The sequence below is a fragment of the Methyloglobulus sp. genome (assembly GCF_040079455.1).
GTDB lineage: Bacteria > Pseudomonadota > Gammaproteobacteria > Methylococcales > Methylomonadaceae > Methyloglobulus.
In genome coordinates this window covers 57,672-100,760 of the sequence record NZ_JBEBKJ010000003.1, presented here as the reverse complement: position 1 = coordinate 100,760, position 43,089 = coordinate 57,672, and the positions used below count along the sequence as shown (strand labels likewise).

Here is a 43,089-nt window from a genome sequence, read left to right as displayed (position 1 = left end):
ATTGATGTCTCGACATTAAAGGAATTGGCGGCGCGGTGGGCACCGAACCTGAAAGACGGGTTCAAAAAAGAAACCAAGCATGAAGCCTTGGCGGATATTATTGAATCGATTGAAGAATTGCGTTATTACCGTGAGCATTTTATTAAATGTCCAAGTTTGTAGGGTACGCATTGCGTACCCTGGATAGCTAAAATTAACTATTTGGTTTTAATTGCCATTTTATTTGTTGGGTTTGATGCTTACGCAACAAGAAAAGCATTTATTCCCATTGAAGAGCAAATCAAAAACTTAGTGGCGAGGGCGGATACTATCTTTGTTGGCAAAGTGCTGGGCAAGAAAATTATTAAAGACGGCTTGATAACTGAAGAAATTGTTGAATTTACAACAATTGAAAATGGTGTTGAAAAAGGAAAGAATAAGGAGTTGGAAAGGGAGGTTTATGATGTCGGAGTTTGGTCTATGGAAGTTAAAAAAGTCTATAGAGGCAATCTTAAGATTGGCGATACTCAAACAGTTTGCTCAATGATTGTTTATCCAGACAACAGATACAGCTTAACCGAAATGATCTATATAAAAGATGGTCAAGAAGTAACGATATTCGGGAATAAAGAAGGAAAGCATGTTTATTTTCCAGCGGTTTTAGAACCGGTAGAATATGACCAAATCATCTTATATGAAATCAAGAAGAAACCACCTCATGTTCCTACCAATCATGACTACTCAAGAAATATAAATATTTTTGGGAGTGATGAAGAAAAAGTTCTCAGGAACGTTTGTTTGGAAGAAAATTCATAAAAAATAAAAATTATATTGATTTTATTATCCGTACTTTAAAGCCGTAAGGGACGTAGGTACGATTAGCGATAGCGTAATCGTACGCATGAGATTGTTGATTACTTTCCTCCGATTACGCTATCGCTAATCGGAACTACACGCTAATTATTTTCTTGCAAGGGATGATCCTTGGATTTATTGGATTAATTAATGAATCAAATAATCGCCGTCGCCCTAGGCGGCTCATTCGGAGCTGTATTCCGCTTCCTGGTGTCAACCGGCATTTACCAGTGGCTAGGCCGTGGCTTTCCTTACGGTACACTGGTGGTCAATATCATCGGCTCTTTCCTGTTGGGCTTGCTGACCGAAGCCTTGATAGTTCAGAAAGTCACCTTTGCCTATGATTACCGCGCCGCCATCCTAGTCGGCTTTATCGGCGCATTCACCACGTTTTCCACGTTTTCCCTGGAAACCTTGTACCTTATCGAGCAAGGCAGCCTGACGAAAGCGGCAGGCAATATCTTTGTCAGTGTCACCGCCTGCATCCTGGCGGTCTGGCTGGGCTTGCTCTGTAGCCGGGGCTTGTTTTTTTGGTCAGGCGGTGCAATAAGCTGGCAGGGGCATACCATTCCTTATGCGTTGCTGGTCATCAACACGATAGGCGCGTTCATGATTGGTTTTGTGATTGCCCTGTTGCTGGCCAAGATTGCTTTGCCCGAACCCTTGGGCGCAACGCTTATGGTTGTCGTCATCGGCATGTATTTGGTGTTGTCCGGCTTGTATGTCCTGTTGTACTTAATCGAGCAGGGCTATTCGCTATCCAGCCAGATGCGTTATTTGATAGGCATATTTTCAGCCAACACCTTGGTTTGCTCATTGCTAACGTGGCTGGGGTTTATTGCCGCAAAAGACTTATAATTAGTTTTTGTGTTCGTTTTTATTGATTAGGAAATACCGTGTTAGACCCCCGATTATTCAGGACAGACCTTGATAAGGTTAAGCAACAACTGGACAGGCGTTCGTTCGCATTCGACCCCGCACCTTATATCGCGTTGGAAGCCCGCCGCAAAGAAGTGCAGGTGAAGACCCAGGAATTGCAGAATGAACGCAACAGCCGTTCCAAATTGGTAGGGCAAGCCAAAGCCAAAGGCGAAGATGTCCAGCCCATTTTGGAGCAAATGCAACATCTCGGCGATGACTTGAAAGCGGCAGAAGCGGAACTGGCTGAAATCCAACAGGAAATGGCTGCGCTGATGGAAGTCATACCCAACATTCTGGATGAATCCGTACCCGAAGGCAAAAATGAAGAAGCCAATGTTGAGATAAGCCGCTGGGGTAAGGTGCCTGAATTCACCTTTACGCCCAAAGACCACGTTGATTTGGGCGCAAAAAACAGGCTGATAGATTTTGAATTGGGCGCAAAAATCGCAGGCGCACGGTTTGTGGTCTTGAATGGCCCGTTAGCCCGCTTGCAACGCGCCATCATCCAGTTAATGTTGGATACGCACACCGCCGAGCATGGTTATAGCGAAACCTATGTGCCGTATCTGGTGAATGCAGACAGTTTGCGTGGCACCGGGCAATTGCCAAAGTTTGAAGCCGATTTGTTTAAAGCTAGTGATGATCCGGCTTTGTACTTGATTCCGACGGCGGAAGTCCCTGTCACCAACATCGTTCGTGATGTCATCGTCGATGCCAAAGACTTGCCCCTGAAATTCGTTTGTCATAGCCCATGTTTTCGCAGTGAAGCAGGTGCGTATGGGCGCGACGTGCGCGGCATGATCCGCCAGCACCAGTTCGAAAAAGTAGAAATTGTCCAAATCGTCAGGCCGGAAGATTCCGCCCGCGTACACGAAGAATTGACGCGCCATGCCGAAGTTATCCTGGAAAAACTGAACCTGCCTTATCGAAAGATGTTGCTGTGCGCGGGCGACACTGGTTTTTCATCGGCAAAAACCTACGACCTTGAAGTCTGGCTACCAGGGCAGGGCGCGTATCGGGAAATTTCTTCTTGCAGTAATTTTAAGGACTTCCAGGCGCGACGCTTACAGGCACGTTGGCGAAACTCGGAAACAGGCAAGCCCGAATTGGTGCATACCTTAAACGGCTCAGGTTTGGCGGCTGGCAGGACGTTGATTGCGGTCATGGAGAATTATCAGGATGAGGAGGGGAAGATACATATTCCTGAGGTGTTGTTGCCGTATATGGGTGGGTTGAAGGTTATTGAATAATTTATGATGTGCGCTTCATCAGCGGAAGATTGTCAACTCTTGTTTGTACGCACAATTGTGCATATAATTGACGCATGAAGATTGAATTCGATCCTGACAAAGCTGCCGCAAATCCATTGAAACACGAGGGCGTGACGTTCGATGAAGCCAAAGCTGTATTGCTAGATCCTTACGCATTGACGAAAGAGAATGGTAATGCCGACAATGAACAACGGTTTATCACTCTGGGCATGGGTGCAAAGGGTCGAATTTTAATCGTGGTTTGGACGTTACGCGAAGAGACAGTGCGTCTAATTTCTGCCTGGAAAGCCAACCAATCCCAAAGGAGACGTTATGAGCAACAATTCTGATCCCCTATTTGACCGTTATGTCGACATGGATTTTAGCGATGCCAAGCCTGTCTCGGAAATCCCGGCATTGGCAAAATTGCAAGCCGAACAAGGCGGCAAGTCGCGCATAACCATGCGCGTCGATAATGACACGCTGGCTATTTTTAAAGTCCGCGCCGAAATCACCGGCGGCAATTATCAAACCCTGATGAATGAAGCATTACGGCAGTTTGCCCAAGGCTTAACATTAGCCGATGTTGTGCGGGAGACCATTCGGAAGGAATTGCATCAGGGTTGAGCCTATCATAGTTTGATAGTGATGAATGGAATCAACATACCCTCTCCTTGTGGGAGAGGGCTAGGGTGAGGGGGTATTTCAGGTGTCGCTACCGCGACGGCTATTTTAATGTGGGTTCTCGTACCCACAGACGAGATACTTTTCTTTGCTTCGCCAAACCACATGGATGTGGTGAATGTGGAAAATGCAGGAGCATTTTTCCACAAAAGAAAGTATCCAAAGAAAAGGCGACCCGGATGCCGCTTGCTTCCTGCGCTTCTCGCATTTGCCGGGGGTTGCCGGAAGGGACTTCCTGTCCCTCCGGCAACGTGCGGCATCCCTGCCGCACCCCTAACGGGCTATTCCCGATAAATGCTCCGATGCTCGGCGCGGCATATGGGAGATGGGGAGTTTTAAATGTAGGATGTGCTGAACAAAGTGAAGCGCATCTGTCGCGAACGATGCGTCTCGTTCCTCGTCACATTCTATGAACTACACACGGCGTATCTTAAGGGTTAATATTTAATTCAATGACGCATCCAAAGATGAATACACACGCTACCCCTGAACAATCCGAAGAACTTGAAAAGCGCATTCGCCTTGTGAGACGAGATGTTAGCGATTTGTTATTCCATTTTACTCGTAGCACAAATGATAGCCCGGCAAATTCTGTGCTTCATGCAATTCTTAACGAAGGAAAATTGCGAGGCACATCGCGCTGGAGCGAGCCGGATAAAATCGTCTGTTTTACAGAGTCACCGATTCAAGAATTTAACTCTATTTTCTCCCTGGTTACGATTGCTTCCTCAGAGTCTGAGCGTCCTCGATACGAGCCATACGGTATTGCAGTCAGCAAGAAGTGGCTTTATAAGAAAGGTGGTCGCCCCGTAATTTATGATCATCCCGATGCACTTTGCGATTATCCTGAGTCTCTGCGTTATCGTTATGTCCAATATAATCCAGCAAGTCCAATGGAAGACTATACTTGGGAACGTGAATGGAGAATAAAAATTGATGAGTTGGAGCTTGATTCACAACACACTCTTGTTGTCGTACCAAGTTCTAAAGAAGCATTTGATATTGTATACGGATACGCCCATGTTGATATTGAACATGATTGGGATAGCGAAGATTGGGATGATCCAACCGCAGGATATATTACAGGTTCTCATCACATTCATAAACCTCATTGGCTCACTGTATCACTTGAATTGTTTGGATTTAAAGCACAGTAGTTAAAGATCAATACAATAACAATTTAAGGATTAGTCTATGAAAATAATATTGTGTATATGGGTTTTGTTTTCTCTTGTTACAGGTTGTAGTGCAGACAGCAGTATTTTAAAAAGCACGGAATCAAAAGATCGAACTACTACAGCTATAGAAAATAGAAATGAAATTGCCTTTTTACCTAATGAGAGCGAACCTTTCACTGGTATATTTGAAGAGTATTATTCGAATGGAAAGATAAAATTTAAAAAAAACTACAAGGATGGAAGAGAAAATGGACTAACGACAAGGTGGCATGAGAATGGGCAGAAAATGTCAGAAACCAACTACAAGGACGGAAAGGAAAATGGATTGCAAACAGTCTGGGATGAAAATGGTCTAAAGTTGGGCGAAAGCAAATGTATAGATGGTGATTGTAAGAAAAAGAGTTTGGAAGATGAGACGGAGCAAAAAACAAGTGAACCCAAACAAAAAATTATAAGCCGTTGTCGAACCCAAATGGGAGAACATGGAGCAGCAATGGTTAAAGCCTGTGTCGATCAGGATTTAGAAGCGTTTCAAGCCCTTGCCATTGGCTCATACTTGGAAAAACATAAAGACATTCTTACAAGATGTCTTGGTCAAATGGGAGAACATGGTTACGCAATGGTCAAAGCCTGTGCAGATCAAGACATTGAAGCAGAAGATGCGTTGGGCAAATACTAAAGGCCGTAAGTCGTATAAATGTGCTGGATTACCTCGTACGGTGGGTTAGTTTTAGGGCGCGGTTAGGCCGCGAAAACCCACTGTGCCTAAAAAATTGCTGGCGTTCATGCGCGGCGTAACCCGCCGAATGTGATGAGCTTCGATATGGTGGATTACGATGCGCGGAAATACTTTACTTATCTTTAAATCTGGCTGCTTTGCGCGTCTAGTCCACCCTACTATACTACAACAATCTCCCAATCCCGTCATGCCGCGCCGAGTACCGGAGGTTTTGGCGGGAATAGCCCGTTAGGGGTGCGGCAGGGATGCCGCACGTTGCCGGAGGGACAGGAAGTCCCTTCCGGCAACCCCCGTCAAAACTGAGGAACGCAGGAAGCAAGCGGCATTCGGGTCGCCTTTTCTTTGGATACTTTCTTTTGGCGAAGCAAAAGAAAGTATCTCGTCCGTGGGTACGAAAACCCACATTAAAATAACCGTCGCGTAAGCGACACCTTACATTTTCACATCCCTGTATTCTGGATTCCGGCAATCCCTGCCGGAATGACGATATAATTTAGGAAACTCTGGATTAAGTCCTTCGACAAGCTCAGGACGAACGGATGATTTTTCTTAAATTAAAAAACTACTTTTTACAATATCAAACAAAAAATGACCATCAGAACAAGATTTGCCCCTAGCCCCACGGGCTATTTACACGTAGGTGGTGCACGTACCGCGCTATTTTCCTGGTTGTATGCCCGTAAACATCAAGGAAAATTTATCTTAAGGATTGAAGATACCGACCTAGAGCGTTCCACCCAGGAATCCGTCGATGCCATTTTACAGGGCATGGACTGGCTGGGCTTGACCTATGACGAGGGGCCTTATTACCAAACCCAGCACTTTGAACGTTATAAGGAAGTCATCCAGCAATTGCTAGGCCAAGGTGACGCTTACCGTTGCTATTGCAGCAAAGTAGAATTGGAGCAGTTACGCGAAGAGCAGATGGCGAACAAGGAGAAGCCGCGTTATAACGGCAAATGTCGTCATTTGACCGAGCCCCAATCTGACAAGGAATCCGTTGTGCGCTTTAAAAATCCTGTGGATGGTGCAGTCACCATTAACGATTTGGTCAAAGGCGATATTACGGTTGCCAACAAGGAACTGGACGACTTGATTATCGCCAGGACGGACGGCTCGCCGACTTATAACCTGACGGTGGTAGTGGACGATATGGATATGCAGATTACCCATGTTATCCGTGGCGACGACCATGTTAACAATACGCCTAGGCAAATCAATATCCTCAATGCGCTGGGTGCAAAATTGCCCAAGTACGCGCATTTGCCGATGATTTTGGGTTCGGATGGGGCGCGACTGTCCAAGCGTCACGGTGCGGTTAGCGTGATGCAGTTCCGTGATGAAGGTTATCTACCTGAGGCCTTATTGAATTATTTGGTGCGCTTAGGCTGGTCGCATGGCGATCAGGAAATATTTTCGATTGATGAGATGATTGCCAATTTCAGCCTGGAAGCCATCAATGTATCGGCATCCGCTTTCAACATGGAAAAATTGTTGTGGCTGAACCATCACTACATAATGAACAGCGCCCCTGCTCACGTAGCCAAGCATTTGGCTTGGCATTTTGAGCAAAGAGGGATTGATTTGGCACAAGGTCCTGATCTTGTCGATGTGGTCTTAGCGCAGAGGGAACGCTGTAAAACCTTGGTCGAAATGGCGGCAGCGAGTGTTTATTTTTATCAGGATTTTGACGGGTACGATGAAAAAGCGGCAAAAAAGAATTTTACGGCAGGTTCCGATCTGGTGCTATCAAACCTTCATGACGAGTTTTCACAGTTGCAAGACTGGGATCGTGAAGCTTTGCACACAACTGTTATCAGCTTCGCCGAAAAAATGGCAGTCGGTTTGGGGAAGGTCGCGCAACCATTGCGGGTGGCGGTGTGTGGATCGGCAATGTCGCCATCTATAGACCTTACCTTGTCATTGCTCGGTAAAAAAACCACCTTGGCAAGGTTGGAAAAGGCAATCAAATACGTGCAAAGCTTAAATTAGTTCTGGACATAAACGGTAATTGTTGTAGAATGCGCGGTCTGAGTTGAGGGGCCATAGCTCAGCTGGGAGAGCGCTTGCATGGCATGCAAGAGGTCAGCGGTTCGATCCCGCTTGGCTCCACCAAATAAGAAAGTTCCATTGAGACTAAACGAGTTTAGTCCCCATCGTCTAGTGGCCTAGGACACTGCCCTTTCACGGCGGTAACAGGGGTTCGAACCCCCTTGGGGACGCCATATATTAAGGCTGTCATTTGACAGCCTTTTTTATGCCCAAAATTCCATTACTGGTCTTTTTGAGTAATTCTTCTTATGCGACTGGCAATTATTAAGGTGAGTTTTTAAACAGAACCTTGAAATTCAAACGCATAGCTACCATTATCAATACGCCTTTATTTCAGTTTTGGCTAATCACCTGACTTAAGAACCACCCATTTTTAAAAATGAAAAAAATAGTTAATAAAAGTTTTATGACCAACTTTCTTTCGTTGGTCATTATTGCGGTTGGCTATGTTGCCCCTGTATATCAGGAGCTGATCAAATCGATCGGTTATTTCGCGTTATCGGGTGCAATTACCAACTGGTTGGCGATTTATATGCTGTTTGAAAAAGTGCCTTTGTTGTACGGTTCTGGGGTAATCCCCAATCGTTTCGAAGAATTCAAAATATCTATCAAGCAATTAATGATGGAGCAATTTTTTACTCCCAGCAATATAGAGCAGTTTATCGAAACTGAAGAACAGCAAGGCAGTAAAATGTTAAATCTTGAGCCATTGCTCAAAGCAGTTGATTACGACAGGATTTATGAAAGCCTAGTGACATCGATCATGGCCTCCACATTTGGCGGCATGTTGCAGATGATGGGTGGCGCGGAAGCCTTATTACCGCTAAAAGAACCGTTCACTGAAAAAATGAAGCTTACTCTGGCCGATATGGTTGAGTCTGATCGCTTTAAGATGGCGTTAAAACAGGGCTTAGATGCACACAAAATAGGCTCCGATATTGTTGATAAGATTGAAACAGTTATTGATAAAAGGCTAAACGAATTAACGCCGCAGATGGTAAAGGAAATGGTGCAAAATATTATTCGTGAGCATTTAGGTTGGTTGGTGGTGTGGGGTGGTATCTTTGGCGGTTTGATGGGCGTATTGTTTATTTTTACTTAATGGAAACCGTCGCTTTAGCTTATGAGGAATTGGGACAAGATAATCCAGTCCCTCTCATCATCCTGCACGGATTTTTTGCTTCATCACGTAATTGGCGAAAAATTGCCGAAAGGCTTGCAGGTTTGTTTCATATTTACGTGTTGGATATGCGTAATCACGGGCTGTCACCGCACCATCCGATAATGGATTATCCCAGTATGACTGCTGATGTGCTGCGGTTTATGGATACCCACGAGCTTGCAACCGCTCACGTTCTGGGGCATAGCATGGGTGGTAAGATTGCGATGTGGCTGGCGTTGAATCATCCTGAACGTACGAGCAAATTAATCATTGTTGATATTTCGCCCAAAAGTTACACGCACAATTTCGATAAGACCATTCATGCATTAATCGATTTGCCGCTGGCTACTATCCAGCATCGTAAGCACGCAGAGCAAATGCTGACTAAGGACATACCAGAGCTCGACTATCGCCAATTTCTGATGCAAAATCTAGTCTTAGAAGACGGCAGTTATCATTGGCGAATTGATTTGGCTATTTTTTTGCTGATGGCACCGAATATCGTTGCTTTTCCAGAAATTCAAGGTATGTCGCCATATTCAGGGCGGACGCTATTCGTTGCTGGAGCAAATTCTTCCTATCTCACTCAAAAAGATACGCTACACTTGTTTCCGAAAGCTTTATTTAAAACAATTGCAGATGCTGGGCATTGGTTACACGCTCAACAACCAGAAATTTTTACGGAAGTGGTTGAAAAATTTTTACAAAGGGGGTAGAAATTACTCCTTGCTATTGTAAAAAATGCAGACATAATTGAACTTTGGCACTAATCCGCAATCAAGGCTGTTGTTTGGATTTGTTCATAAATTGATACAAGTACACATTCAGAGTTGCGATGGAACTTTACCTTTTGATATCTGATCCTGCAAAAGGTGATGTTAATTTTGTAGCTGTACAAGATTGATGGGCAGTGGAACTGCTTGTTTGCTAATAATTAAAAAATAAATATAAGGAGAAATCGGATGTCAAAAGGTCAAAACTTACAGGATAATTTCCTGAATGCACTCAGAAAAGAACATACGCCCGTATCCATATTTTTGGTCAACGGCATCAAATTACAGGGTAAAGTCGATTCTTTCGATCAATACGTCATTATGCTTAAAAATACTGTCAGCCAGATGGTTTACAAACATGCAATCTCAACGATAGTTCCAGCTAAAACCGTAAAGCTGACGCGGGATGATGAATCTCCAACTGAGGAATAATCCTGTCAACACGAGTGTTTGCTGTTAACAATACGAGTTTTAAAAGCGGAGCAGTAATGAGGTATTTAATTGTTTGATCGCCCGGATTCGGGCGAACGGGCAATTCTTGTTCATCTAAGCTTCCGCGCCCATCAAGAAGATCTCCTGGAATTAAAAGAGCTGGCAAAATCGGCAGGTGCTGATCCAGTTCACGTCGTCATAGGCAGTAGAAAAAGCCCAGACGCTAAATATTTTGTCGGCAAAGGTAAGCTGGAAGAGCTTAAAAGTGCGGTTGAGGAATACTCTGCGGATACCGTTTTATTTAACCATGCCCTATCACCCAGTCAGGAAAGGAATCTTGAAGGATTCCTAGGCGTTAGAGTGGTGGACAGAAATGGTCTTATATTAGATATTTTTGCACAGCGTGCGCAGTCATTCGAGGGCAAATTACAGGTAGAACTGGCGCAGTTGAAGCATCTTTCTACCCGCTTAGTACGTGGTTGGACGCATTTAGAGCGGCAAAAAGGCGGTATCGGTATGCGTGGGCCTGGTGAAACCCAGCTAGAAACCGACAGGCGGCTGGTGGCGGTGCGGATCAAGCAAATCCAAAAACGCCTGGACAAAGTTGACAAGCAACGGCATCAAGGCCGCAGCAAACGTAAGAAAGCTGAAATCCCCTCAGTATCATTGGTAGGTTACACTAATGCCGGAAAATCTACCTTATTCAATAGCTTAACAGGCGCTGATATATATGCCGCTAATTTGTTGTTTGCAACTTTAGACCCCACGCTACGCAATTGTCGCCTACCCAATAATACCGATATTGTGCTGGCTGATACAGTGGGCTTTATTCGCCATTTGCCTCATGAACTCGTCGCTTCGTTCAAATCTACCTTACAGGAAGCCAGCGAAGCGGATTTATTGCTGCATGTGGTCGATGTTAATTCTGAGAACCGGGATGGCATCATCAACGAAGTTAAACAGGTGCTAAGTGAAATTGGCGCCGATAAAATTAAGTGTATAGAAGTCTTCAATAAAATTGATTTGCTGGATGACAGGCAACCCAGGGTAGATCGGGATGATGAAGGCAATCCGATAAGGGTTTGGCTTTCCGCAGAAACAGGGCAGGGCATTGACTTGTTGTTGAATGTTTTGGCAGAACAGTTTGAACCAACAAAAAACAGACGAAAATGTTATCTCAGATCAGACCAAGGCCAAATCAGGGCTAAATTATTTACTTGCGCAAAAATTATTGACGAGCATATTAATGACTCGGGAGGTAGCGACTTGATAATTGAGATAGATAACAAATACCTAGGTTTATTGATCGCCATCCAAACCGAAGAAATAAAGTAGAAATCAATTGCGTTTTATTAAAGCCTCACTGCTGTTTGACACTCTAAAGTGGTGTTTTCGGGAAGATTAGCAGTGAGAATTCGATTAATTACGATACAATGTCAGGATTGCCAAAATAGCACTCTAGTCGTTAAAACAACAATATCCTGAGTGATAGAAGATAATAAATAATCCAATACGGAGCAGAAATATGTCGTGGAATGAGCCAGGCGGTGATAAAAAAGATCCTTGGAGTGGTCGAGGCGACCAAAAAAGACCGCCCGATTTAGATGAAGCAATTCGGTCGTTACAAGAAAAACTGAGCAATATTTTTGGCGGTACCAAAAAAGGCGGCGACGGCGGTGGTTCTCCTGGCGCGTTCTCTACTGGCAACATAATGAAAAATATGGGAATTATTGCCGCTTCCGTGCTGGTTCTATGGATGTTGAGCGGTTTTTACATCATAGACGAAGGCGTGCAAGGTGTTGAAACCCAGTTTGGCAAATACACCAGGACAACAGATTCCGGTCTAAACTGGCACTTACCTGCACCTATTGAACACGTCGAAAAAATTAATGTGCAACAACAACGCTACATTGAAGTGGGTTATCGCTCAGGTGGAAGTGGTACAGCACAAGGTGCAGTAGCCGTCCCCAAAGAAGCGTTAATGCTGACCAAAGACGAAAATTACATTGACGTGCAATTGGCAGTTCAGTATCAGGTCAAAGACGCGAAAGCCTTACTTTTCAATCTGGTCAATCCCGAAGCCACACTAAAACATGTCACCGAAAGCGCATTACGCGGAGTCATCGGCGGCAGTAATATGGATTTCGTTTTGACGGAAGGTCGTAGCGAAGTAGTCGCTCAAGCCAAAAAAGAAATTCAAGAAGTGATGGATGCTTATAATTCGGGCGTACAAGTCACCAGTGTCAACTTACAAGATGCCCAGCCGCCTGAGCAAGTGCAAAATGCTTTTGAAGATGCCATCAAAGCACGAGAAGATCAGCAGCGCTTTATCAACGAAGCCCAAGCTTACGCTAATGATGTCGTGCCAAAAGCGCGTGGTGCGGCGGCAAGAAAGTTACAAGAAGCTGAAGGTTATAAAGAGCAAGTCATAGCCCAGGCAGAGGGCGAAACCAACCGCTTCACCAAATTAGTGACGGAATACAAAAAAGCGCCCGAGGTAACCAGAAAACGGCTATATCTTGAAGCAATGGAAACCGTCATGTCTGAAACCAATGCTGTAATGATAGATGTTAAAGGCGGCAATAACATGATGTATTTGCCTTTGGACAAAATGATTCAGCAAAAACAAGCAATGGTTCAATCCGAAGAAGCCACTACACAGCCTGAAATAGACCGCCGATCACCTAAACATGCCGTTGTAGAAGAAGAGCAGCAGCAAGTGATTGATAGACCGTCAACGCGTGGTCGTGAAGGAAGGGGACGATAATGTTAGAGAATAAAATAGCCTTAGGTGTTGGTGCGTTGGTGGTTCTTGCCATGATGTGCGTATTCACAGTGGGGCAAACAGAGAAAGCCATTAAATTCAAGCTAGGTCAAATCCAAAAATCGGATTACGAGCCGGGTTTACATTTCAAATGGCCATTTATCAATAACATCAAGAAATTTGATGCCAGAATCCAAACCATGGATTCTAAACCTGAGCGTTTTTTAACGGCTGAAAAGAAAAACGTCATCGTTGATTCCTTTGTTAAATGGCGTATTGGTGATGTTAACAAGTTTTATACCGTCGTTTCTGGAGACATAGACCAAGCTAATTTACGCTTAGATCAAATCATCAAAGATGCTTTTCGAGGTGAATTTGGTAAGCGTAATATCAAGCAACTCGTGTCAACAGATCGTCATGATATACGTGAAATTTTGATCACAAACTCAAAGCCACTGGCTGCTAAGTTAGGCATGGACATTGTTGATGTCAGGGTAAAACGCATTGATTTACCTGAAGAAGTCAGCAGTTCCGTGTTCCGACGCATGGAAGCAGAACGGGAGCGGGTTGCCCGTGAATTCCGTTCGCAAGGTTCTGAAGCGGCTGAAAAGATACGTGCGGATGCAGACAGGCAACGCGTCGTTACCTTAGCTAACGCATTCCGAGATTCAGAAAAGTTACGGGGCGAAGGCGATGCAAAATCAACTGATATTTATGCGAAAAGCTATGGTGCTGACGCTGAGTTTTTCACTTTTAGCCGCAGTTTAAACGCATACAAAAAGACTTTTGCTAATTCAGGTAGTATGATGGTTATTGATCCTGATTCTGATTTTTTCAAGTATTTTAAAAATCAGGGTTCAGGCAAATAAGCTCAAGTTAAGAAAGTTAGTTAAGATCACTCTGTTGCTGGGCTAATCTACGGCACTTACATAAGTGCGTGGTGATGCCCGTTACAGATAAAAGATAAAAGATAAAATTAAAACGCTCCTTTTTGGAGCGTTTTGTTTGAGTAGACACTGAAAAATATGCAACAAAAAGATTCCTGGTTGTTACCCGAAGGCATAGAAGAAATACTGCCCCAGGAAGCAGCGTATCTTGAAAACCTCCGCCGGAGCATACTCCAACTATTTACTTGCTGGGGCTATGAGCTGGTTATTCCCCCGATGATTGACTTCATTGATTCCCTGCTGACAGGTTCAGGACATGACTTGGATCTACAGACATTCAAGCTAACCGACCAAATTAGCGGCAGAACGCTGGGTTTCAGGGCGGACATGACTCCGCAAGTCGCCAGAATGGATGCTCATCATCTTAAGCATGAATGGCCGACGCGGTTGTGTTACGTAGGTACGGTGCTGCACACACGCTGCGATCCGTTAGAAAAAACCCGTAGCCCCATGCAAATCGGTGCCGAGCTTTATGGTCATGCTGGTATTGAGAGCGATGTCGAAGTCATCCGTTTGATGCTAGAAATGCTAGCTTTAACAGGGCTACTGAATGTGCATCTGGACTTGGGGCATGTTGGAATATTCCGTGCGTTGTCCCGGCAAGCGGGTTTGGATCATAATCAAGAAAGCCTGTTGTTTGATATTCTGCAACGTAAAGCCAGGCCTGAACTTGAAGAATTGATGTTCGATTTTGCCATCAACGAAGATGTAAAAGAGATGTTTTTAAAGCTGCCTGAGCTAAATGGTGGACAAGATGTGCTTAATAAGGCGCGTATTGTGCTGGCAAAAGCAGACGCACAAGTCAAACAAGCCTTAGCCAATTTAGAAGCCGCAGCCGATTTATTGACCAGCCGTTTTCCGACCTTACCCATCAGTTTTGATTTAGCCGAATTGCGTGGCTATCATTACCACACTGGGGTAGTATTTGCGGCGTTTGTGCCTACAATTGGAAGGGAAATTGCCCGTGGAGGTCGTTATGATAATATTGGTGCGGTGTTTGGTCGTGCGCGCCCGGCAACGGGTTTTAGTTCCGACCTCAAATTATTAGCATCGCTTGCTAAGCAAACCGCCCAAGATCAGCCTAGTCAACGAATCTTTGCGCCTTATCAAGATATTACCGAACTAAACGAAAAAATAAGAGATTTACGCGCACAGGGTCACATTGTGATCCAGCAATTACCTGGGCAATTGGGTGCGGCAAAAGAATTAGGTTGTACGGCTGTTTTGGTTCTTGATAACCAAAATTGGGTTATCCAGGCATTAGATTAAGATTTGGAATAAGCATGGGAAAAAATGTCGTAATTATAGGTACCCAATGGGGTGATGAAGGCAAGGGTAAGCTGGTTGATTTGCTGACTGAGCAAGTCCATGCTGTTGTGCGCTTTCAAGGCGGTCATAACGCCGGCCACACCTTGGTTATAAAAGGTAAGAAAACCGTCCTACACCTGATTCCATCGGGCATACTTAGGGACAAGGTTGAATGTATGATCGGGAACGGAGTCGTGCTTTCGTTAAATGCCTTGATGGAAGAAATCGAATTTCTCGAAAATGCCGGAATTCAGGTCAAAAACCGCCTATTAATCAGCGAAGCCTGTACCTTAATCTTGCCAGTCCATGTCGCGGTCGATAAGGCTCGTGAAAAAGCGCGAGGCAGCAAAGCTATTGGTACAACCGGTCGCGGTATTGGTCCAGCATATGAAGACAAGGCTGGGCGCAGGGGCTTAAGGGCTGGGGATTTACTCAACCCAGCGATTTTTGCCGAAAAGCTTAAAGAATTGCTGGATTACCATAATTTCATGTTAACCGGTTACTACCAGGCTGAAGCGGTCGATTATCAACAAACCCTCGATGAAGCACTCAAGCTGGGCGAGCAAGTCAAACCGATGCTGACCGATGTCAGCGAAGCTTTATATAAATTTCAAGCACAAGGTAAAAACCTGTTGTTTGAAGGCGCACAAGGCGCATTACTGGATATAGATCATGGTACATTCCCTTATGTAACCTCATCCAGCACCACAGCGGGAGGCGCTGCTACCGGTAGCGGCATCGGACCTTTAGACCTACATTATGTATTAGGCATTACCAAAGCGTATTCAACCCGTGTTGGTAATGGCCCATTCCCTTCCGAATTACATGATGCCAATGGTGAACATCTAGGCACCATAGGCCATGAATTCGGCGCGACGACAGGTCGTAAACGGCGTACCGGTTGGTTTGATGCGGTGGCTATGCGTAAATCGGCAAAACTCAATAGCCTGAGCGGAATCTGCCTAACCAAGCTGGATGTGCTAGACGGCTTGCCAAAAATCGGCATTTGTATCGGTTACAAACTGAACGGAGCAGTGACTGACACAGCCCCTTTGGGTGCCGAGCAATACCAGCAATGCGAGGCGGTCATAGAAGAAATGCCCGGATGGAGTGGTATTACGGCCGGTGTCACAGACTATATTGCCTTGCCTGAAAACGCCAAAGCTTATATCAAGAGAATTGAAGCGTTAGTCGGAGTCAAAGTAACTATTCTGTCTACCGGTGCGGAAAGAGACGAGACTATTATACTTGAGGATCCCTTCGCTTAATCTTTGTCCTGATATTTAGAATAAAAGATATGTAATGCCAAGTCCAGTCGTTTCAAACCGCATAGTAGTCCTCGATACAGAAACCACTGGGCTGAGTCCGCAAGAAGGTCATCGCATCATAGAGATTGGTTGCGTTGAGCTGGTCAATCGTCGGCTTACCGGCAATCGCTTTCACGTCTATATTAATCCTGACCGGGTTATTGATAGAGGCGCTATTGAAGTGCATGGCATAACCAATCAATTCCTGAAAGATAAGCCCCATTTTGAAGATATTCATGACGATTTCATCGCATTTATCCAGAGTGCTGAACTCGTCATTCACAACGCACCCTTTGACGTTGGCTTCATTAACCATGAATTTGCACGCTTAAAGGACAAGGCCAGAACCTTGGCAGATTTCAGCACCGTGTTCGACACCCTGGCTTTCGCCAGAAAAAAGCATCCAGGGCAGCGCAATAGCCTGGACGCCTTATGTAGACGGTACTCAATAGACAACAGCCACCGCGAATTGCACGGCGCGTTGTTGGATGCTGAAATTCTGGTCGATGTATTTTTATTGATGACGGGCGGCCAATCATCCTTGCTGGATGAAAGAGAATCGACAGATCAAGAATCGAGAAATACCCACAAACCCAAACAGTTAGCTAACAATCGACCTGCGCTAACAGTCGTTTATTGTAACGAAAAAGAATTGACCGAACACCAGCAACGTCTGGATGCTATCGAAAAAGCAAGTGGTCTATGTTTTTGGAAGCAATAACTTAAACGACTATTGAGTGGTTTCGCTTTAAACCGTAATGCCAAGACAATTACTGAGGGATCGCCGGTTAATTGCTAAAGCAAGCAAGCCTGCAAATCAAACCTCGTTCTGTAGGATTTAATACCTCCATTCCGCTGTATTTCACTAAAGCCTCACTCCAAGGATTTTTATCCTTACCCAGCGATACCTTATATTTAGCACATCTTATCGCATTAGGTATTCATACCTATATCAACAACTGTCTTATAAAAATATAATTCTCAAAAAAAAGTGAGTATAAGTAGGGTGGTTGAGTCGCAATCAAATGAACATTAAATTTAGTATTAACCAAATAAAAAAGGAAAAACAATGAAAAATATTATGATAATTATCCTCTCCCTTGCCACCCTGACGGTGCAGGCGACCGAAAGACATGGGGCTAAGAGATGCTCTGCTAAACCAAGTGCAATTGTTACAGCTTGTGATTTGAAAGCCTACTCGGTAACTCGTCCAGGAACGGTGGCGTTTGCTGTATTTCAGGGAGCGGTCATTGGGATGAGGGCGGCGGTAACGCCTCAATTGTGCGCCTACACTATAACCGATGCCGACTTGGTGGCAGCTGTCCAATCCGAATTAATAGCAGCGGTAGATTGTACGGAACAAGCAGCAGCCCTAGTTTCAAGAATACTTCAAAACTCTCCGTCATCTTGCTTGTAAGAATCGAGTCTCACTTTAACAAATAACTAGAGTTAGGATTGGTTGGAGAACGAAGCTTAATCATTATTCGCGAATTATGATGAGCTTCGTATCTTGTGAAATACCCTACCGGTATAAGTAATCGGATAGGTTATAAAGAATTACATGGCTATATGCTTTACACAGGTTAGTAACTATCAAAATCTGTAATTTCAATGGGTTAATTAAACTAATTACCCTTTGAGCTCTGGCTTGTTAACAGCCATGAAGGATTAAATGTTACGCATCAACTTCTTTCGGTTTGGCTCGTCTGGAAGTTGAACTGATTCTTTTCTTGCTTTTGTCCACTTTTTTGGCGGTATCGTCAGGTTTATGTTTCGCAAAACCTGTGTCATTATCAGCAGCACCGCCAAGCTTTGAAATATTAAGCGCTTGCCCGACGACTCTGACTTTCTTTAATTCATTAAACAATTCTTTGGGCATACCGGCGGGTAATTCCACTGTGCTGTAATCCTGCTCGATCTTGATACGGGCGATATGGTCGCCGTCTATGCCGGTTTCATTGGCGATTGCGCCAACAATATTGCCGGGTTTTACGCCGTGGGCGTGGCCGACTTCAATGCGGAAGGTTTCCATTTCAATGTTTGCACCACCAGCGCGACGTGGTTTACGTTCTGCTTGTGAGCGTTCAAAGCGTTCTGGTCTGTCTGACCTATCTGATCTGGGCGGTCTGCTGTCTCTACTCTCCCTATCGTCCCGACTGTCTTTAGGTCGTTTAGGTAAATTTTGCATTAACAAAGGTGTGTCGCCTTGCACTAGCTTTGCTAAGGCAGAAGCTATTTCGAGTGCAGTAACATTATGTTCTTGCTCATATTGTTCAATAAGCTGGCTGAAAAAACTTAACTCTTCTGCAGCTAGGGTATCGGTGATGTTTTGTTTAAAACGGGAGATGCGCTTATTGTTAATGACTTCTGTCGATGGCAAACCCATCTCTTCCACCTTTTGTTTGGTGGCTTTTTCAATGTTGAATAACAGTTTTCGTTCTCTGGGTGCGATAAACAAAATAGCATCACCTGTGCGTCCTGCGCGGCCTGTCCTGCCGATACGATGAATATAAGATTCGGTATCGTAAGGGATGTCATAATTGACGACGTGAGTAATACGGTCTACATCCAATCCACGGGCGGCGACATCGGTGGCAATCAAAATATCCAGTTTGCCGTTTTTAAGGTGGTTGATCGCCCGTTCTCTGAGCGTTTGCGACATATCGCCATTAATAGCAGAAGCTGAATAACCTCGTGCTTCCAGTTTTTCGGCGAGTTCTACCGTGGCAGTTTTCGTCCTGACGAAGATAATCATACCATCGAAGGTCTCGGCTTCAAGTATGCGGGTGAGGGCATCCAGTTTATGTACACCACTAACCAGCCAAAAGCGCTGACGGATATTTTCTGCGGAAGCTGTTGTTACTTTGATGGTGACTTCTTCGGGTTCGTGCAGGTATTTCTGGGCAATTTTGCGGATAACCGAAGGCATGGTCGCTGAGAACAGGGCGATTTGCTTCTTTTCTGGCAATTGATCCAAAATCCATTCGACATCATCGATAAAACCCATGCGTAGCATTTCATCGGCTTCATCAAGAACCAACACACTCAAATTGTTTAAAAGCAATGTGCCACGGCGCATATGATCCATGACCCGACCCGGAGTGCCGACGACGACATGAGCGCCACGCTTGAGTGAGCGTAGCTGTGTGCTGTAATCCTGTCCGCCGTAAATAGGTAAGACATGAAAACCTTTTAAATGCGCTGCGTAACGTTGAAACGCTTCTGCCACCTGGATGGCAAGTTCCCGTGTGGGTGCTAATACTAGGGCTTGAGGGTCTTTCTTTTTTAGGTCAATGCGTGACAATATGGGTAACGCAAAAGCGGCGGTTTTACCTGTGCCGGTTTGGGCTTGCCCCAGCACATCTTTGCCTAGCATCATGTGTGGGATAACCCGCGCCTGAATGGGCGAAGGAGTTTCATAGCCGACATCATCCAGTACTTTAAGTACGGGTTCAATCAAATCTAAATCATGGAAGGAGGGTATAGGAGAGACATCGTTGGACATTAATTTACCTGTTGGTAGAGGGAGGATGCGCGGTAGCGCGATAAGCTATGATACACAGTCGAATCATTCAAGTGGGCTACGGTCGATTAGCCAAGGCTTGGCGAATTCAAGTCCATTTACCAGATTAACAGGGGGAAGGAGCAGAATTGATTGTCGGCACGAATAACCTAGCTCTAAAGCTATTCTACGATTATACAACAATTTTGATGATTTTTACTAATTAAAACAATAGGGTCAATTAGTGGGGTTAATAAGCAGACTCGATAGTAGGATAAAGCAACCTTGAATGATTGAAGTAAAAACCTCTTATTCTGCGAACTTCATTAAGATATATCTTAAGTGGTTCTGATGTTCGAGTTGATAAAGCTAAAGTTATTTTATTTTTAGCGCCAAATCCTCGCCATTAAAAAGAACACCTTCCCAACCATACTGCATAAAATTTCTGATATTTTGGTGGTTTGTACCATTTGGGTTAGGCAATACATCTGTGCGGTAAAAATCACCAAACAGGCTTAAGGTTTGTTGCTGGCTCAGATGGTGAATTTTGGCGAAGGCAAAAATTTTGCAAGAGCCTTCGTTAGTGCCAGCCGGATTGACCAAGATATCGCCATTCAAACCGTTACTGAATTCAGTGGGTTGGTAATAGTAATTTTCAGTAATGACAATGATGGTTTCATGGAAGCTGACAGGTTCGTCTTTTGTTATTTTTGCTAAAAATTTCTCTATAGTCATAAGCAAATATCCGGTTTTATGTAATTTAGGCGTGTTTCATAATGCGTCCTTTCTCACGTTGCCAGTCGCGGTCTTTGGAGGCGGCACGTTTGTCGTGTAACTGTTTGCCTTTAGCTAGACCAATTTCGATTTTAGCGCGACCGTTTTTCCAATACATAGACAGCGGAATAATGGTGTAGCCTTTGCGTTCAACAGCGCCAATTAGCTTATTAATCTCATGCCGGTTGAGCAACAATTTTTTGTTACGGATAGCATCCGGATTTACATGGGTTGATGCCGATAGCAATGGCGAAATATGGGCGCGGGATAGCCAAGCTTCCCCGCGTTTTAATACCACATAGCTTTCTTTCAGTTGTATTTTACCATCTCTTAGGCTTTTGACTTCCCAACCTTCCAAGACTAGCCCTGCCTCAAAGCGTTCTTCAATATGGTATTCATGCGTCGCCTGACGATTAACGGCAATGTTGGCGTTTTGCGTCGATTTTTTGTTGTTGGTCTTTTTATCGGCCATAGCGGTGGATAGGGGATTTATTCTGGTATAAAGTATATTCTTGCCATTTTACTCGATATGCTAATAATAATGACTTTTTATTGGAAGGTGTTTAAAGACGCAGGAGCTTTTAAAACACGTTCTTAAGGACTTACAGGACTAACTATGATGGACGAAAAAAAATCACAACACGGAGAATGGTCTTCGCGGTTTGCGTTTATTCTGGCGGCGACGGGTTCGGCGGTTGGTTTGGGCAATATTTGGAAGTTTCCTTATATAACCGGTGAGAATGGTGGCGGCGCATTCGTGCTGGTGTATTTGCTGTGTGTGCTGTTGATTGGCATTCCCCTGATGATGGCAGAAACTCTGTTAGGTCGGCGTAGCAAGGAAAATCCGATACACACGATGGAGATTCTGACCAAAGAGGCGGGTGCTGATAAAAACTGGCATTATCTTGGTTGGTTAGGCGTAGCTGCCGGATTTTTAATTCTGTCTTATTACAGCGTGATCGCGGGCTGGGCTTCAGCTTACGTGGTCAAAGCCTTTTTTGGCAGTTTTTCTGGTGCTAATCCCAGTGAAATCAAGGCAATATTCGACAATTTTGTCGCCAGCCCTATGCAATTAATCTTCTGGCACAGCCTGTTCATGTTGGCAACCATGCTGATTGTGGTGAGGGGGATTGAGAAAGGTTTTGAGAAATCAGTCAGATTTCTATTGCCGTGGCTGTTTGCCTTGATGATTTTGATGGTCGGTTATGCGATGACCACTGATGGGTATTTTAAAGGGCTTAACTTTCTGTTCAGACCGGATTTCAGCAAGTTGACCGCCGATTCCATCCTAGTCGCAATGGGTCAGGCGTTCTTCAGCTTGAGCTTAGGCATGGGGTCCATTATGGTTTACGGCGCGTATCTGCCCAAAGATGTGTCCATAACCAAAGCATCAATGATTATTGCCGGAGCGGATACAATTATCGCTTTGTTGGCAGGCATCATCATATTTCCTATTGTGTTCAGCAATGGTTTGCACCCCAATTCCGGCCCCGGCTTGGTATTTGAAACCTTGCCGATTGCGTTTGGCAATATGTTTGGCGGTTGGTTGGTTGGCATTTTATTTTTTGTTGCCTTGGTATTTGCGGCGCTATCTTCTTCCATTGCGTTGATTGAACCGGCTGTGGCTTGGCTGATCGAGAATAAGGGCTTTACGCGTGAAAAAGCCTGTTTGTGGTCGGGTTTAGTCGCATGGGCGTTGGGTTTCGCTACTATTTTCTCATTCAATATTTGGGCAAACGTCAAGCTGTTTGAACGAAATCTATTTGAATTGATTGATTATTTAACTGCCAACCTAATGTTGCCTATCGGTGGCTTCTGCATCGCTATCTTTGCCGGATGGATTATGCATCAGGAACACAGCAAGCAGGAACTGGACTGTCCTGACAACCTAAGCTACAAAATATGGCAATTTTTGGTTAGGTATATCGCCCCTGCCGCAGTGTTTTTGGTGTTTCTGAATGTGGTCGGGGTGCTTTAAGGTATGACGCTCGTCCAAAAAAGTGCATTAGTCAAATATTCAGCTCGGCAAATGTTTGATTTGGTTAATGATATTGAAGCTTACCCACAGTTTTTGCCTTGGTGTTCTGGCAGCCGTATTATCAAACGCGAAGACGATGTCGTCGAAGCGGAGCTGATGATTTCCAAAGGTGGTTTTAAAAAGTCTTTTTCCACACGGAACACTATTGATATGGGTGGCAGAATTACCGTGTCCTTATTGAACGGCCCCTTTTCCCATCTGGACGGCGTGTGGAATTTTATGCCTTTGCGGGAGGATGCCAGCAAAATCTCCCTGGATTTGGAATTTGAAATGTCCGGCGTGTTGGCAAGCCTCGCGTTTGGCGCGGTGTTTAACCAGATCTGCAATACGATGGTGGCTTCTTTTACCAGTCGCGCCAAAGAAGTCTATGGCTGACGGGGGGAGCAAGCTTGATTGAAATTGAAGTCGCTTATGCCAAGCCGGAAGAGCAATTTATCGTCACCCTTAACGTGTCGCAAGGAACGACGCTACAACAAGCGGTGGAGTTATCGGGTTTGCTGTCACGTTTTCCCGAAATAAGCATTCCAGCCTTGAAGCTGGGCATTTTTGGTTCCGCTTGTAAGTCGGAACAGGTTGTAAAACAAGGCGATAGGGTGGAAATCTACCGCTCTTTGATTCACGATCCTAAAGAGGCTAGGCGGCAACGGGCGATTAAGAAGTGAGCACCGCCGATGTTCTAGCCAAAATGGTTGCACAATTTTATGAGATATCGGCACAAGGCAGTGCTTGAGAACGAGTGTAAGTGTAGTCGTAAGTCATTTTTGCTCATGATGTTGAAGTTCCCACCAGCTAATCTATGCCACTTAAAAAAATCTGGCATTGTTAATCAAGTATAGCTTTTAGCTCACCGTCCCATTTGAGCATCAAAAGAATGACGGAATATTTAAGCATGTACTTGCTTTTGCTACAGCACTTCGATTTAATTATGTCCACATTATGAACGTCATAAGTAGGCATAAGCGCAACACTGTGTTCAAAAGGTGACTGTACCGAGATCTTCTGGAGGTCGCGCATAATTCGTCTCTATCCATCTATTTTCCTGACAACCTTGTTGTTAGCAGGCTTTTCTTCAAGTCTTCGGAAAACGGCTCTTTACCAAACCAGACGTTGAAATATGCCACGCCTTGCTCTGCATTAGATATTGAACCCAACAGTTTTTGGTTTAAAAACAATTGTAATCCGGCTTTACTATCAAACACCAAATCGTAATAATCGCCTTCCTCGACATCATGGTAGTTTCTGTTAAAGCCTCTAAATGCTTGTTCCCATTGAGCATATTGTTGACCTAGATTGATCTTCAAGTATTCGTCCGACGCTTCCCTGAATGCCTTTGCGGGGATGGCTTTCTCATAAGCAAAGCGTAATTGCTTGGGTGATTGGGTAAAGATATTGTTGATGTATTGGCAATCTTCCAAATACAAAGCGGCATTGCCGACGTGAATTAACCGGAAGGCTTTTAATTCTGCACGGCTACAATGTATCAGTTTTGCTGATGATGTCTGTATGGTCGGCGGGAATAATTCCTCCGCATGTATTGCGATTGATACCAACCCGATAACGCCGATCAATAATCTTGTAAGACACTTTTTATCCATTGCAATAGCCCTCCAATAATTGGAATGTTTTGATAAAAACCTTGGGTGCTGTCCCAATAATCTTGGTGCATGATGATCTTACCGTCACCATCAAAACGCAAATGGCTGATCCCGATTGAGTGGACATCACGCTGTTGACCCAGGATAGTGAACTGGGTACGCATCGACCATCTGACCAGGATATCATTGTTTTTTTCGTAGATCTCCAGTACTTTAAATTGCATTGAATCCAGCGAATCCTGCGTATGTTGCAGATATTTCTGCACGGCTTGTCGGTCATGCAAGGTGACAACGGTATCATTAAAGTACAGCTTTTCAGCATAAGCCTTGGCAACATTGTCTGCCAGAGCGTTATCTTCTAATTGATTGTAAACATTAATAAATGCGTTAATTTTTGTATTAGATTTTATGTTGGAATCGGCTGGAGAAAGCACCAAGTAATCGGCAAATACATCTTGCTCAACGGTTTTGCAAGCATTCAGTGATAACAACGTGACAATAGTCAACAGGGTAGACTTCATCGACAACTCCGGCTTATTTACAATTCTATTGTCTCCAATACGTCTACACCAAAACGTGAACGAAAACGACGATTACGTTCACATAACTTTCACACGCAGTACTTTCTAATATGGCAACTGTATAATGAGGTGTACGGATGTTTAAAATCCAATTTACCAAACTGCTGAGTTGGTTTGATAGTAGCAATATCAAGGTCAGTGAGAACACCAGCGAAGTCATAGATTGGCTTCGGGTGATTCCGTTTATCTTGATGCACTTTGCTTGCTTGTTGGTTTTTGTCTACGGTTGGAGTCCAGTTGCTTTATGGATTGCATTGTTCTCCTATTTGATCCGAATGTTTGCAATTACCGCGTTTTACCATCGCTATTTTTCCCATAAAGCCTTTAAAACCAGCCGTGTCTGTCAGTTTTTATTTGCGCTGCTGGGTGCAACGGCAACCCAACGTGGTGCAATCTGGTGGGCGGCACATCACAGGCAGCATCATTTGTATTCGGATCAAGATAAAGATATTCACAGCCCACGGCACGGTTTTTGGTGGAGCCACATGGGCTGGTTTTTGTGCTTGAAAAACTTCACCACCCGTGAAAAATTCGTCCGCGATCTTATCAAATTTCCCGAATTGCGTTGGTTAGACCGTTTCGACATTCTGATTCCCATATTGTATGGCATTAGCATGTGGGGCTTGGGCAAATGGTTGTCGATAAGCTACCCGGAACTCCATACCAGCGGCGGGCAGATGATTGTATGGGGTTATCTTATTTCCACTATCGCATTGATCCATTGTACTTTATGCGTGAATTCACTGGCGCATGTCATGGGTTCAAAACGCTATATCACAAACGATGATAGCCGCAATAATGGTTTGATTGCGTTCCTGACTTTGGGTGAAGGCTGGCATAACAATCATCATCATTATCCCGTTTCGGCACGGCAAGGATTTTTCTGGTGGGAAATTGATGTCAGTTATTATCTGTTGACCCTAATGGCTTACCTGGGCTTGGTCTGGGATTTGCAGCCCATACCTGTGGAACGGTTGCGGTCTAATTTAATCTCGCAGAAAGCAGAAAGATGAAAATTGCAATTGTCGGCAGTGGCATTTCTGGCTTGTATGCAGCGCATTATTTAAGCAAGCAGCATGAAGTCACGATTTATGAGGCTAACCCATATCCCGGTGGCCACACGGATACCCATAATATTTTTCTGACTGATCGCTATGTTGCCGTGGATACCGGATTCATTGTGTTTAATGAACACAATTACCACTATTTCTGCCAATTTTTGCGGGATTTGAATGTTGCTTCGCAACCATCGGACATGAGTTTTAGCGTTACCGATGCTAAAACTGGGCTTGAATACAATGCGACCACAATGGACAAGTTGTTTTGTCAGCGACGCAATCTTTTTAAGCCACGATTTTACCGAATGATCTTTGATATTATGCGGTTTTACAAGGAAGCACCGACCGTATTGGAAAATGCGAGTGATTCCTCCTTGACGCTTGGCGAATATTTAACGGAACACCACTACAGCAAGGCATTTATCGACGACCATATATTGCCGATGGCTTGTGCTTTATGGTCTGGCCCACCCACTGTCGTCAAACAATTTCCTGCCAGATATCTGGTCGCATTTATGGCAAATCATGACATGCTAAAAACCAAAGATAGGCCATTATGGCGTACCGTAAGTGGTGGCTCTGCCACTTACATCAAGGCATTTATCCAGCAATTCAAAGGAGAATTGAAATTGAATTGCCCAGTGCAGTCGGTATCTCGAACTAAAGCAGGCGTAACGATAGCAACGGCGGGGCAGCAGGAACAATATGATCGGGTAATTATGGCATGCCACAGCGATCAAGCCCTGGCGTTATTACAAGATGCGACGAGCAGCGAAACTGAAATTTTAAGTGCGATGACATTCCAAGAAAATGAAACGGTACTTCACACAGATGTCAGACTGATGCCAAAAAACCCTAAAGCCTGGGCGAGTTGGAATGCTTTGAAACTGGACGAGCAACAAGCCCGTTGCACGGTCACGTACTATATGAACCTTCTGCAAAATTTGGATACGCCAGAACCTTTAATGGTCACGCTGAACTGCACGGATCGGATCAATCCTGCCAAAATCCTGCAAAAACGGCTGTATCATCATCCCGTCTACACGCCAGCCAGTTTGACGGCGCAAAAGCGACGGGATGAAATAAACGGCAAAAATTTCACCTATTACACCGGTGCTTATTGGGGTTGGGGCTTCCATGAAGATGGCGCAAAAAGCGCACAGGAAGTTGTCGATTTAATCAGTCGGGCTGCATGAAAACCTTAGATAGCCGACTGTATGTGGGCTGGATAAGACATCGACGGTTTTTACCCAAACTGCACGACTTTAAGTACCCGATTTTTATGAGTTGGCTTGCGCTAGATGAGATCGAGCTTGTGACGGCAAAAAGCCGAGTATGGTCATTGGAGCGGTTTAATTTGGTAAGTTTCTATCGAAAAGATTATCTCGGACAGAACGATGACGATTTGCAGGAAACCGTCAAAGCGCAGTTACAAAATCATACTGGCCAGCCCTTCAAGGGCAGGATTTATTTGTTAACCCATTTGCGGTATTTGGGTTTTTGTTTCAATCCAGCCAGTTTCTATTTTTGCTACCCTGACCAAGCCGAACAACCACGCTACATTATTGTGGAAATCCATAATACACCGTGGAACGAACGCTATTGTTACATCTTGGATACCCAACAATGTCAGGCGCACAGCAACGATCGCTGGCAATTTGAATTCGACAAAGCCTTTCACGTTTCGCCTTTCATGCCGATGGAGATGCACTACGAATGGCGGTTTGTTCTACATAAAGAAAATCTCACCATCCACATGGTATTGCAGCAAAATGATGAAAGCTGTTTTGATGCTACGTTGCAGCTTAAGGAGCAAGCGATGACCACTCAAGCCATGCGGTCAATTCCCTTACGTTTTCCGCTGATGACTTTGTCGGTCGTTATGTTGATTTACTGGCAGGCATTGTTATTGTGGCTAAAACGGATTCCTTTTTACAGCCATCCTGATAAAAAATCCGAATAACTTCTGGAGAACCGAATGAACAGCATCGCGTCCCCATTAAACTTCACCCCAAGTCGTATTGATTTGGCCTTACGTAAAGCACTGCTCGATAAATTGGCTTTGTTGCAAAACGCTGAACTGACCATTGTCGATCCTTTAGGTGAAATAGTGTTGGGCAAAAAAGTCGAAGATGGCTTAAGCTCAAGAATTCAAATATCAGATCTGCGCTTTTACCGCCAAACGGCATTGGGTGGTTCAATCGGCGCGGCAGAATCTTATATGGACTTGCAATGGCAAGCGGACGATTTGACCAAGGTCGTGCAAATCTTGGTTCGCAACCGAGATTTGCTCGACAGCATGGAAGGTGGTTTGGCAACTATTGCCAACCAATTGCTCAAGGTCTGGCATTTTGCCAACCGCAATTCGCAAGCAGGCAGCAAGAAAAATATCGCCGCCCATTACGACCTGGGTAATGATTTCTTCAAGCTGTTCCTGGATCAACACGGCATGTATTCTTCGGCGACGTTTCTTCATTCCGAGATGAGTTTGGAGCAGGCTTCGACCGCGAAATTAGAGCGGATCTGCCAAAAGTTACAGTTAAACAAGAACGATCATGTCATTGAAATTGGTACGGGATGGGGCGGTTTTGCGGTTTACGCCGCCAAGTATTACGGCTGCAAAATCACCACGACAACTATTTCTAAGGAACAATATCAAGCCGCACAGCACCGTTTTGAACTGGAAGGTGTTGCTGACCAAATTACCTTATTAAGGGAGGATTACCGCGACTTGCAAGGTAAATACGACAAGTTGGTTTCCATCGAAATGATAGAAGCCGTTGGGCATCAGTATCTGGACACGTACTCTCAACAATGCGCCGCTTTGCTAAAACCGGATGGCCTAGGGCTTATTCAGGCAATCACCATTGAAGACCGACATTATCGCCAAGCATTGAAAAGCGTTGATTTTATTAAGCGTTATATATTCCCCGGCAGTTTTATTCCCTGCGTAAGCGCGATTGTCGCCAGTATGTCTTGTACCGATTTACGACTAATTAACCTGGAAGACCAAGGTGAAAGCTATGCTATTACCTTAAACGCTTGGCGCACCCGTTTTATGGCTGGACTTGAGCAAGTCAGGGCGCAAGGTTACAACGAGGAATTCATCCGGATGTGGGAGTTTTATCTGAGTTATTGCGAAGGGGGGTTCAAGGAGAAATCGATCTCCAATGTGCAACTGTTATTGGCAAAACCTGGAAATCGCCGTGAACAATGGTTGGCTGACAATGCGGCTTAACAGCCTGTTTAATTACCTTTGGATGCAGCTAATTTGGTTTGCAGCGGTGTTGGGTGCGGCAAATAAAATTGTCTGGCCTGTGTTGGTCTTATTTATGGTATTTGTTGTTAGTGTGTTGCACTCCGATAACCGCGTCAAAGGTGATTTTCAATTAATGCTGGTGGCCGTGGTGGTGGGTTTTATTCTCGATACCACCTGGGTAAAAGTCGGCTGGCTTGAATTTACGAGTAGCAGTGGCGCAAGCCATCTTGCTCCTTGGTGGATTATCTTGCTATGGGCAAGTCTTGCGCTGACCATTAATCATTCCCTGGTTTGTTTACAACAAAAGCTGTGGCTAGCAGCCACTGTTTTTGCTTTTGCAAGCCCGTTATCTTATGCCGCAGCAGCAAAGCTGGGTGCAGTCACTATTGTAGCGACTGACTGGCTTTGGTTTTGTGTCGTCGGTGCAAGCTGGGCGATTGCCGTGCCGCTATTATTGTGGTTGGGGCATTATCTCCGGCAGTTAAATTCAGCAGAAAGCCAACATGATTAGCCAGTTAATCGTAATCGCCTTTAGCATTCTTGCCATGATGCTGGCGTGGTGTTGGCAACAAAAGCGGGAAAATGCGGGGATAGTTGATGTGGTGTGGGCATTCGGAATGATGCTTGCAGGTTTGTGGTACGCCTTAAGCGGATCGGGTGCAGTCTATTTGCGGTTATGTTTGGGCTTATTGGTGTTTTGCTGGTTTCTGCGCTTAGGTATGTACTTGGCAAAGCGGGTTTTTAACGAGCAGGAAGACGGGCGATACCGCGCCATGCGCTTGGCGATGAAGCAACACGCCAGCATGGGTTTCCTGGTATTTTTTCTGCTCCAAGCTGGCTTTATCTGGTTGTTATCATTGCCTTTCTGGGCTGTTGCACAAAATGCTCAACCTCAACTACTTGCAGGCATCATTGCAGCTATCATCGCACTGTTCGCCTTATGGGGGGAGACAACGAGCGATAAGCAACTCGCCGCTTTTAGGCAGAATCCGGCAAACAAAGGCTTGGCTTGCCGTGTGGGTTGGTGGCGTTATTCCCGTCATCCCAATTATTTTTTTGAATGGCTGCACTGGTTTGCTTACCCGCTGTTAGGTTGGGGCAGCGAATATCAAATCTGGCTCTTGCTTGTACCTGCCATCATGTTTTGTTTCCTGTATTTTGTTACAGGCATTCCATTTTCCGAACAACAAGCCTTACGTAGCCGTGGCGAAGATTATCGCAACTACCAGCAGACCACCTCAATGTTTTTGCCGTGGTTTACTAAGTAGTATTGATGTAGTTTATGCTATATTAATATATGTAAATCAATAAGATAAATAATTTTTACACAATAATAACCTAGCTATGACCAGTGCAATTACCTTAGCAGAACAAAAACTACTCCCTGATTTTATAATCCGCATTGGTATTCGTAACTTGCTTAAACAGCGTTTGTTGGACGAATGTGCCAATGATGTGGAGCAACAAAATAGCCGGATGCAAAAATTACTGGAAAACTTACGCCAAAGCCCAATTGCTATTGAAACGGATGCGGCTAATACACAACATTACGAAGTGCCGGCGGCATTTTATCAATTGGCATTAGGCAAGCACCTGAAGTATTCGTCCTGTTACTGGGAAGATGCCACGGAAACCCTGGACGATGCCGAGGCGCTCATGTTGGCGTTGACGACAGCTCGTGCCGATTTACAGGATGGCCAGCAGATTTTAGAATTGGGCTGCGGTTGGGGTTCATTAACGTTATGGATGGCAGAACGCTTGCCGCACAGCAACATTACCTCTGTTTCCAACTCCAATAGCCAGCGTGAGTACATATTACAACAAGCCAAGTTACGAGGCCTAGCAAACATTGAAGTACTGACCTGCGATGTCAACCAGCTTTCCCTGGATCGCCAGTTTGATCGTGTCGTGTCGGTAGAAATGTTTGAACACATGCGAAATTACGACAACCTATTAGCCAAGGTTGCCAGTTGGCTTAAATCTAATGGTAAACTGTTTGTACATATCTTCTGCCATCGTTATCTATCATATCCCTTTGAAACTAATGGTGATGATAATTGGATGGGAAAATATTTTTTTACCGGTGGACTGATGCCTGCCCGTGATACCTTATTGCACTTTCAACAACATCTACGGTTGCAACGGCAGTGGGATTTGTCCGGTAGCCATTACCAGAAAACCGCCGAAGTTTGGCTGCAAAACATGGATAAACATGCCCCTGAAATTCGGGATCTTTTTACCCTCACCTATGGCGAAAAACAAGCCCAACTTTGGCAGCAACGCTGGCGAATTTTTTTTATGTCTTGTGCGGAATTATTCGGTTATAAGCAAGGCAATGAATGGTTGGTCGCGCATTATTTGTTTGTGAAACCGCATTGAACATCAACAAAAAAGGCCTGCAATACAAGCTGATAAAGGCGTTTCTATTACAGGTTACGCTTATCAGTATCGCCACTGCCCTTGCCGTTTTTGCTGCCGCCAAAGTCGTTGAAGACGTGCTAATCAGAAAAGCCTTGCAGGGTGAGGCGACGCATTTTTGGGCGTTATATCTGCAAAATCCAAATTTCCCAAAACCCAATACCTTAAACCTGAACGGTTATCTTGTCGTCAACAATGACAAGAGCAAGCTGCCAAAAGAATTGCAACAGTTAAAGCCGGGTTATTTCCGTACGCTATTCAACGGCAGACATCCTATCGTTTATGTTGAAGATCATGGCAATGCCCGCCTGTTCCTGGTATTTGATGAAGAACAAGTCAATGCCCTGGCGTTTTACTTTGGTATCGTCCCGCTCAGTGTAGTGTTGATCCTGATCTACTTGTTCGCCTGGTTGTCGTATCGGCAGACTAAACATGCCATTTCCCCAGTTATAAAACTGGCTGAAATTGTTGAACATTTCGATTTCAAAAGTCACAGTTTTGCCGAACTTGATCTAGGTGAAGTACGAAAAACCTCAGATAGTGATGTGGCTAAATTGATCGAAGCACTGGATCATTTTACTGAACGCTCACAGCTATTTATCGAGCGTGAACAGAATTTTACCCGTGATGCTAGTCATGAGTTGAGGACGCCTCTAGCCGTCATTAAAAGTTCTTTAGGCTTGCTGCAAAAACGCAAGGATTTTCAACCCAACGAGCAACAGTCGTTGTTGATGATTGAAAAAACCCTAGTAGATATGGAAGGTTTGATTGAAACCTTATTGCTGCTGGCGAGAGAAGAGTCTTCGCCCATGCCCGAAGAATCTGTATTGATCAATGACCTGCTCAGCACCTTGGTCGAGCAAGTGCAACGTGCCTTGGGCAATAATAAAATCAGCATTGAAATTGCCCAGCATTGTCTGTTATCTGTCCCAGCCGCCGAAAAAGTGTTGACTATTTTGTTCACTAATTTACTGCGAAATGCGTTCAGGTACACACCATCAGGGATGATTTCTGTCAGTATAGACAAGCAGCAGGTCAGTGTTTCTGATACGGGTATCGGCATGGAACAACAACAATTAGAAAAGGTATTCGATCCATTTTATCGCGCCAATGCAGATGGCAGTGGATACGGCTTGGGACTGACTATAGTCAAACGACTCTGTAACCAATTTGGTTGGACATTAACCATCCGCAGTAAACTGGGCGAAGGTACTTGTATTAGCGTAACTTTTCCCAAAGGGCAGCGGATGGGTGGGGGAATTTAACCTTTTACATCCATTTGAGTGTCACTTCACGCTTACAAGCTCAGGCGAAACCAATCTAAACCCTATGCCCTGATGGGTTTCCAGTAAGGGTTTTGCAAAGGGTCTGTCGATAGCTTTGCGGAGCTTGTACAGGTGGCTGCGTAAAGTATCGCTGTCAGGCGTAAGTTCGCCCCAAAGTTCCTGCTCCAGTTGTTCTCGGGTCACCAGATTTGGGGATTCGCGCATTAGAATACGTAAAATTCTAAGACAGGTCGGGGATAAATGAATCAACTGCCCTTGACGTTTAACTTGCATGGTGCGGATGTCAAAGCTGAGGTCGTGTATGGTATAAACCGATTCATCCAGTTCGCCGCGTTCCCTGCGGATTAAGGCGATTATGCGGGCTTCCAACTCCGGCATGTCAAACGGCTTGACCAGATAATCATCCGCACCCCGACGAAATCCGGTTAATTTATCTTCCAACTGATCGCGTGCGGTCAACATTAAAATAGGTGTTGATACGTGGGCATACTGACGCAAATGCAAACAGATTTCCAGGCCATCTATGCCCGGCAAATTAACATCCAGAATAATCGCATCATACCGTTGAGTGGTTGCCAAATGCAGTGCACACAGTCCATCATATGCATAATCCATGATAAAACCGCTGCTTTCCAGATATGCTCCGACTGCTTGGGCAAGATTTTTGTGGTCTTCAACGAGCAATACCTTAGCATGAACAATTTTATGTGCTTTATCTGACATGTTTAAGCGACTATCCCGTAATAAAATCTATCATCTAAATTTCAGTATTTTAATCAAGTATAGCATTTAGCTAACCATTCTATCTTTCGAGAAAAATAGCTTCACTTGCATAGAGAGTTACAGGATGCGCTGAACGAAGTAAAGCGCATCGTTCGTTTTTTCGATTGGTGTGCCAACATTTACATTTAGCACATCTTAAGGACCTTATTCGGGTTCGGAAACCCGATTAACAATAATCGTCGCACTAGCGACACATTGTATTTACAAATTTAAATATGCCCCTAAAAATCTGGATCGATGCCGATGCTTGCCCCAATGTTATCAAAGATATATTGTTTAAAGCGGCAGAACGTAAACAACTAATCTTAACATTGGTCGCCAACCGGATCATTGCAACACCACCTTCACCGCTTATAAAAGCGGTACAAGTTGCCGGTGGTTTTGATGTCGCCGACAATTACATTGTGCAGCAATGCCAAGCCAATGATTTAGTCATTACCGCCGATATTCCCTTGGCGGCGGAGGTAGTTGCTAAACATGCCTATGCGCTAAATCCCAGAGGCGAGTTATATACCAAAGAGAACATCAAAGAACACCTGGCGATGCGCGACTTTATGACTGGGCTGCGCGATACCGGACAAGTGTCCGGCGGCGGCCCTTCCGCCCTAGGGCAACGGGATAAACAAGCCTTTGCCAATGCGCTGGACCGGTTTTTGGCGGCGCATTGTTAACAGCGTCACATTATCTGAAGATAAGCAGAGAGATTATTCAATCTGTTGTTGTAGCAACAGGTATTGAAACTATGATTCTTTACAACGGAGCGTACTGAATGGAGATTCGCGGAATTCGAGTCAAATTAATCTACCCCAACTCGGATTCAACTACGTTCCAAACGCTTCGCTGGGATATTAAGTTTAAACCATTCTGAAACCTTTCGGATGGGGCAACATGCCCCATCCGGCTGAATTTGGCTCTAGTGGTTATTATTTTGACTAAAAAATCAGTCAAAGGGATGCGCCACTTACCTACGTTAGTCACTGACTGAATTCTGGAAATTACAAAATCTGATGGAGATTTGATGTACCTATTTTTTGATACTGAAACAACCGGTGTTCCACGTAACTACAAAGCACCAGTAACCGATTTAACCAATTGGCCAAGGTTGGTTCAAATTGCTTGGTTACTTACAGATGAAAATGCAAACGAAATTGCCAGCGCTGAGTATATTGTCAAACCCGAAGGATTTGCTATCCCCAAAGAGGCTATCAAAATTCATGGTATTACGACCGAAAGGGCTATTGAAGAAGGTGTCGATCTTAAATTGGTTCTCACCGAGGCAGCAGCTGCAATTGCTCTAGCATCGGTTTTGATAGCTCATAATGTGTCGTTTGATGAGAAAATTTTAGGAGCTGAGTTTTTGCGTTCTGGCCAAAAAAATGTTGTGAGTTCAAAGCAACGTTTATGCACAATGCAGGCCGCAACAAACTACTGCCAAATACCTGGGCCATATGGTTACAAATGGCCTACGCTGGAAGAACTACATAAAAAGCTTTTCAACAAATCTTTCGTAGACGCACATCAAGCATTGGCTGATGTACGTGCTTGTGCCCAATGTTATTTTGAACTTAAGCTACGTAAAGTCGTAGTTTAGCCAACTTTTTATTTACAGCTCTCAGGCCAGTCGGTTAGCTTTGCGTTAGATACGATGGAGGGTTATAACAAGTGACTATAGATAAGACATTTCTCGATAAACCGATTGCAACTGCGGCACTATCGTTGCTAGTTATCCTTTCTGCAATTTCGTTCTCCATCGAAACACTGCCTGATTTATAGATTCGGTCTTGTGAAGTTTGAATTTTTTCTGAATTAAAGCCATACGCATCAATACATTCAATTAGCTCGACTTAAAACTTTAAAAGACCGGAGCAATAAGCAAAAACGTAAGAGGTGTACTTGCTATCTGTGAACAAATTATTGTATTTATCTTCATTGCTGAATATCTATATAGAATTTATAGCTCTAAAAGTCGCTTAAAATATATATTCAGCTTCTATGGGCTAATTGATTTACTTGCAATAGTGCCTTATTTTCTGTCATTTGCTCTCGATCTTAGTACACTTCGAATAGTTCGGCTGCTGCGTCATCTAGGTCTTCTAAAACTCGCAAGATATACTTCTGCACTAAACAGAATCAGCTCAGCTTTCAATCAAGCCAAAGAAGAGCTTGTCATATCAGTTGCAATACTCGCTATTGTCATTTATTTAGCTGCCTTCGGCATATTCCATTTCGAGCATGCAGCACAGCCCGACAAATTTACGACAATATTTGATGCGCTTTGGTGGTCCGTAGCAACAGTTACAACGGTCGGCTACGGTGACATTTATCCAATCACGCTTGGTGGCCGCTTGTTCACATTTGTTATCTTAATTGCCAGCTTAGGCCTAGTCGCAATTCCGACAGGAATTTTCGCTTCCGCACTACACTCTGTTCGCGAGAGTAACGTCAACTAAATCGCTAATAACTGATACGTAAGCCGAGTTCAGCGCTGCGCCCTGGCTCCGGCGCATAACTGCGTAAGTAAGACGTTGAATTTCGGATATTTTCGTCCAACAAGTTCTTGCCCTTAGCGAACAGTAATATTTCAGAACCATGAAAGTCGGATAAACGATATTGTATCCCCACATTCAGTAACAAATAACTGCCGGTATTTGTTTCGTTCGCACCGGTGTTTGTTTGTGCTTCACCGCGAGTCAATCGTGCGTTAGTTGACCAATCATCTTTTTCATAACTCAGTTGTAAGCCATAACGTAAGGGCGGCATACGGGGGACATCGCCGCCTTGATCAAATGTGCCTCGCGTGTAATCTCCGAATAAAGTCAGGTCGACAGCACCAAAATTGTTTTGCATTAAGGTAAAAATAGTTTTGGCTTCAAAGCCTTTGAATGTGGCATCAGCTTGACGGGTTTCTAAAATAGGCAGACAGGCTGCATCCAATGGGCAGTTCGCAGTGCGTGTTCCATCGTTCTCATTAAAAATATCGCGGCTACGTTGTTGGAAAATATAGTCACTAGTCCAGTTATGGAATAGGTTGATTTCCGCCGTCATCCAATCGGCTGTAAAGTGATAGCCCAAATCCAGGTTATTAGAAAGCTCTTTATTGAGTAAGCTGTTGCCTATTTCGTAGCTGTGGGTGGCTTCGTGAACGCCTTTAGTCAGCAATTCTTGTATCTGTGGTGATCTTTGTGAGTGGGTGAGCCCTAAGCTAATTTGGTGTTGCTCGTTAATTTTCCACAATGCGGAGGCAGATCCGCTGATTGGCAGATACGTAAATTCGCTGTGGTTTTCTGGCTTGATCGTTTGCCATTCGCCTCTTGCGCCAAAATCGTAAGTTACTGCACCGATGGTAAACGATTCCACCGCAAATAAAGCATAAGTATCAATATCCGATTTAGGCACCAATGCCTCCGCACCCAGCGCGGCAAATTGGCTGTTGGTTGATTGGAAACCTACTGTACCTTTAACGATATCAATAGGCTGATGTTCAATTTCCAAACGGCTTTCGTAGGATTTGTTTAAGAAAGTCGTCGCTGGTGTGCCATTGTCAAGTTCAACATGTCTATAGTCGGTGTAACCAAACTTCATGCGGAGTTCGTCAGTCCAAGCGAAAGGCTTGTTGAGTTGACCTTTAAAATCATATTTGGTTTGGCGCAGGTCAACAGTGACGCGATCATTGCTTTTACCGTCGGCTGGAATTCCGTATAGTTTTTCCAGGCTGTTAATGGCAACACCTACCAATCCTGCATCGCCAATTTTGGAAATGCCAATTGAACCCCCGCGTGTGCGTGCTTGCGAACCATTAATCAGGCCTATAGGATTGTCCAGGACAGGGGCGTTGGTAAAACTGGGGTCAACAGACCTTACGGCGACTTCATCAATCGACCTGCCGCCTATATGGGTATTATTTTGGTCGCGATAAAAACCATCGACATGATAAGCAAGCCCACTTTTGCCGCCTTCTAACTTAAGGGCGCTAGATGTTTCATTAGTCACAGAATCAAAACGTTGCTCACCAGCGCCACCAATGAGTTTGTCGGGTACTTGCTCAGGAATGCGGTTATCAATCACATTAACTATGCCGCCGATTGCGCCACTTCCGTACAGTAAAGTGGAAGGCCCACGCAACACTTCCACCCGTTCTGCAATAATAGGGTCAACACCATTCGCATGATCGGGACTTAAGGATGAAACATCATTATTGCCCAAACTGTTTTGCAGCACCCGCACCCGTGATCCCGATTGTCCACGAATGACTGGCGCACCGACACCCGCGCCAAACGATTGGTTGGTAATGCCCAATTCATTGCTTAAGGTATCGCCAATCGTTTGGCCTACTTTTGTGCGTAACTCATCGCCGGACAATAATGTCGTGGGTCTAGCTGATTTAGCTGTCGCCTGTTTGATGCCAGTGCCGTAGACAACTACTTCTTCCAGTTGTTGTGGATTGTCGTCATCTGCATAAGCCGATGGGCATATTGTGTAAAAAGCCAAACATATAAGTAGATGTTTGTTCATAAGACGTTCAAGATATTGAATGAAAATCACTACAGTTAGCACAGATGCCGTGTGCTTCTATGGCTTTGCTGTGGGGTGAAAACCCAGCTTGATAAAACTCTTGCGACAGTGCTTGCATAACCTCAGAGGCGGGACGTTCTTCGACTTCATTACAGTGCTTACAGATTAATAGTAATAATTCATGTTGACGTTCCGAACAATTGCAACCGACGAAAGCATTGAGACTTTCTACTTTATGGATAAGTCCTTGTTCAATCAAGAAATCCAATGCACGGTAAATTGTTGCGGGTTTTGCGGCATTTTGCAGAGGTTTAATTCGATCCAGCAGATCATAAGCCTTGACTGCTTTGTGGCTGTCCCAAATCAATGCCAAGACTTGTTGACGGATAGGGGTCAATTGTACGCCACGTACCACACACAATTGTTCAGCAGTGTTTAATGCCTTGCTGATACATTTTGTATGATCGTGTTCTAATGGACGAAGATGACCATGGTTTGCTTCTTCAGTAAGGCTCATTGCAAATGAATATTTATCCAATACGTAATGTTATATTATTACATTAGCTGATTGATGTCTAATCGAATATCTGATTTTTCAAATGCAATATGAGGTCAGCGAGATTGATTATTATGGAATTTACCGCTTGAGGGCGATAGCTGCTTTGTATCGTAATAATTGTTTATAGGCTACGCGCTTAAAGTAAAGGCGTAATAATTTCCAGTAGTTGCTCACGAGTCAACTCACCCATATGACTTTTAACGACAAGCCCCTGTTTGTTGACGATCACTGTAAAAGGGACGGTATTGACAATATTACCTAGGTCATGAGCAAGCTTTGTGCCTTGATCTTCGCCCAACAAAATAGGGTAAGTAATAAGTTTGCTGGCGATAAATTCTTTGACCGGATCGGCATCATCTAAGGCAATACCGATAAATTGTAGTCCTTTCTTTTCGTATTCAGTATGCAACGCTTCAAATTCGGGCATTTCTTTTAGGCAGGGCGGACACCAGGTCGCCCAAAAATTGATGACCAGGACTTTCCCCTGCCATTCATTGATATTATGTGGCTTGCCGGATAAGTCAGGTAAGCTGAATTCAGTTAGCTTTTGGTGGCTGCCCTCACTGACCTTTGCTTTGTCTAGTGGCGATGACAATAGATTACGTACGCTTAAGCCACCTACGAAAGCTAAGATAGCGACGGTAACTATCAAAATTGATCGCTTCATGATTTCACCTGCTGTAAGGTTTTAGAAAAGGTTTTGGCATCTTGATAACCGATTACCCGTAATGCTTTGTTTTCTTCTGGGCTACCGTTAAAAAACAGGATGGCAGGCGGGCCAATCAGGTTAAATTTTGTCAGCAGTGCTTTGTCAGCATCCGTTTGTTTGGTCACGTCGGCTTGCAGCAGGACAAAGCCAGCCAAAGCTTGTTTAACATTGGTATCGGTGAACGTATAAGCTTCCATCTCCTTACAGGAAATGCACCAGTCCGCGTAGAAATCCAGCATCACTGGCTGGTTGTTGGCATTCGCTTGTTTAATTCTCGCCTCCAGTTCCGCCAGAGAATTGATTCTTTCAAAACTTAGCCCTTGTTCGCTTGCTTTTGCGGCAGTTACGCCAAAGCCTTGCAGAGGTTTCAGTGGGTTACTGTTGCCGATGCTAAAGCCGATTAACAATAATAAGCCATAGGCCAGGATCGTTATGCCCACACCTTTCCATAGCTTATGCCAACCAGAACTGTGTTCAGGTAAGGAATCAACGGCATTAAGGTAGATGGCTGGAAGTATAAGCAACAACGCCCAGAGCAACATGGTAACGCTTGACGGCAAGATGCGGGACAGCATCCAAACGGCAACACCTAACATAAGTACACCGAACACGGCTTTGGTTGCATTCAGCCAAGTTCCGGCTTTGGGCAACAGTTTTCCGGCAGACGCTCCCAAAAGCAATAGCGGAACACCCATGCCTAGACCCATAACGAACAAGGCACTACCGCCTAATACGGCATCACCCGTTTGGCCTATGTAAATTAATGCACCCGCGAGGGGGGCGGCGACGCAAGGGCCGACTATCAGCGAAGACAACGCACCCATGATAGCTGCGCCAAGCATCGATCCGTCGCGGTGTTTCTCGCTGGAGTTATGTAATTTGGCACGGATAAAGTCTGGTAAGTCCAGATTGTAAAAGCCGAACATAGACAATGACAATAATACAAAAATGCCGCTGAATAGGGCGATAATCCAAGGTTCTTGGAAAGCGGCTTGTAAATTGCTGCCGAACAACGCGGCTAAAACCCCAAAGGCTGTGTAAGTGAATGCTGAGGCGACGACATAACTCAATGACAATAAAAATGCGCGTGCGGTCGTGATGTTGTGTCCTTTGCCAACGATGATGCCGGATAAAATCGGGATCATCGGAAACACGCATGGCGTAAGCGACAACAGCAAACCAAACCCAAAAAAACTGACCAGCGTACCCCATAAGCTGTCGTTATGTAACGATTGGGTAATCTGGTCTTGTTCAGACAATGGTGCGGTTTGTTGGGTTGAATTTCCAAGCGATCCCCCAGATGTCGCCAATGGCAGTTCCAGCTCAACAATTTTGTCCATCGGTGGATAACATACGCCCCGGTCAGCGCAGCCTTGGTAACTGGCTTTCAATTTGATGTGTTGTGGCGCAGTGTCTGAGCGGATAAGTGGAATATCGACAGCGACTTCACTGTGAAATATTTCCACATGCCCAAAAGCTTCATCTTCTTTTGGCTTACCATTCGGCAACGTATATGCGCCTAATTGCACCTTATCCGAACCAATAATTTCTAACTTAAATTTTTCTCGGTATAGGTAGTAGCTTTCTGCTGGTAGCCAACTAACATGAAGTGTGTTGGGGTCTTTAACGTTAGCGGTAAATTGGAATGCTTGGTCTGGTGGTAGCAGTTCGGCCTGGAACAGATTGGATTTTAGTCCCGAAATGCTTTTTACTAAACCATCCGCCGGTGAAAAATTGGCGGCAACTGTCGATGCAGGAAATGTGACATCAATGTGCTTTTCTTGCGGCGGATAGCAAACGCCAATGTCTGCACAGCCTTGATAATGAATTACTAATTGGGTCGATGGTACGCTTTTAGTAGCTGTTACAGGTAGATTGATCTTTAGTTGTTCTCGATAATGTTCAATATCGCCCAATAGCTCATCATGTTTGATTTTTCCGGCTGGGAATACGGGATTTCCCAATTGGATTTGCGGCGCTTGAGTTTCAAAACGCATACTTTTTCGATATAGGCTGTAACCCTTGGCTATCGTCCAGGTAATCTCAATTTGATCGGGGCTGATTGCCTTTGCCGAGGCTTGGAACACCTGTTCGGGCGGTAACAGCTCGTTGCTCTCCAAGGCGAAAGCGGTTTGGGCAAGTAGTAATAGTAGAAAAATGGAAACTATTTTGAAGCGTGGCATGAATTAATCCAGTTAATGTACTCAGGTAAACCAAGTTCTACAGGAACAGCGATGATCTCAGGAAGTTCATAAGGGTGATGGCTGATGATGACGGTTTCAATGTCCTGATAGTTTTGAGTAGATGATTTGATAATAAGCAAATGCTCCTCGGCAGATTCGACTTTGCCATCCCATGAATAAATAGACATCACATTGGGCAAAATATTTACACAGGCCGCCAAAGCACCATCTACCAACAATCGGGCAATCTTTTCCGCCGTATTCCTATCCGGACAGGTACAGAGTGTGACAATAGCTTGTGTCATTTTAGCGTGTACGGAGAGTACATAAGTGCATCAACCTGATTTTATGCTAGGAATTGCAGTCAATTAGCCCTATATTGTAACAACATCCGTTAGTGTATGAGAGTTATGAAAGGTTTCCAAAGTATTTTTTTGTTAGTGTTACTTATTCCCTTTGTGGAAATTTATCTGCTATTGAAAGTAGGCGGCATAATTGGCGCGTTTCCAACTATATTCCTGGTCGTTTTTACTGCGGTGTTAGGGACATGGCTATTGCGGCAACAAGGTTTTGCAACTTTTCAAAGATTGCAGGAAAACCTAGCAAAAGGGACGATTCCGGCTTATGAAATGATAGAAGGCCCTATTATTTTAGTGGGTGGCGTGTTGTTATTAACCCCCGGGTTTATTACCGATATATTGGGTTTTGCTTGTTTGATTCCACAGCTACGCAGGAAAATAGCGCAATATATTATTGAAAACCATCTGGTTCAGGCTGGGGGGCATTACCAATGGGGTAAGTCCAAAGAGAAGGATGCGTTGGAAGGTGAGTTTCGTAAGGAAGATTAAGCTGGATCTGAACAAAACTACGTCCTTGTAGTTTTCTAAAATACGCTGCAATTATTTAGACTTTTTGCTGGCTTTAGGCGTTTCAGTCTTAGGAGCTGCAGCTTTAGGGGCTTCAACTACCGCTGCTACTGCATCAGCCACAGTGCAAGAATTTTTGCCCAAGCCGGAGTAAGCCGGACACCAGCCTGAATAACCGGTTGCAACCAGCACCAAACCGACCAACAACAAAACTATTTGAGCGGTGAAAATAGAAATAGCTAACAGTGCTGCACCGGCATACAGGCGGTATTTTTTTTCTTTTTCGCCGACGTTGTGTTCAAACTTCATCATGCGTTTATAATCAAAACTCATCTTAATCTCCTCTGGTTGTAATTTTTATTATGGTGTCGGGTGATACTCATTCTGTCGCCAGAATCCCTCGCAATATACACAACCCCTAAAAAAGTGCAAGTGATAACATGGATATTACAAAAATCATAGATCCCTTAAATGATGCCCAGCGTGCGGCAGTGACTGCACCCAATCAGGCGGTGTTGGTGCTTGCTGGTGCGGGTAGTGGTAAAACCCGTGTTTTAGTGCATCGCATCGCTTGGCAGATCCAGGTTGAAGGCATCTCAGCGCATGGCATTTTGG

At 44.5% G+C, this 43,089-nt stretch carries 47 protein-coding genes, 2 tRNA genes and 1 pseudogene (1 of these 50 cut by a window edge); 37 read left to right on the top strand and 13 right to left on the bottom strand.

Annotated elements, in window-relative coordinates; all coding sequences use genetic code 11:
* From ABL924_RS01710 to ABL924_RS01675, 8 genes and pseudogenes are all read left to right on the top strand, one after another.
* Positions 1-162 (top strand): annotated as a pseudogene (locus ABL924_RS01710) (oligoribonuclease); the annotation flags it as partial.
* Positions 163-201: 39 nt separating this feature from the next.
* Entirely contained in the window at positions 202-795 is a 594-nt protein-coding gene (locus tag ABL924_RS01705) for a hypothetical protein (protein WP_349025332.1), read from the top strand.
* 189 nt (positions 796-984) lie between these two features.
* Positions 985-1,692 carry a fluoride efflux transporter CrcB gene (gene crcB, locus ABL924_RS01700; protein ID WP_349025331.1) on the top strand — a complete coding sequence of 236 codons (708 nt, stop codon included), beginning with the start codon at positions 985-987 and terminating at the stop codon, positions 1,690-1,692.
* Between the two features lie 38 nt (positions 1,693-1,730).
* On the top strand, positions 1,731-3,005 hold the full coding sequence (gene serS, locus ABL924_RS01695; protein ID WP_349025330.1) for a serine--tRNA ligase: 1,275 nt from the start codon (positions 1,731-1,733) through the stop codon (positions 3,003-3,005).
* A gap of 74 nt (positions 3,006-3,079) precedes the next feature.
* Positions 3,080-3,355 carry a BrnT family toxin gene (locus ABL924_RS01690; RefSeq protein WP_349025329.1) on the top strand — a complete coding sequence of 92 codons (276 nt, stop codon included), beginning with the start codon at positions 3,080-3,082 and terminating at the stop codon, positions 3,353-3,355.
* Positions 3,339-3,632, top strand: a complete 294-nt coding sequence (locus ABL924_RS01685; RefSeq protein ID WP_349025328.1) for a BrnA antitoxin family protein — start codon at positions 3,339-3,341, stop codon at positions 3,630-3,632. The genes ABL924_RS01690 and ABL924_RS01685 overlap by 17 nt, the downstream gene beginning before the upstream one ends.
* A gap of 524 nt (positions 3,633-4,156) precedes the next feature.
* Positions 4,157-4,846 carry a hypothetical protein gene (locus ABL924_RS01680; RefSeq protein WP_349025327.1) on the top strand — a complete coding sequence of 230 codons (690 nt, stop codon included), beginning with the start codon at positions 4,157-4,159 and terminating at the stop codon, positions 4,844-4,846.
* 37 nt (positions 4,847-4,883) lie between these two features.
* Complete coding sequence (locus tag ABL924_RS01675) at positions 4,884-5,546, top strand: hypothetical protein (protein ID WP_349025326.1); 663 nt, start codon at positions 4,884-4,886, stop codon at positions 5,544-5,546.
* Between the two features lie 288 nt (positions 5,547-5,834).
* Here the strand turns inward: ABL924_RS01675 and ABL924_RS01670 are convergent, their stop codons facing one another.
* Positions 5,835-6,011, bottom strand: a complete 177-nt coding sequence (locus ABL924_RS01670) for a hypothetical protein (protein WP_349025325.1) — start codon at positions 6,009-6,011, stop codon at positions 5,835-5,837.
* Positions 6,012-6,194: 183 nt separating this feature from the next.
* Here ABL924_RS01670 and gltX point away from each other — a divergent pair, with 183 nt between their 5' ends.
* From gltX to ABL924_RS01605, 13 genes are all read left to right on the top strand, one after another.
* A complete protein-coding gene (gene gltX / locus ABL924_RS01665; RefSeq protein ID WP_349025324.1) occupies positions 6,195-7,598 on the top strand; it encodes a glutamate--tRNA ligase in 1,404 nt (467 codons plus the stop codon).
* 47 nt (positions 7,599-7,645) lie between these two features.
* Positions 7,646-7,721, top strand: a tRNA-Ala gene (locus ABL924_RS01660).
* Between the two features lie 34 nt (positions 7,722-7,755).
* Positions 7,756-7,831, top strand: a tRNA-Glu gene (locus tag ABL924_RS01655).
* A gap of 206 nt (positions 7,832-8,037) precedes the next feature.
* The gene (locus ABL924_RS01650) at positions 8,038-8,760 is read left to right on the top strand and encodes a DUF445 family protein (RefSeq protein ID WP_349025323.1); all 723 of its coding nucleotides are present in this window, start codon (positions 8,038-8,040) and stop codon (positions 8,758-8,760) included.
* Positions 8,760-9,536 (top strand): alpha/beta fold hydrolase, encoded by a 777-nt coding sequence (locus ABL924_RS01645; RefSeq protein WP_349025322.1) that lies wholly within the window; start codon positions 8,760-8,762, stop codon positions 9,534-9,536. Before ABL924_RS01650 ends, ABL924_RS01645 begins: the two co-directional genes overlap by 1 nt.
* Positions 9,537-9,782: 246 nt before the next feature.
* Positions 9,783-10,025, top strand: coding sequence for an RNA chaperone Hfq (gene hfq, locus ABL924_RS01640; RefSeq protein ID WP_349025321.1), 243 nt, complete (start codon positions 9,783-9,785; stop codon positions 10,023-10,025).
* A gap of 69 nt (positions 10,026-10,094) precedes the next feature.
* The gene (gene hflX, locus ABL924_RS01635; RefSeq protein ID WP_349025320.1) at positions 10,095-11,360 is read left to right on the top strand and encodes a ribosome rescue GTPase HflX; all 1,266 of its coding nucleotides are present in this window, start codon (positions 10,095-10,097) and stop codon (positions 11,358-11,360) included.
* Positions 11,361-11,550: 190 nt separating this feature from the next.
* Positions 11,551-12,792: an FtsH protease activity modulator HflK gene (gene hflK, locus ABL924_RS01630; RefSeq protein WP_349025319.1), complete on the top strand. Its 1,242-nt coding sequence runs from the start codon at positions 11,551-11,553 to the stop codon at positions 12,790-12,792.
* Positions 12,792-13,658, top strand: coding sequence for a protease modulator HflC (gene hflC, locus ABL924_RS01625; RefSeq protein WP_349025318.1), 867 nt, complete (start codon positions 12,792-12,794; stop codon positions 13,656-13,658). Before hflK ends, hflC begins: the two co-directional genes overlap by 1 nt.
* 156 nt (positions 13,659-13,814) lie before the next feature.
* Positions 13,815-15,005 (top strand): ATP phosphoribosyltransferase regulatory subunit, encoded by a 1,191-nt coding sequence (locus ABL924_RS01620; RefSeq protein ID WP_349025317.1) that lies wholly within the window; start codon positions 13,815-13,817, stop codon positions 15,003-15,005.
* A gap of 14 nt (positions 15,006-15,019) precedes the next feature.
* A complete protein-coding gene (locus tag ABL924_RS01615) occupies positions 15,020-16,312 on the top strand; it encodes an adenylosuccinate synthase (protein ID WP_349025316.1) in 1,293 nt (430 codons plus the stop codon).
* A 34-nt stretch (positions 16,313-16,346) separates the two neighbouring features.
* The gene (gene dnaQ / locus ABL924_RS01610) at positions 16,347-17,072 is read left to right on the top strand and encodes a DNA polymerase III subunit epsilon (protein ID WP_349025315.1); all 726 of its coding nucleotides are present in this window, start codon (positions 16,347-16,349) and stop codon (positions 17,070-17,072) included.
* Between the two features lie 360 nt (positions 17,073-17,432).
* A complete protein-coding gene (locus ABL924_RS01605; RefSeq protein ID WP_349025314.1) occupies positions 17,433-17,768 on the top strand; it encodes a hypothetical protein in 336 nt (111 codons plus the stop codon).
* 258 nt (positions 17,769-18,026) lie between these two features.
* On the opposite strand, the gene ABL924_RS01600 is transcribed toward ABL924_RS01605, so the two are convergent.
* The 3 genes from ABL924_RS01600 to smpB form a co-directional block, all read right to left on the bottom strand.
* The gene (locus ABL924_RS01600; RefSeq protein ID WP_349025313.1) at positions 18,027-19,856 is read right to left on the bottom strand and encodes a DEAD/DEAH box helicase; all 1,830 of its coding nucleotides are present in this window, start codon (positions 19,854-19,856) and stop codon (positions 18,027-18,029) included.
* Positions 19,857-20,228: 372 nt separating this feature from the next.
* Positions 20,229-20,588, bottom strand: a complete 360-nt coding sequence (locus ABL924_RS01595; RefSeq protein ID WP_349025312.1) for a HopJ type III effector protein — start codon at positions 20,586-20,588, stop codon at positions 20,229-20,231.
* A 25-nt stretch (positions 20,589-20,613) separates the two neighbouring features.
* On the bottom strand, positions 20,614-21,099 hold the full coding sequence (gene smpB / locus ABL924_RS01590; RefSeq protein ID WP_349025311.1) for an SsrA-binding protein SmpB: 486 nt from the start codon (positions 21,097-21,099) through the stop codon (positions 20,614-20,616).
* A gap of 144 nt (positions 21,100-21,243) precedes the next feature.
* Between smpB and ABL924_RS01585 the strand changes: the two genes are divergently transcribed.
* Genes ABL924_RS01585 through ABL924_RS01575 form a run of 3 tightly spaced genes read left to right on the top strand, consistent with a single transcriptional unit; the run spans position 21,244 to position 23,327 of the window.
* A complete protein-coding gene (locus tag ABL924_RS01585; RefSeq protein ID WP_349025310.1) occupies positions 21,244-22,605 on the top strand; it encodes a sodium-dependent transporter in 1,362 nt (453 codons plus the stop codon).
* 3 nt (positions 22,606-22,608) lie between these two features.
* A complete protein-coding gene (locus tag ABL924_RS01580; protein ID WP_349025309.1) occupies positions 22,609-23,040 on the top strand; it encodes a type II toxin-antitoxin system RatA family toxin in 432 nt (143 codons plus the stop codon).
* 14 nt (positions 23,041-23,054) lie between these two features.
* Positions 23,055-23,327, top strand: a complete 273-nt coding sequence (locus ABL924_RS01575; RefSeq protein WP_349025308.1) for an RnfH family protein — start codon at positions 23,055-23,057, stop codon at positions 23,325-23,327.
* 369 nt (positions 23,328-23,696) lie between these two features.
* Here the strand turns inward: ABL924_RS01575 and ABL924_RS01570 are convergent, their stop codons facing one another.
* Positions 23,697-24,260: a chalcone isomerase family protein gene (locus ABL924_RS01570; protein ID WP_349025307.1), complete on the bottom strand. Its 564-nt coding sequence runs from the start codon at positions 24,258-24,260 to the stop codon at positions 23,697-23,699.
* Positions 24,230-24,781: a nuclear transport factor 2 family protein gene (locus ABL924_RS01565; protein WP_349025306.1), complete on the bottom strand. Its 552-nt coding sequence runs from the start codon at positions 24,779-24,781 to the stop codon at positions 24,230-24,232. Before ABL924_RS01565 ends, ABL924_RS01570 begins: the two co-directional genes overlap by 31 nt.
* A 137-nt stretch (positions 24,782-24,918) precedes the next feature.
* Here ABL924_RS01565 and ABL924_RS01560 point away from each other — a divergent pair, with 137 nt between their 5' ends.
* The 8 genes from ABL924_RS01560 (at position 24,919) to ABL924_RS01525 (ending at position 32,841) form a co-directional block, all read left to right on the top strand.
* Positions 24,919-25,854 carry an acyl-CoA desaturase gene (locus ABL924_RS01560; RefSeq protein WP_349025305.1) on the top strand — a complete coding sequence of 312 codons (936 nt, stop codon included), beginning with the start codon at positions 24,919-24,921 and terminating at the stop codon, positions 25,852-25,854.
* The gene (locus ABL924_RS01555; RefSeq protein ID WP_349025304.1) at positions 25,851-27,095 is read left to right on the top strand and encodes an FAD-dependent oxidoreductase; all 1,245 of its coding nucleotides are present in this window, start codon (positions 25,851-25,853) and stop codon (positions 27,093-27,095) included. Before ABL924_RS01560 ends, ABL924_RS01555 begins: the two co-directional genes overlap by 4 nt.
* Entirely contained in the window at positions 27,092-27,862 is a 771-nt protein-coding gene (locus ABL924_RS01550; protein WP_349025303.1) for a DUF1365 domain-containing protein, read from the top strand. Before ABL924_RS01555 ends, ABL924_RS01550 begins: the two co-directional genes overlap by 4 nt.
* Positions 27,863-27,877: 15 nt before the next feature.
* Entirely contained in the window at positions 27,878-29,137 is a 1,260-nt protein-coding gene (locus tag ABL924_RS01545) for a cyclopropane-fatty-acyl-phospholipid synthase family protein (protein WP_349025302.1), read from the top strand.
* Positions 29,106-29,669: a DUF2878 domain-containing protein gene (locus ABL924_RS01540; protein ID WP_349025301.1), complete on the top strand. Its 564-nt coding sequence runs from the start codon at positions 29,106-29,108 to the stop codon at positions 29,667-29,669. The genes ABL924_RS01545 and ABL924_RS01540 overlap by 32 nt, the downstream gene beginning before the upstream one ends.
* A complete protein-coding gene (locus ABL924_RS01535) occupies positions 29,662-30,426 on the top strand; it encodes a DUF1295 domain-containing protein (RefSeq protein WP_349025300.1) in 765 nt (254 codons plus the stop codon). Before ABL924_RS01540 ends, ABL924_RS01535 begins: the two co-directional genes overlap by 8 nt.
* Before the next feature lie 76 nt (positions 30,427-30,502).
* Positions 30,503-31,537 carry a cyclopropane-fatty-acyl-phospholipid synthase family protein gene (locus tag ABL924_RS01530; protein WP_349025299.1) on the top strand — a complete coding sequence of 345 codons (1,035 nt, stop codon included), beginning with the start codon at positions 30,503-30,505 and terminating at the stop codon, positions 31,535-31,537.
* On the top strand, positions 31,498-32,841 hold the full coding sequence (locus ABL924_RS01525; protein ID WP_349025298.1) for a HAMP domain-containing sensor histidine kinase: 1,344 nt from the start codon (positions 31,498-31,500) through the stop codon (positions 32,839-32,841). The genes ABL924_RS01530 and ABL924_RS01525 overlap by 40 nt, the downstream gene beginning before the upstream one ends.
* A 21-nt stretch (positions 32,842-32,862) precedes the next feature.
* On the opposite strand, the gene ABL924_RS01520 is transcribed toward ABL924_RS01525, so the two are convergent.
* Positions 32,863-33,585, bottom strand: coding sequence for a response regulator transcription factor (locus ABL924_RS01520; RefSeq protein ID WP_349025297.1), 723 nt, complete (start codon positions 33,583-33,585; stop codon positions 32,863-32,865).
* A gap of 275 nt (positions 33,586-33,860) precedes the next feature.
* Between ABL924_RS01520 and ABL924_RS01515 the strand changes: the two genes are divergently transcribed.
* From ABL924_RS01515 to ABL924_RS01505, 3 genes are all read left to right on the top strand, one after another.
* A complete protein-coding gene (locus tag ABL924_RS01515; RefSeq protein ID WP_349025296.1) occupies positions 33,861-34,316 on the top strand; it encodes a YaiI/YqxD family protein in 456 nt (151 codons plus the stop codon).
* A 347-nt stretch (positions 34,317-34,663) separates the two neighbouring features.
* Entirely contained in the window at positions 34,664-35,236 is a 573-nt protein-coding gene (locus ABL924_RS01510) for a 3'-5' exonuclease (protein ID WP_349025295.1), read from the top strand.
* 277 nt (positions 35,237-35,513) lie between these two features.
* Positions 35,514-36,095, top strand: a complete 582-nt coding sequence (locus ABL924_RS01505) for an ion transporter (RefSeq protein WP_349025335.1) — start codon at positions 35,514-35,516, stop codon at positions 36,093-36,095.
* A 4-nt stretch (positions 36,096-36,099) separates the two neighbouring features.
* Here the strand turns inward: ABL924_RS01505 and ABL924_RS01500 are convergent, their stop codons facing one another.
* The 5 genes from ABL924_RS01500 to cutA all read right to left on the bottom strand — a co-directional run bounded on the left by ABL924_RS01500 (position 36,100) and on the right by cutA (position 41,913).
* Positions 36,100-38,157, bottom strand: coding sequence for a TonB-dependent receptor (locus tag ABL924_RS01500; protein WP_349025294.1), 2,058 nt, complete (start codon positions 38,155-38,157; stop codon positions 36,100-36,102).
* Positions 38,158-38,164: 7 nt separating this feature from the next.
* On the bottom strand, positions 38,165-38,674 hold the full coding sequence (locus ABL924_RS01495; protein WP_349025293.1) for a transcriptional repressor: 510 nt from the start codon (positions 38,672-38,674) through the stop codon (positions 38,165-38,167).
* A 178-nt stretch (positions 38,675-38,852) separates the two neighbouring features.
* Positions 38,853-39,383, bottom strand: a complete 531-nt coding sequence (locus ABL924_RS01490) for a TlpA disulfide reductase family protein (RefSeq protein ID WP_349025292.1) — start codon at positions 39,381-39,383, stop codon at positions 38,853-38,855.
* On the bottom strand, positions 39,380-41,608 hold the full coding sequence (dsbD, locus tag ABL924_RS01485; protein ID WP_349025291.1) for a protein-disulfide reductase DsbD: 2,229 nt from the start codon (positions 41,606-41,608) through the stop codon (positions 39,380-39,382). The genes ABL924_RS01490 and dsbD overlap by 4 nt, the downstream gene beginning before the upstream one ends.
* Entirely contained in the window at positions 41,590-41,913 is a 324-nt protein-coding gene (gene cutA / locus ABL924_RS01480; RefSeq protein WP_349025290.1) for a divalent-cation tolerance protein CutA, read from the bottom strand. Before cutA ends, dsbD begins: the two co-directional genes overlap by 19 nt.
* A 105-nt stretch (positions 41,914-42,018) precedes the next feature.
* Between cutA and ABL924_RS01475 the strand changes: the two genes are divergently transcribed.
* Positions 42,019-42,456, top strand: a complete 438-nt coding sequence (locus ABL924_RS01475; protein WP_349025289.1) for an FxsA family protein — start codon at positions 42,019-42,021, stop codon at positions 42,454-42,456.
* A 51-nt stretch (positions 42,457-42,507) separates the two neighbouring features.
* Here the strand turns inward: ABL924_RS01475 and ABL924_RS01470 are convergent, their stop codons facing one another.
* Positions 42,508-42,807 (bottom strand): DUF2892 domain-containing protein, encoded by a 300-nt coding sequence (locus ABL924_RS01470; RefSeq protein ID WP_349025288.1) that lies wholly within the window; start codon positions 42,805-42,807, stop codon positions 42,508-42,510.
* Positions 42,808-42,914: 107 nt separating this feature from the next.
* On the opposite strand from ABL924_RS01470, the gene uvrD reads away from it, so the two are divergent.
* Positions 42,915-43,089: the 5' portion of a DNA helicase II gene (gene uvrD, locus ABL924_RS01465; protein WP_349025287.1), read on the top strand. Its footprint extends 1,988 nt past the window's final position; 175 of the gene's 2,163 nt are visible here — the first part of the coding sequence; it begins with the start codon at positions 42,915-42,917; the stop codon falls past the right edge of the window.

Coding starts and splice junctions, on each gene's coding strand:
- crcB (WP_349025331.1), top strand. CDS start 985: ATGAATCAAATAATCGCCGTCGCCCTAGGCGGCTCATTCGGAGCTGTA.
- ABL924_RS01690 (WP_349025329.1), top strand. CDS start 3,080: ATGAAGATTGAATTCGATCCTGACAAAGCTGCCGCAAATCCATTGAAA.
- ABL924_RS01685 (WP_349025328.1), top strand. CDS start 3,339: ATGAGCAACAATTCTGATCCCCTATTTGACCGTTATGTCGACATGGAT.
- ABL924_RS01680 (WP_349025327.1), top strand. CDS start 4,157: ATGAATACACACGCTACCCCTGAACAATCCGAAGAACTTGAAAAGCGC.
- ABL924_RS01675 (WP_349025326.1), top strand. CDS start 4,884: ATGAAAATAATATTGTGTATATGGGTTTTGTTTTCTCTTGTTACAGGT.
- ABL924_RS01670 (WP_349025325.1), bottom strand. CDS start 6,011: ATGTGGGTTTTCGTACCCACGGACGAGATACTTTCTTTTGCTTCGCCA.
- gltX (WP_349025324.1), top strand. CDS start 6,195: ATGACCATCAGAACAAGATTTGCCCCTAGCCCCACGGGCTATTTACAC.
- ABL924_RS01650 (WP_349025323.1), top strand. CDS start 8,038: ATGAAAAAAATAGTTAATAAAAGTTTTATGACCAACTTTCTTTCGTTG.
- ABL924_RS01645 (WP_349025322.1), top strand. CDS start 8,760: ATGGAAACCGTCGCTTTAGCTTATGAGGAATTGGGACAAGATAATCCA.
- hfq (WP_349025321.1), top strand. CDS start 9,783: ATGTCAAAAGGTCAAAACTTACAGGATAATTTCCTGAATGCACTCAGA.
- hflK (WP_349025319.1), top strand. CDS start 11,551: ATGTCGTGGAATGAGCCAGGCGGTGATAAAAAAGATCCTTGGAGTGGT.
- hflC (WP_349025318.1), top strand. CDS start 12,792: ATGTTAGAGAATAAAATAGCCTTAGGTGTTGGTGCGTTGGTGGTTCTT.
- ABL924_RS01620 (WP_349025317.1), top strand. CDS start 13,815: ATGCAACAAAAAGATTCCTGGTTGTTACCCGAAGGCATAGAAGAAATA.
- ABL924_RS01615 (WP_349025316.1), top strand. CDS start 15,020: ATGGGAAAAAATGTCGTAATTATAGGTACCCAATGGGGTGATGAAGGC.
- dnaQ (WP_349025315.1), top strand. CDS start 16,347: ATGCCAAGTCCAGTCGTTTCAAACCGCATAGTAGTCCTCGATACAGAA.
- ABL924_RS01605 (WP_349025314.1), top strand. CDS start 17,433: ATGATAATTATCCTCTCCCTTGCCACCCTGACGGTGCAGGCGACCGAA.
- ABL924_RS01600 (WP_349025313.1), bottom strand. CDS start 19,856: ATGTCCAACGATGTCTCTCCTATACCCTCCTTCCATGATTTAGATTTG.
- ABL924_RS01595 (WP_349025312.1), bottom strand. CDS start 20,588: ATGACTATAGAGAAATTTTTAGCAAAAATAACAAAAGACGAACCTGTC.
- smpB (WP_349025311.1), bottom strand. CDS start 21,099: ATGGCCGATAAAAAGACCAACAACAAAAAATCGACGCAAAACGCCAAC.
- ABL924_RS01585 (WP_349025310.1), top strand. CDS start 21,244: ATGATGGACGAAAAAAAATCACAACACGGAGAATGGTCTTCGCGGTTT.
- ABL924_RS01580 (WP_349025309.1), top strand. CDS start 22,609: ATGACGCTCGTCCAAAAAAGTGCATTAGTCAAATATTCAGCTCGGCAA.
- ABL924_RS01570 (WP_349025307.1), bottom strand. CDS start 24,260: ATGGATAAAAAGTGTCTTACAAGATTATTGATCGGCGTTATCGGGTTG.
- ABL924_RS01565 (WP_349025306.1), bottom strand. CDS start 24,781: ATGAAGTCTACCCTGTTGACTATTGTCACGTTGTTATCACTGAATGCT.
- ABL924_RS01560 (WP_349025305.1), top strand. CDS start 24,919: ATGTTTAAAATCCAATTTACCAAACTGCTGAGTTGGTTTGATAGTAGC.
- ABL924_RS01555 (WP_349025304.1), top strand. CDS start 25,851: ATGAAAATTGCAATTGTCGGCAGTGGCATTTCTGGCTTGTATGCAGCG.
- ABL924_RS01550 (WP_349025303.1), top strand. CDS start 27,092: ATGAAAACCTTAGATAGCCGACTGTATGTGGGCTGGATAAGACATCGA.
- ABL924_RS01545 (WP_349025302.1), top strand. CDS start 27,878: ATGAACAGCATCGCGTCCCCATTAAACTTCACCCCAAGTCGTATTGAT.
- ABL924_RS01535 (WP_349025300.1), top strand. CDS start 29,662: ATGATTAGCCAGTTAATCGTAATCGCCTTTAGCATTCTTGCCATGATG.
- ABL924_RS01530 (WP_349025299.1), top strand. CDS start 30,503: ATGACCAGTGCAATTACCTTAGCAGAACAAAAACTACTCCCTGATTTT.
- ABL924_RS01525 (WP_349025298.1), top strand. CDS start 31,498: ATGGTTGGTCGCGCATTATTTGTTTGTGAAACCGCATTGAACATCAAC.
- ABL924_RS01520 (WP_349025297.1), bottom strand. CDS start 33,585: ATGTCAGATAAAGCACATAAAATTGTTCATGCTAAGGTATTGCTCGTT.
- ABL924_RS01515 (WP_349025296.1), top strand. CDS start 33,861: ATGCCCCTAAAAATCTGGATCGATGCCGATGCTTGCCCCAATGTTATC.
- ABL924_RS01510 (WP_349025295.1), top strand. CDS start 34,664: ATGTACCTATTTTTTGATACTGAAACAACCGGTGTTCCACGTAACTAC.
- ABL924_RS01500 (WP_349025294.1), bottom strand. CDS start 38,157: ATGAACAAACATCTACTTATATGTTTGGCTTTTTACACAATATGCCCA.
- ABL924_RS01495 (WP_349025293.1), bottom strand. CDS start 38,674: ATGAGCCTTACTGAAGAAGCAAACCATGGTCATCTTCGTCCATTAGAA.
- ABL924_RS01490 (WP_349025292.1), bottom strand. CDS start 39,383: ATGAAGCGATCAATTTTGATAGTTACCGTCGCTATCTTAGCTTTCGTA.
- dsbD (WP_349025291.1), bottom strand. CDS start 41,608: ATGCCACGCTTCAAAATAGTTTCCATTTTTCTACTATTACTACTTGCC.
- cutA (WP_349025290.1), bottom strand. CDS start 41,913: ATGACACAAGCTATTGTCACACTCTGTACCTGTCCGGATAGGAATACG.
- ABL924_RS01475 (WP_349025289.1), top strand. CDS start 42,019: ATGAAAGGTTTCCAAAGTATTTTTTTGTTAGTGTTACTTATTCCCTTT.
- ABL924_RS01470 (WP_349025288.1), bottom strand. CDS start 42,807: ATGAGTTTTGATTATAAACGCATGATGAAGTTTGAACACAACGTCGGC.